Raw genomic sequence first — 57,671 nt, 5'->3', positions numbered from 1 at the left:
TGGCTCTCACCATTACAAACTCAATTTCCACTGCCTATTCTAGTAAGTTCCATACTGGGCGGAGCGATTAATGGCATTGGGTTTGGGATTATGCTACGTTATGAAACAAGTACAGCCGGGACTGATTTATTAGCACAAATTCTATCGAAAACTTTTTCTGTTAATATTGGTGTTATAATTTTTTTGATAGATGGACTTGTTGCGGTAATTGGATTTCAAGCATTGGGGTTTAAAAGTTTTTTCTTTTCATGTTTAACGATTATTACAGTTGGTATAGTAACATCAATGATAGTAAGAAATGATCATCGGTCATTTTATTTTTAAAAGAGGGCTTTACGGCTCTTTTCTTTTTGTTTATTATAAGACGGTATTGATGTTATTGAAGACAATAAACTTGCTTGAGTGAAAAAACAATTAAAATTTTCAGAATAGTTATTGAATTGCTAATTCAAATATGGTAGCTTGATAGTATTATCTAAAAATGAAGTATAAACTTCATAATAAATTACAATAAAGCTGAACCTTCACCAGGAGAAAAAGATGAACATACAAGATATCATACAACAAAAGTACAACCAGTTATCAAAAGGACAGCAAAAGGTTGCTAAATATTTAATTGAAAATCCTAAAGACTTTGCAGTAAAGAATGCCCAGGAGATAGGGTTTCAGGCAGGGGTCAGTGAATCTACCGTTATCCGGTTCTGTTACGCTATTCAACTGTCCGGATTTTCGGAACTGCAAAAAATTATTCGTAAACAACTATTATTCAAAGAAAGCAGTCTTGGTCAATTCTTTTCAGAAAAATTGGAATGGGTGGACAAGCCTCATTTTTTTGCGAAGGTGATGGAAAGGGACCGCAAACATATTCAAGATACGATCAAAACCATAAGCGAAAACGATTTTGAACTAGCAATCGAAAAATTGACACAGGCGGAACACGTTTTTGTTTCAGGATTAAGGACGTCGTTTACAGCTGCGCATTGGTTCGCTTTCACACTAGGATTGGCACGTGAAAACGTCAAGCTCATCAGAAAGGAAACAGATGATATTTTCTCGACCATTGCAAGTATGAACGAAAATTCGCTTCTGGTATCCATTTCCTTCCATCGATATTTAAAGGAAACGCTTAAGGTAGCCGAAATGGCGAAGGAGCAAGGGGCATATGTGATTGGGATTACCGATTCACCGCTTGCTCCGATTCGGGAGTTTGCTGAACTTGTTTTTCCGATTTATCGATCAAACAGATCCACAATTGATGCCGCTCCTGCATTGATGTCTTTTATTAATGCCTTGGTTGCCGGCGTGACGGTCCGAAATCCGGACCGGTTTAAAAAAAGGAAAGAGAATTATGAAAAATTAAATGGAGAATCTTTTTTTTATTATAGTGATTCTTAGGGGAGTAAGAAAATGAAAGAGTATCTGCAAGAATTAAAACCAATTATTTATCCGGTATTTGAGTATTTACACAGCAATCCTGAAGTCAGCTGGCAGGAATATAAGACAACAGAATTTATTCGTGCATTATTGGAGGAAAAAGGTTTTAGGGTAGTAACATTTATTGATTGCCCAGGCCTCGTTGTTGAGGTAGGCAGCGGGGATGTTTGTGTTGGATTAAGAACGGATATGGATGCACTTTGGCAGGAAGTAAACGGAACTTTTCAGGCAAACCATTCGTGCGGGCATGATGCTCATATGACTATTGTGATTGGAGTAATGCTTCTTTTGCAAAAAATAGGTTTTCCTTCAAACGGGAAACTGAAGTTTATTTTCCAGCCTGCTGAAGAGAAGGGAACAGGTGCGTTAAAACTGATTGAAAAAGGCGTTATGGACGATGTTGATTATTTATATGGCGTTCATCTTCGACCGGAACAGGAAATAGGCGACGGTGAAGCATGTCCTGCCATTTACCATGGCGCCGCCAAATTTATAGAAGGGGTGATCATCGGGGAGGATGCCCACGGGGCGCGGCCGCACCTCGGTCAGAATTCGATCGAAATCGGTGCTTCGCTTGTAAATGAAATGAAGAGCATATATTTGGATCCGATGGTTCCATACTCGGCGAAGATGACGAAATTTCATGCGGGAGGCGACTCCAGCAATATTATTCCCGGCAAAGCCTCTTTTAGTATCGATTTGCGGGCACAGACGAACAAAGCATTGGAAGTACTGACGGAAAAAATCGAGAAAATTGCAAAAGCCGTTTCATGCTTGTATGGAGTTGAAATCCGGCTTGAAACGAAGGGATCAGTAGCCGCTGCAGAAGTGCACGAGGAAGCAATTCAAAATATGAAAAAAGCGATTCTCGATACTATCGGTGAACAAAATTTGAAAGAACCGGCAGTTACGTCCGGCGGGGAGGATTTCCATTTTTATTCACTAAAAAAACCGCACTTGAAAGCGACAATGCTCGGATTAGGCTGCGGATTATTTCCCGGACTCCACCACCCAAATATGACGTTTAATCGGGAAGCTATATTTACAGGCATTGAGATTCTTACGAAAACGATCATCAATACATTTGAAGTGCAGAGTGTAGGACATCAAAATGCTGTCAGCTGTTGAAATCAAGGTATTAAAGAGCAGTGATGAACTGCAGCAAGTTCAAGTGCTTGAAAAAGAAGTTTGGAACACAGAACCGATTCCACTTCACCAAACGATCACAGCTTCACAAAATGGGGGCCTTTTACTTGGAGCTTTTATCGATGGCAACATCGTCGGATTCAGTTACAGTTTTCCTGGATTTCGCGGCGGAAAAAGCTATTTGTGTTCCCATATGCTCGGTATACATCCCGATTATCAAGATCAAGGAATCGGTGCGATGCTGAAAGCAAAACAAAAGCAAGTAGCAAGTGATATGGGGTATGATTTAATTACATGGACGTATGATCCGCTTGAGAGCAGGAACGCTTATTTAAATCTAACGAAACTGCGTGCTGTCTGTTCAACCTATGTTGAAAATTGCTACGGTGAAATGCAAGACAGCTTAAACAGCGGGCTTCCGAGCGACCGTTTTAAAGTTGAATGGTGGATCAATAGCTCTCATGCCTCAGAACCTCAAGCGATTAAAATTACAGATGCACGGCATATATTTCAATGGGATATGACGGACCTCTCTTTACCGAAACTAGAGGATTTTATGATCGGATTATCCGCTGTTCGAGAAAACAATCAACCGTTATATGTGCCTGTTCCTTCAAATTTTCAGGCTCTAAAAAGTAAGGATGATAAACTGGCGATTGACTGGCGTTTCAAGACAAGGAAAATTTTTCAAACCTTATTTTCTTCCGGATATGCTGCTGTTTCACTTGTTAAAGGTGAAACAGCAGCTGTTAACTATTATTTGCTCATAAAACGGGAATCATTGGATCTGGACTAATCGAACAAGGTGATCGAAATGAAACTAACAAAGATAATTTTACGCCATCTGAAAATGAGAATGAAATCCCCGTTTACAACAAGTTTCGGATCGTTTCAGGATAAAGAATTTCTTTTGCTCGAAGCCATTGATGATAATGGGCTGAGCGGCTGGGGTGAATCGGTTGCATTTCATATACCCTGGTATAATGAAGAAACGGTAAAAACGAACTGGCATATGCTTGAGGATTTTTTAATTCCGGCAATACTGAATAAAGAAATCAGCCATCCTGATGAAGTTTCGGACATTTTTTCATACATACGGAAAAATAATATGGCAAAATCAACTGTTGAAGGAGCAGTCTGGGACTTATATGCAAAGGAAAAGGGAATTTCACTTGCCGCTGCACTCGGAGGACAAAAAGAAGAAATTGAGGCCGGAATCTCGATCGGCATCCAGGAAACAGTGGAGGACCTTCTTCGTTTAATTGATGGATATGCTAATGAAGGCTATAAACGGATGAAAATTAAGATCAAGCCGGGATGGGATGTTAAAGTACTAAGAGAAATTCGGAAACGCTTCCCGGAAGTTCCGCTAATGGCAGATGCCAATTCAGCCTATACCCTTGAAGATATTGATCTTTTAAAGGCGCTGGATGAATTTGACTTAATGATGATTGAGCAGCCTTTGGCTTCGGATGATATTGTCGACCATGCCCGGCTGCAAAAAGAGATTAAAACTCCGGTCTGTCTGGATGAAAGCATTCATTCTTATGAGGATGCAAGGAAAGCAATTGAATTGGGAAGCTGCAAAATTATTAATATTAAAATAGGGCGTGTCGGCGGTTTGACCGAATCAAAAAGGATTCACAATCTTTGCCGGGAACACGGACTTCCCGTTTGGTGCGGCGGCATGCTTGAATCCGGAATAGGCAGGGCACATAATATTGCATTAACAACGCTGGATAATTTTATTCTGCCGGGTGATACAGCCGGCTCTTCAAGATATTGGGAACGTGATATAATTGAACCTGAGGTTGTTGTAGAGAACGGCTGGATTAAGGTTCCCGACAAACCGGGTATCGGATACGAGCCAAATTATGACACAATTAAAGAATTTACCGTTTTCGAGAAATCTTTTACATGATATGAGCTTTGGTTTCCTGTTCACTTAATGAGTGAACAGGATTTTTTGTTGGATAAAATATCAACGTTTTCGCTCTATTTTTTTGAAAAAATTTGCGAAAAAAGGATTGACGAAAAGAAATATTTCTGATAGGATTCACAATAAGAAATTAAACCCTACTATTTAAGTAGGAAATATAAGAAATATCGGAATAATTCCATGCTGATTGGACAACCAAAGGCGCCTGTGTTTACCCACAAGGCGTCTTATGTTTTTTTGGGAGGTGAAATGTGTATTGGTACTTGCAAATGCTGCCAAAGCAGAAGTGATGTTGTTCGCTGATGAACTTAAGAACACATTATCTTTTTCGGACACACTAACGCCGAATGTTCGCGAATGCACTTCTTGTACGCTTTTTCATGAAATCACTGTAAAATTCTATTCAACTCAACATTTCGATGTATCAGAATGAATCGCTGCCGATTGGACAACCAAAGGCGCCTGTGTTTACTCACAAGGCGTCTTTTGCCTTTTATCAGGCAAAAGTGTTTCCGCCTAAAAATTTGACGCAATATTAAGGGGGAATACTTTATGTTAAAAGATATTTACAGAAATCCAGTCGTACTGACGGACAGTTACAATCCGTCTCATCACAGGCTCAAAATAAATGGAGATTGGGAAATTAGCCATATTTACAATCGCAAAGCAGGCATGATCTTGTACGGGTTAAGGGAAATCGTCAATTCGATATTATCTATCCAAATTACGAAGGAGCATGTCATAGAAGCGGAAAGTCATGCCAAAAGGATGGGGATGGTCTTCCCAACCGAACTCTTTATGCGTGTCGTAGAAGAATGCAATGGATATGCGCCTATCTCGATTGAAACACTTCCGGAAGGGACCTGGTGCCCGGTTGGCACGCCTTTTGCTCAAATTCGCAACACCATTGAAGGATTCGGTGAACTCGTAACATGGTGGGAAGCAAACTATCTGCATGGGTATTTTCCAAGCAATTGCGCAACGGAAGCCTTTCACATCCGGAAATATTTAAAGGAGAAAAAAGAACTCTACGGATTCGATGATTCATTTTTCTGGCGGGTCCATAGCTATGGATTCCGGGCACATCGCAGTTTGGAAGATGCGTATTGGGCTGGTACGGCTTGGAATCTTACGCTGCACGAAACCGATGATTTTCATACTTGCATACACACCCCGCATGCGGTGATTGGAGGAGTATCGGCACAGTCTCACAAAGTCACCCAGCAGTTCGATAACGAGTTTGACAGCTTTATTCACGCGATCGATGTCACCCATAAAGATGGTTTAAAGTTTGTAGCATTGTTGATCGACACATACGATGCTTACCGAGTTATCCATGAATACCTGCCATCATTGGGAAGATACGCAAGAGAAAAAGGCATCAAAATTGCCATGCGGCCGGATAGCGGAGATGTCATAGATCAGGCAATCGAAATCTACAAGGTAGCTAAGGCGAATGACCTTCTAGATACAGTCAGCGCTTTTATCGGAGATGGAATGTCCTTTGAGGTGATGAAAAAATATGACGCAATTCTTGAGGAACACGGCATCCCACTCAACTTTGTCGCCTATGGAATTGGCTCCGGATTCTATCAGCATATGACTCGCGACACATTAAGCTGGGCAATGAAAACTGCTTACAGCAACGGTAAAGACCGCATGAAATTTGGAATGGAGCCAATCAAACGAAGCATTCCGGGCGAAGTGAAAGTAGTAAACATTTCAGGTGACCTTGTTGTTGAAACAGTAAATGAAAGTGAACGCAAAAGCTTGTATGAAGTCATTTATCACCATAATGGTACTGGAACTCCAACGATCAAAATTGCAAACGAGGAACATTGGAAACAGGTTCAAGAAAGGGTTCTTAAGCAGGATGCCCATCAAAAACGAATCATCTTGTCGAAGGCAATCCAAGAGAAAATCGACAAGTTTGCGGAACAATACCTTGCAAAGAGTTATTCAAGTTGAACAATGTTTTAATAAAGTATTGCAATTTGGAATTTGAGCAGAAAACTTCGAGCGCTCTGTGCCAAAATCTGCAGGAGTTTGGCTCAGGGCGCACAAAAAAAGGAGGATATCAGTTGGCTGAGATAAATTTCCGCTCACAATATGGGATTATTCCGGCACTCGATTTAGAGTCGGTTGATGCCATTCGCCGCGTGGTGGAAGAAACGTGCGAAGTTGAAGGAGTGGTGGGATATAAACTTGGTATTGCCGGGGCACTCCGATTGGGACTGGCCAACGCCGTACAGTCAATCCGTGAGATCACCGATTTGCCAATTTTATACGACCACCAGAAAGCGGGGCTGGACATTCCGGATATGGCCAAAAAGTTCTGTGCAATCTGCCGGGAGGCCGGTGTGGACGCACTCGTGTTGTTTCCGTTGGCGGGACCAACGGCTGTTGAAGAGTTTGTTGTACATACCCAGCGTCAAGGGTTATGCCCGATTGTCGGCGGTGATTTTCCGATGACTGAGTACAAATTTAGCGGCGGCGGATATGTAACCGATGACGGGCCGATCAGAATATTAGAGCATGCAGTAAAGCTGGGAGCAAATCATTTTATCATACCAAGCACAAATCTGAATGGGATCAGACGAGTGAATGAGATTCTGTCTGCTTCGGACCGCAAGCCTGCTTTATTTATGACAGGAATCGGTTCAATGGGAGGAAGCATCACCGATGCGTTTGCAGCAGCGCCGGGGTGTTCGTGCTATGCCATTACAGGCCGGGCAGTGTATGCGAGCGACAATCCAAAAGAGGCGGCAAAAATTCTTGGTGCAGAGGCTTTAAACTTTGCATTGCTGAAAAAATAAAGGAGGACCTTAAATATGACAGTGGAAAATAAAATTTCGAGTAATATAAAGCTTGATTTTTCTAAACTGAACGGTCTTGTTCCTGCCGTGCTGCAGCATGCAGAAACAAAAGAAGTATTGATGGTTGGTTTTATGGATGAGGAAGCATGGGAACAAACCGTAGAGACTGGACTAGTAACCTTGTTTCGGCGCACCCTTGGCCGAGTACAAGTCAAAGGCGAGGAAGATGGGAAGTTTGTAAGCGTCCGGCGCATCGTTGCGGATTGTGACGATGATACAATATTATTAGAAGTTGTACCGGAATCGCCTGTTTGTCATTACGGATATCAAAGTTGTTTTATTAAAGAGTTTATACCTAAAAATGAAAAAACCGAGTGAAGGAATGAATGAAGAAACCTGCGAAAAATACGCTAGAATACAGGTGTATATTATTGCAATCTACTAAAAAACCATGTAATATTCCATATTAATAAAGAGCCTCCCGCAAATAGTGGGAGGTTTTAATTGTAACGATTTGGTTAATTTCTGTAAAATAGCTTCTAATTATCTTGGTTGCTGATAAAATAGATATTGAGATGTAATGTACAAAAGATATAAATTGCAAATTTAAGAGCTACAAGTCAAATACACTTGCCGACTCACTGCGTTCTTTTGTAAGGTGATTAGAAGATATGGATATTTGGATGCTTGTATAATCGAAATGGTAAAATAAGTAAGATAGCCATTTCAAATAATATATATACAGGGAGAGGAATTATGTCTTATAAAATTGTATTTTTCGATATTGACGGCACATTAGTCAATGAAGAATCAAGAATACCCAAAGACACAATAGAGGCAATAAAGAAGCTGAAAGAACGGAACGTCGTAGTTTGCTTTGCAACCGGAAGAGCACCATTTCATTTTAAAAATATCGCCGAAGAACTGGGGATTGATTCCTATGTAAGTTTCAACGGTGCTTATGTTGTCCATAAAGGAAAAGTCATCTATGAACATCCGATTCATTCATCCAGTTTGGAATTATTGGAGAATCATGCACGTCAACTCAACCACCCAATAGTCTATTTAGGCCATGAAGAATGCTATGCAAATGCAGACAATCATCCCCATATTGTTGAATCTTTCCAGTCTGTCAAGGTAGAGGTTCCAGTTTATCATCCGCATTATTGGAAGGAAGCAAAGATCTTCCAAGCTTTACTTTATTGCCAGGAACATGAAGAGCATTTTTATCAAGGGAAATTTCCCGACCTTACTTTTATTCGCTGGCACCGTTTGTCGATGGATGTTCTTCCGTCAGACGGATCAAAGGCAATAGGAATCGAGGTCATGCTTCAGCATCTTAACCTGTCACCTGACGATGCAGTAGCATTTGGGGACGGACTAAATGATAAAGAGATGCTCTCTTATGTCGGAATGGGAATTGCCATGGGAAATGCCCACGAAGAATTAAAACCTTTTGCTAAGTTTACCACCAAGCATATTAATGATGGCGGCATACGACATGGTCTCCAAGAGCTTCAGCTGATTTAATATTAATTTATCATGCTTATAAACTTGTCTAGTAAAGTATGAAAAAATAGAATTTTTTACAGCGGCCTTTTCTCGATACTCCATCGGGGAAAGGCCGTTTAGTTTTTCTTGAAAAAGACTGTGATTGTATAAATGAATAACAATTCAATCACCTGAAAAGCCTGTTTGCATCTTTCTTGGGTGAACTAAATACAGTTTATCTGTTACGAGATGAATTAAAAAATCCTGTCCTGTCAAAACTGATAGATAATTTACTGTTTGAACTGCAGAAAGGGGAGGCTTGAATGGATAACCGTACAAAAGATAAGGAAGCAGCCGCTTATGATGAAAGATTAAAAGGAACGTTTGTAAGTGTTTTTGTTATTGGTGCTTCCATTTTACTGTCATGGCTGATTGTTTTTTATCTCTATATCAATAAAGTTTAGAAGGAAGGAGAAGAAGCATGCTGCATATGCCTAAATACGAAAAGATCTGGCTGGCCATCGGAGTAGGGGCCTTGGCCGTTTTTCTCATTGTCACGGGGTTCATGGGTGTCTCGATGGGGCTTAACCCGCCTAACGGCATGGAAACGACAATGAAATCGGAAAACGTGGAAACGACTGAACCATTTAACAGTCCCGGACTGGAGAAAATCGGACCGAATGAATATAGAGCGACGATCCTCTCCTACACATTTGGCTATAATCCTAATACCATTACTGTTCCTAAAGGGGCTACAGTCCATTTTCAGATCACAAGCAAGGATGTTGTCCACGGCTTCATAATACCAGGCACAACAACCAACTTGATGCTCCTGCCGGGACATGTTGTGGAATATACACAGAGATTCAACGAGCCGGGAGAGTTCCTGTTTGTGTGCCATGAGTATTGCGGAATAGCCCACCAGGAGATGTACGGAAGAGTCATTGTGAAAGATACGGTGTAGGAAAGGGGAATGAAACATGAATACGAACTTTACTGCCGCTGAAACTGGCGAACGTAACAACGCTTTTACCAATTTCAGATTTGAAAAGAAGGATTCCAATCTAATTCTAGCGCATATCGGATTTTCTTTTTTCGCAGTTTTTCTTGGTGCGCTTGCCGGATTGCTGCAGGTCATGCAGCGAAGCGGCTGGATTCAATTACCGAACTGGCTGACTTATTATCAATTGCTTACAGCACATGGCGTGCTGCTTGCACTAGTTTTTACAACGTTTTTCATTGTTGGTTATCTATATTCAGGGGTTGCGCGCACGCTTGACGGTAAACTTACGACTGCTTCAAGGATACTTGGCTGGATCGGATTTTACTTGATGGCTGTTGGAACCATTATGGCCACAATTACGATTCTAACGAATGAGAGTACAGTGCTGTATACGTTTTATGCGCCAATGAAAGCCTCACCGTGGTTTTATATAGGTACTGCACTGCTGATCGTGGGAAGCTGGTTTAGCGCTTTCGGAATATTTGCAGCATACATTCGCTGGCGAAAAAATCATAAAAACCAATCATCTCCGTTATTTGCTTATATGGCTGTGGCTACGATGATTTTGTGGCTTCACGCCAGTCTGTTTGTCGCCATTGAAGTCGTTTTCCTGCTTATACCGTGGTCATTCGGAATCGTTGATCGGGTGGATGTCAGCTTGAGCCGGGCATTATTCTGGTATTTTGGCCATGCACTCGTCTACTTCTGGCTGCTGCCAGCTTATATTTATTGGTACGTCAACATTCCTCAGGTTGTCGGCGGTAAAATTTTCAGCAACTCTCTTCCAAGGCTGACCTTTATCCTGTTTATTTTGTTCTCGGTTCCGGTCGGTTTCCATCACCAATTGAACGAACCGGGAATTGATTCATTCTGGAAATTCCTTCAGGTCGTTTTGACGATGATGGTTGTCATTCCGTCCCTGATGACGGCATTCTCGATTTTGGCCACATTTGAACTGGCTGGAAGATCCCGCGGCGGAAAAGGACTGTTCGGATGGGTGAGAAAACTGCCTTGGAAGGATGCCCGTTTTTTCACTGCCGTAATGGGCATGATCATCTTCATACCAGCTGGGGCCGGAGGTATTATTAATGCGAGTTATCAGCTGAACCAGATGGTGCATAATACGTGGTTTATCACAGGCCATTTCCATCTGACGCTCGCATCTACAGTATTATTGACATTCTTTGCTATTTCTTACTGGCTGATTCCAGTCTTGACCGGACGGGTTTTCACGAAGCAATTGAACATGCTTGCCATCATCCAGGCAGTCCTGTGGGCAATCGGCATGTTCTTGATGGCGGGGATCATGCATATTGTCGGGCTCCTTGGTGCACCTCGGCGCACCAGTTACTCCACTTACGGCGAACATGAACTTGCCCTTACATGGATTTCTTACAACCAGGTAATCGCTGCAGGAGGCGCCATTCTGTTTCTGGCTATTGTCCTGGTACTGTATATCTGGATTAATTTGCTGTTCTTTGCACCGAAATCCGAAAAAACAATCGAATACCCTGTTGGCGTTGTCAATGAACAGGCGGAACATCCACCGCGGATCTTGGAAAGATGGTCGTTCTGGATCGGTGTCTCCATCGCCCTTTCCGGGATAGCGTATGCCATTCCGATTTATCATCTCATCATGCATGCTCCGCCCGGATCACTGCCGTACCGGACCTGGTGAAAGAGGGGATGGTGTCTAAAAACCTGATTTTGGTCAAATGCAAAAAAAGAGGCTGATTCAACATCAAAGGGTCAGCCCCCTCCAATACAATCTATATAAAAAATATTCTATATATTGTTATAGCCGGTGGGAGTCAGTTTCCTCATGAGTCAGCCCTTTTGTGAAGGATATCCTAATAAAACACATGTTACTGAAACTAGTGGTCTGACCTGCAAATCTTGCATGACTGAAAGAATATAAATCCTAGCAAAACATTTGACTCGTTTTTAATCTATTAATAGTGGTAAAATTACATTGGCTGGAGAGTATACTCCAGTTTTTTCTGCTTTGCCCAAATTATAGCGGGTAAAGGTTTAAAACTCTTTAGTTATTCCAAAAATTAAGAACAGTTGTGAACAAGGAGGTAATCGTATTGAACATACTCGAGACCATCAAATCTCGCCGCATTATTAAAAAATTTAAGCCTGATCCGATCGATCATCAAAAGATCGTCACATGGCTTCAGGCTGCAAGCATGGCACCAAATCACAGAATGACGGAACCATGGGAAATTATTTTTATCGGACCGGAAACGAGAGCAAAGTTAAACCATAAAACAAATTTCGGAAATGCACCAGTTCTTATGGCTGTTTTATCTAAGCATGGCGCATCAGAAGCAGAGAGAGAGGAAAATGCAGCCGCAACCGCCTGCTTTGTTCAAAACTTTATGCTCGCTGCATGGTCTGATGGAGTCGGAACTTTTTGGTCTTCGATCGGAGCAAGCCCAAAAAACCGGGAAATTCTCGGTGTTCCCGATGATTATGATGTGATTGGTGTTTTCGGTGTCGGCTATCCGGAAGAAGTGCCGGACGCAAAGCCCCGGACTCCGATTGAAACGAAAATAAAGCATCTTCCTTAATTTTTTGGTTGTTCGTTACACGTGCAATATCGCACATATGGTAAAAAAGGAGCCGGCGATTAGGATTGCTTGGCTCCTTTTATCATATTTAGCTTTAAGCCGAAAATCAGTCGTGTTTTCTGTTTTTTTATTCCAGTTTGTGCATGGCGAAGGCTTCTTATTTGTGACAATTTAGGTAATAAAATAGATTTCAAAGACTTTATGCAAGTTACAAATCTTAAAATCTATTGATATTGATAATTTAACCCATTATAATTGAGAATGAAAATCATTATGTTATATACATATTCCGGGAGTGTTGATTACATGAAACATTATAAATTGCCAGTTGCATTATTATTATCAAGCAGTTTGTTGTTTGGTTGTTCTAAGACAGACGATAAATCAACAGAACAGATAAAGAATAAGGCTCCTGCGGAGAACTCTCAGGCGGACTTAAGCAAGGTGTCAGCTGATTATCGAACGTTTGCTATCGCGGAAATCGATGAATTTGTTAAAAAGACAGAAGCGTTTGCCAACGCAGTGATCGCAGGGGATGTGGAAAAAGCAAAAGAACTTTATGCACCGGCCCGCATGCATTATGAGCGTTCTGAGCCAATTGCCGAGGCATTTGCGGAACTTGACCCGAAGATTGACGCTCGTGAAGGTGATGTCCCTGAGTCAGAATGGGGCGGCTATCACCGGATTGAGAAAGGCCTCTGGGTTGAAAACACGACAAAAGGCTATGAGCAATATGCTGAGCAGCTTAAAAAAGACGTAAAGCTTTTGCGGGCAAAGGTTGAAACGGTTGAAGTGACACCAGAGCTGTTGATCACAGGGGCAGTGGACCTATTAAATGAGGTTTCAACATCAAAAGTGACCGGGGAAGAAGATCGTTATTCCCATACAGATTTATACGATTTTGTTGCAAATGTAGAGGGCGCTGAAAAAATTTATGAATTGCTGAGTCCTGCGCTGAAGGAAAAAGATAAGGAACTCGCCAAAGAAATCGAACAACGTTTTGACGCATTGTATGGATTGCTAGAGAAATATAAAAATGGAGAAGGGTATGTTTCATATACTAAATTAAGCAAGGATCAAGTGAAAGAATTGAGCCAGTCGATCAATGAACTTGCAGAACCGCTTTCCCAATTAGGGATTGTGCTGGAGGGATAGACAATGTCGGAACTTAACAAACAGGAAATGAATTCACTCTTGAAGAAACAAGTATCGAGACGGGATGTTTTGAAAGCAGCCGGCATCGGAGGAGTCGGCATGCTGCTCGGTGCAACAGGAGTCGGAGGAGCGTTTGCACTTGCTGACGTGTTTCCAAGCTCGCAAAATAAAGAAAAAACAAATAATATCGTGCCGTTTTACGGAAAGCATCAGGCCGGCATCACAACAGAAGTGCAAAACCATATTTATTTTGCAGCATTTGACGTGAAGGCAGCCGACAGAAATGATCTTATTCAACTTTTTCAAGACTGGACTGATGCTGCAGCAGCTATGACGGAAGGCAAATCGGTGGGTGATGCATCTGATAATAAATTTCTCCCGCCTGTTGATACGGGGGAAGCTGCAGGGCTTACGGCATCGAATCTGACCTTAACCTTCGGAGTCGGACCGACTCTATTTACCAAGAACGGCCAAGATAGGTTTGGGTTGCAAAAAAAACAGCCGGCTGAACTGAAAGATTTGCCAAAATTTCCTCTTGATTCGTTAGAAGAACAATGGACAGGAGGAGACATCTGTATTCAAGCATGTGCGGATGATCTGCAAATTGCCTTTCATGCTGTCAGAAATCTAGCGAGAATTGCCCGCGGAAAAGCTGTTCTTCGCTGGGGCCAGGCCGGTTTCCAGCGCACTAAGCAAGCAAGTCCGAAAAATGAAACTCCCCGCAACTTATTTGGCTTTAAAGATGGTACGGTAAACCCGGATGTTAAAGATCCTGCTGAAATGAATAAGTACGTCTGGATACAGCCAGGTGACGGACCTGATTGGCTTGTTAACGGTTCTTATTTGGTTGTAAGGCGGATTCAAATGTTCATCGAGGTCTGGGACAGGACCGCTCTAAAGGATCAAGAAAATACCTTCGGCCGGTACCGGGATTCTGGTGCGCCGCTTGGACAGAAAAATGAGTTCGATAAGCCGGATTTTGAAATGATGAATGAGAATGGAGAATATTACATTCCTGAAACAGCCCACATTCGGGTCGCACATGGTGATGGAAGGCAGAAAATTTTGCGGCGCTCTTTTTCGTATGGAGAAGGAATGGATGTAAAAACAGGAACGTTTGATGCCGGATTATTGTTTATCAGCTTCCAGCGAAGTATCAGCAAACAATTCGTACCGATTCAAGAGCGCCTTGCACAAATGGATGAGTTAAACGAATATATTGTCCATCGGGGAAGTGCCGTTTTTGCCTGTCTGCCGGGAGTGAAAAAGGGAGGATATATTGGAGAAACGCTATTTTCATAATTCGTTTCTCTTTTTTTCATAGGAGTTGACAATAATGTATAAAAAAATTTGCCTTCTTGCCTTCGTGTTTCTTTTTACAATGGGTTTCTATTTAAATAATGCAATGGCATCGGTCAATCTTGATGACTTATATATTGAAATTGGCGATGCCATTATGAAAACAAAGGAAGCGGATTGGGATTCCGTACAGGCTAACCTGGATAAATTTACGCAGCAATGGAACGAAGTAAAAGCTGCGGACAGTAAAAAAGCAGCTGCAGTCGATAAAAATTTAAATATTGTGAAAAACGCACTCATGGAATCTGAAAAAGATGCGGCTAAAATAAGTGAAAGCCTGTCAGCCTTATCAAAAGCGCTTGTTTCGTATCAAGAGGAACAAAATCCGACTGATCCGCAAAAAGAAAAAGAAAAGCTGAAACAGCTTTTTCCAACTATCGATGAACTTGAAAAAATGATTCAGAATAATCAACTTAGTGAAGCAAGCGCGAAATATCCGCAATTACTATCAGCATGGACGGCCAATGAAGTAATTGTCCGAAACGAAAGCGTTGTCTTGTATGGTGAGATTGAAACCCAGCTTTCTTTATTAAGAATTTCGCTGACGCAAAATCCGCCGGATAGAGAGAAAGCTTTAAGGAGTCTCGAGGAGCTTCGGACTTCGGTTGACAATTTTATAAGGGGTAAAAGTGTAAAAAAGTCCGCCGGTAATGACTACACATTGGGTGATGTTACAGGATTATTAGAAAAAAGCGTGCAGGCTCTAAAAGTCAATAAACCGTCTAAGGCAGCAGAGTATTTAAACGAAATATTGATCATTTGGCCGGCGGTGGAAGGGGAAGTGCGGACAAAAGACCACTCTCTTTACAATCGAATGGAAAATAAAATTCCGACTGCGATCAGTTTGTTGGAATCCGACAATAAAGATGTGGAAAAGGCACAAGCCATTATCACCGAATTGTCTAAAAGCCTTCATCTGCTTTCAGCTAAAACAAGCTACTCGTATATAGATGCACTGTTTATTCTGTTGCGTGAAGGATTTGAGGCTCTTTTAATCATTGCCGGTTTGCTTGCATTTTTAAAGAAAACGAATCATGCGGACAAACAAGGATGGATTTGGGGCGGCGTCTTTAGTGGGATCATTGCAAGTGCTGTTCTCGCAGTTGTGATGAACGTATTTTTTTCAAAAATTACTGCTGCGGAAAGCCGTGAATATATCGAAGGAATCATTGGAATCGTTGCCGTTGTGATGATGTTGACAGTTGGAGCTTGGCTTCACAAAAAGACTAACATTGCCCACTGGAACCAATATATCAAGAATCATCTCGGAAAAGCATTGGCAAAAGGAAGTTTATTGTCCATGGCCATGCTCAGTTTTCTTTCAATTTTTCGCGAAGGTGCCGAAACAATCATTTTCTATGCCGGAATGGCTCCGTCAATGGATTTCAGCCAGTTAATTCTCGGAATCGGGATCGCATTTATAATTTTAGTGGTTCTTGGGATTGTTATTATCCGATACAGTACAGCCATTCCAATCCGGCCATTCTTTATGGTCGCAACAATTCTTATCTACGTTTTATCATTCAAAATGCTCGGAGTCAGCATTCATGCACTGCAGGTGGCAAATACGCTTCCAACACATTCATTGACAAATGTTCCCTATGTTGAACTGATCGGCTTATATCCAACCATGGAAACATTAGTACCGCAGATTCTTCTTATATTAATGATTATCGGGACGACGTTTTATTTGAATAAAACGGCAGCAGGGGAACAGGCGGCTGCGTCGAATTAAAGAGTGGGAAGTTGATTCTTGATCTGAAACGATAACCATGGAAGGAAAAGGAGTTCTAAAGTAGGCGAATTAACTTTTGTTTTGAGGTGAAGCGGATGACAAGAAAAAGAATCACAGTCATTGGCAGTATTAATATGGATTTAGTAACAAAAACCAGGAAAATTCCTCGGATCGGCGAAACAGTTTTAGGTGATTCGTTTTATACTATTCCAGGAGGAAAGGGGGCGAATCAAGCCGTTGCTGCCGCACGGCTGGGAGCGGATGTTACATTAATCGGATGTGTCGGCCAAGATGCTTTTGGCAAGGAGTTGGTAAAACATCTGTCAATTCAAGGTATTCATATGGACTATGTGAGACCTGTTTTACATCAATCTACTGGTTTTGCATCGATCACAATTTCCGATGGCGATAATAGTATTATCGTTGTTCCAGGTGCAAATTATCAGGTAACTCCGGAATTTGTAGAAGAACATGAAAGCGTTATTGCGAAAAGTGACATTGTCTTGCTTCAACTTGAAATCCCGCTCAAAAGCGTTGAAAAAGCTGTTGAAATTGCAAAAAAGCACAATGTAAAAGTGATATTAAATCCTGCGCCGATCCAAGCGCTTTCGAAGGAACTTGTTCAAAAAATTGATTATTTGACTCCTAATGAACATGAACAACAAGAATTGCTTTCTTCAGCTTTTGAATGGTCTGAACAAGAAAAAAAAGATTTAATGGCAAAATGTATTGTGACGAGAGGGTCAAAAGGTGTAAAGATTTTTCAAAACGGAGGAAAAGAGATTTCTGGCTATAAAGTTGAGGTGGTTGATACAACAGGTGCCGGTGATACGTTTAACGGAGCACTTGCTTTTTCATTAAGTTTTGGCATGGAATTGGAAGAAGCTTGCCGTTTTGCGAACGCTGCAGCTGCATTATCCGTCTCAAAATTAGGAGCTCAAGGAGGGATGCCGACTAAACAAGAGGTGGACGAATTTTTAGAATTACAAAATGAGCGATAAGGGTGAAATGAAAGTTGAAGATGGAGAAAAGTTGAAGAATCCATTCCAATTTTTGAATTGACCGGAAAGAAAATAGGCTGGCGAACATTTGCCGGCCTATTTTCATTTGGATTCTTGCTTCGTATTATAACTATTTTTTAGAAATGTAAAAATCAGCAAAGTTAACGGCTGTGAAAATAAATATGACGTAAATGAGTACCAAATTTTCCAATCTTTATAATTAAATACGTTAAATAAATGGGAAAGCCATTCGTAAGCTGTTTCTCCTATAGACCATTCACAATAGCCTTCAAGTTCCATTTTTCATATAGATAAACAAACAGGTAGGATAGTAAATCCTCTTTTCGAAGAGTGCGTTTAAAGTATTTTTCAATATGCCTATTATTATAAGCATCAAGGTCATTCCAATGATTGACAGGAGTTCAAATAAATCCGTATTATTGTATGATACAGCCATATAATTCAAAAATAATATGTCAGTAACAATGAATAAAAAGATATTTTCAAAAATATGCAAAGTCTTTCGAGAAAGAATAAAGCCTATCATCAGAATAATGGTAATATCAAGAAAAATAACTAACTCCATTTAATTAACCTATTTAAGAATTATTTTTCTTCCTAATTACTTATCCTCCCCTTATTTTGAATAAAATAAACTCAAGGAGAAAAGCAATGAACATTATTGATTTACACTGCGATGTTTTACTAAAGCTGTCAGAATCTAAAAGAACGTTAAGGTTTGCTGATGCACCTGAGTTACATGCTAATAAACAGCGCCTTAAGGATGGCAAAATAAAGGTTCAATGTTTTGCAATCTTTGTTGATCCTGAAATAAACACGGATGAGAAATTTACGATTGCTCTCGATCAAGTTGATTTGTTTTATTCGGAAGTGCTTGATAAAAATCCTGAAATGAAGCAGATTCGAGAATGGTCTGATTTTGACAGCCTAAAAGACGGTGAAATCGGAGCTATGCTGACGCTAGAAGGTGTCGATGCGATCGGCAATGACCTGACGAAGCTTCAAATCCTTTACCAGCTTGGTGTGAGGTCAGTCGGGTTGACTTGGAATTATGCCAACTTGGCAGCTGATGGGGCGGAAGAACCGCGCGGTGCAGGTCTTACTTTATTTGGGAAGGAGATTGTTCACTTTAACAATAAACATCAAATTTTAACGGACGTCTCACATTTAAGTGAAAAAGCTTTTTGGGATGTGATGGAACTCGCTGATTATCCGATTGCCAGCCATTCTAATTCTCGAAAGCTGTGTGACCATCCTCGTAATTTAAAAAATGAGCAAGCGATTGCCATGTTTAAAAAAGGAGGAATGATCCACGTTGTCTATCATCCTCCATTTTTAAAGGAAAATGGGAAAGCAGCAATTACCGATGTAATCAAACATATTGATCATTTTTGTTCTCTTGGCGGTGAAAAACAAATCGGATTTGGATCCGATTTTGACGGCATTTCCAAATTTGTCGTCGGGCTTGAGGATGCATCCAAAAGCCAGCAGCTCATCAATGAATTATTGAAGCATTTTTCCGAAGAAGAAGTGAGAGGATTTGCCTATCAAAACTTCTTGGATCATCGACCGGGGTTTCGTGCAGTGGGGAACAGCCACTCAACCCTTTAAAGCGTTAACGCAGTATCGAAGTGCGGGCCAGACCCTCAATCCTTTAAAGCATTAACGCGATGTCGTAATGCGGGCCAGACCCTCAATCGGTGTCGTAGTGCGGTCGCGCACCTCAATCAGTAATTCAAATTTTTTGATTTTTTTGTTAATAAATATGTATTCTGTGTTATGATAACGGTTGGAAAGATGCAATCAAATGAACCATGAATTGCATTTGCTTGAATTACAATGGTAAGAATTGATTTAGCACAGAAAACAGGTGGTAGAGGGAGAAAGATGAAAGATAATATTATCATTCGTTTTGAGCATGTCACGAAACAATATGACAATGATCCTCCAGTTTTGAATGATGTCTGCTTTGAAATTGAAAGAGGGAAGTTTTATACGCTGCTCGGACCCTCGGGATGCGGAAAAACGACGATTCTTCGTTTAATTGCGGGTTTTATCGGGCCGTCACAGGGGAACATTTATTTTAACGGAAAAATAATAAACCATGTTCCTGCGAATAAGCGCCAGGTCAACACTGTTTTTCAGGATTATGCTTTATTTCCTCATTTAAATGTATTTGAAAATGTCGCATTTGGATTACGAATAAAAAAGTTGAAGAATGCAGAAATAACCGAAAAAGTAAAAGAAGCCTTAAGGTTCGTCAATCTAAAAGGTTATGAAAACCGAGAAATCAGTGAAATGTCAGGCGGTCAGCGTCAACGTGTGGCGATTGTGCGGGCGATCGTAAATGAGCCCGAAGTACTTCTGTTGGATGAGCCGTTATCAGCCCTAGATTTGAAGCTGCGGACAGAAATGCAGTACGAATTGCGTGAACTGCAGCGAAGGTTAGGAATTACATTTATTTTTGTTACGCATGATCAGGAAGAAGCTCTTGCCATGTCTGACGAAATATTTGTCTTAAACAATGGAAAAATTGAACAAAGCGGAACACCTACAGATATTTATGATGAGCCTATTAACCGCTTTGTCGCAAATTTTATCGGAGAGTCAAATATTGTTTCCGGAAAAATGATTAAAGATTACGTCGTAGAGTTTGCGGGAAAGACATTTGATTGTGTGGACAAGGGCTTTAACCCTAATGAAACCGTTGAAATTGTGATCCGTCCAGAAGACCTGGAAATTACACCGAAAGACCAGGGAAAACTACAAGTGCGCATTGACTCCCAATTATTCCGCGGGGTTCACTATGAAATTATTTGTTATGACCAAGATGGAAACGAATGGCTTGTCCATTCAACAAGAAAAGTGAAAGTCGGTGATGAAATTGGCCTTCATTTTGATCCGGAAGCTATTCACGTAATGCGACTCGGTGAAACCGAAGAAGAATTCGACAAACGGTTAGAAAATTATTGAGAGGTACGGCCATGAGAAATACTTCCCGAAATTTTTATTTGATTCCTTATGTTTTGTGGATAATTCTCTTCGTGGTTACACCGCTGTTCCTGGTTCTATATTATTCATTTTTTGACATAGAAGGCCATTTTACACTGGATAATTACAAGAAATTTTTCACGACCGTTTACTTGGGGATGACGTTGAGTTCTTTCTGGTATGCATTTTTAATAACTTTGTTCACACTTATTATTGCTTATCCAACAGCATATTTGCTTACGAAAACGAAACATAAACAGCTCTGGCTGCTTTTAATTATTTTACCGTCATGGATCAATTTATTGTTAAAAGCATATGCCTTTCTAGGTATTTTTGGTACATATAGAGCAGCAAACAGCTTCCTTAAAATGATCGGCATCGGAAGCAAGCAGCTGCTGTTTACCGATTTCAGCTTTATATTCGTATCGGTTTATATCTTTCTGCCATTTATGATTTTGCCAATTTTTAATGCTCTAAATGAATTGAATCCGTCACTTGTGGATGCGGCCCATGATTTAGGAGGGTCATCATGGACAACTTTCAGGCGCGTTATTTTTCCATTGACGCTTGATGGCGTGAAATCGGGCTGCCAGGTCGTCTTTATACCGTCTTTATCATTATTTATGCTTACGAGGCTGATTGCCGGAAACCGGGTTATTACACTTGGAACAGCGATTGAACAGCATTTTCTCGTGACACAGGATTGGGGAATGGGATCAACCATAGCCGTCTTCTTGATCATTGCCATGGTGATCATCATGATTGTCACAGGGAAAAAGGTAGTGTCAAAAGTTCTATGAAAACTCAGTATTGGAAGGATGTGTTCTACCGAAAATAGAGAAAATGCCGCCGCAATCGCTCTTGACAAACACGTCAATGGTTTAATTTTGAACCAACAAGGGCGAAGGGAACAAAAAGAAGGCACACCAAAGAAGCCCTTGCCAATTTCCATTTTAAACCATTGACTGGTTCGGTTTGTCAAGAGTTCGCTTCGCCGATGCTGGTAAGGGCTCTGCTAAACAAAAAGTTAGGCAGTTTGCTCTACTAGCCATTGTTGAGCTAAACCAATCAGTTTTGTCCAACGTGCAGGCATATTCGGCAGTTCTTTTAGTTCTGGAATAACTACAGGCACTTTGCCTTCTAGGGCTGAATGTGGCCGCAAGAAGTTAAAGTAAGCTACAAACAAGGTCACATAAGAAACGGATCCGTGATCGGATCCAAATCCGTGTGTCGATCTGTAATTGCCCTTAAATGTTCGATTCAGTCTTTCAATGATTTGTTTTAGCGGTCTGTATTCCGTGGAAACCAGGTCTTCGTTGGTTAGTCCAATGACCTGCTTCACATCAAATGTAATACCGTGTTGGGCAAAAAAGTGTTGTGCTAAAAGGTAAATTGGATTGCCATCTACGACAAAGGTGAGGTCTTCCGGGATCTCTTTCATCTTCCATAAGACCTCATCAATCGCACGGATGGCAGACACCGTATCACGATTTGGAGAAACAGGGTAGGACAGAATAATCTTCTTTACCGCATCAAAAAAGAAAAAAAGATAATGCCAACGGCCATTCACCTTTATGTATGTTTCGTCTCCGCAGAATTGATCAGAGAGCTCATAAGGATAATGATCCACATAAGGTTTGAGCATCAGTGCTACGCTGTTTTCGTAATTCAATATACTCTGGTGAGAGATGTTTACACCGTGAACATCCTTCATCAGTGCAGCTGTTTTCCGAGCTGATAGGCCATAGTTAACATGGTAAGTTAAAATGAGTCCTAATGTATGCGGTGACACATGAAGCCTGGACAAATCCACTTTTGGCTTCTTAGGTGAATGTTTAGCTAACGGCTGATAATCAATTTGAAACTGACGGAATATGTATCGAACTTTAAAAGACTGAGGATCCTTTTCGAACTGCTTTTTCTCTTTTTTAGACATTCCTTGCAGTTTCTTTTTGTAATACGGACAGTCATTGTTTTTGCACTTAAATACGAGAAAATCTTTTCTTTCCTTGATCTTCTCGAGTGTTTTAGAACAGTGTGGGCATTTGAGTACAGCCTCTTTGGCATATTGGTTCTTTTTATTAAACAGACACGCACACACCTTACATTGATACTGTCCTTTGCCTCCGTTATTGGCATAAAGATAATCGGACGGAGCACCACACCTTGGACATTTCATGGATGAAGGTACCTTACCTTTTGAATGGGAACGCCTCTGAACAGGTTTGAGAGGTTTCCCGTTCTTCTCCAAATATTCTGTGAGAAGAATTTGATAATCAAGCTTTTGTAGAGTTTCAATAATCGGTAGCTCATCCACCTGAAGTTTTTGATAAGGCTTATTTACAGGCTTTTCTGTTGGCTTATCAAACATGTTTTTTCCAATTAGAAGAGTAAGTAATGTTCGAATCATTTGATCTTGGTGCTTGATATATTCAAGCAAATAGGTTAATAATTGAGGTAACAACTTGTCACTTCCTTGTTTTAGGATTGGTGTGTGTGTGGTTACCTCACTAATACCCTAAAACAATGGGGGTGGCAAGTTTTTTGTTTATAAAACCTTAAATATCAATAAATTATCCAAATTTTATCTAAAAATTTTTGACAATACGGGGAAAAAGAGGCGGGGGATAATATGAAAAAAATGTCGAAATTGTCAGCTGTGTATTTAATTGTCGTCTTTTTTATCCTTTATGCCCCGATTTTCTATTTAATTTTTTATTCTTTTAATAGCGGCGGTACAATGTATCAGTTTGAAGGATTTACGTTTGACTGGTATAAGGAGCTGTTCAAAGATTCCCGGCTGTTGATCATTGTATTAAACACAATTATTATTGCCCTTTTGTCTGCGGCGATCTCGACCATTATTGGAGTGGCAGGAGCACTTGCGATCGCTTATTCAAGAAAGCGGAGAGTAAAAAATACGCTATTGTCCTTAAATAATGTCCTGATTGTCAGCCCTGACGTAATTATTGGCGCTTCCTTCTTGATTTTATTTACGATGATCGGGATTAAGCTGGGATTAATTTCCGTCCTGCTTTCCCATATAGCTTTTTGTGTACCGATCGTGGTTATTATGGTGCTTCCAAAGATTGAGGAAATGAGCCCGACAATGATGTTTGCGGCCCTTGATTTGGGAGCGAGCCGCTGGGACGTTCTTTCAAAGGTTGTGCTGCCATATATTACACCTGGTATTTTTGCAGGCTTTTTTATGGCGCTGACCTATTCGCTTGATGACTTTGCCGTAACGTTTTTTGTGACGGGGAATGGTTTTACGACGCTGTCGGTTGAAATCTACTCGCTGGCACGAAGAGGAGTGTCGTTAAATATAAACGCTTTATCAACCATATTATTTATTTTTACGATGATTCTTGTGATCGGTTATTACTACATTGCAAAGCGCAACCGGCCGAACGGAATGGGGGATCGGAGATGAAGCAGCTTAGTCGGGCATTCGCTGCAGTTTTGCTGGTATCTTTTCTTTTGCTTTATGTCGTTTTTAAACTGAATTCAGCCCAAGGGTATACAAACGGAAATACATTAATAATTTATAACTGGGGCGATTATATTGATGCGAAATTAATCGACAGGTTTGAAAAAGAAACAGGCATCAAGGTGATCTACGAAACATTTGATTCAAACGAAGCAATGATGACAAAAATTGAGCAGGGAGGCACAGCATATGATATCGCTGTTCCATCGGAATATGCCATCCAAAAAATGAACGAAGAAAACTTGCTTCTTCCGATCGATCATTCTAAAATTCCGAATTTGAAATACATCGACCCAAGATTTTTGGATTTACCTTTTGATCCGGGCAACAAATATTCGATTCCTTATTTTTGGGGAACGGTCGGAATCCTTTACAATAAAGATATTCTGGGAGATAAAAAGATTACGAAATGGAATGATTTATGGGACCCAGATTTTAAGAATGAAATATTGCTTATCGATGGTGCACGTGAAGTAATGGGAATGGGATTAAACAGCTTGCACTATTCGCTGAATGATACGAATAAATCCCATTTGCTTGAGGCGAAAGAAAAACTTGACAAGCTGACTCCGAATATCAAGGCCATCGTTGGAGATGAAATCAGAATGTTGATGGAAAATGATGAAGCCGCGATCGGTGTTGTCTGGTCAGGGACCGCAGCAGAATTAATGTGGGAAAAAGACAACCTCGAATATGTGGTGCCAGAAGAAGGCTCCAATTTGTGGTTTGATAACATGGTTATCCCAAAAACTGCCAAGAACATAGAGGCAGCACATAAGTTTATCAACTTTATGCTCGATCCAAAAATAGCAGCGCAAAATACCGAGTATGTCGGATACTCCACTCCAAATAAAGAAGCACTGAAATATATGGATAAAGAAATCGTCAATGATAAACGTTTTTATCCTGACGAAGAAATGACGGCAAGGCTGGAAGTCTACGAAAACCTCGGAAAAAAAATGCTTGCGTACTATAATGAGCTATTCCTCCAGTTTAAAATTCATAAAAAGTAGATCTCAGAGAGTGACCGGTTTTATATGGCCGGCCACTCTTTCTTAATTTAAAGTACCGCATAAACATAGAGAGGGCGAAAACCTCAATGCTTTAAAGCATTAATCCAATGCGGGCCAGACCCTTAATCACTGTTTTTTCCAAAGTCTCCACCATTTTTTGGCGGGTTTTTCTTCGTCTGCTGCTGCATTTCGAAAACCCGAGATTAAATCTTGAAACGCTGCTTCTCGTTGTTTGATTTCCTGGAGGTATTGTTCGCGTTCTTGATTCAAAGTTTCTATAAGGATATCCCGTTCTCTATTAATATTGTTAATTAGATTGTTTATCTCATGATTGGTTACTTCGGTTGACTTGGAAATGTAGTGGACCAAGGTCTTGAATTCTTCTGCGGAAGCTTCGGAAGCTTCGGAAAGCCGGTTTGAAAGTATGGCTATTTCTTCGGAAGTATCTTCTGAAGCTTTCGCAATGCTGTTGGACAGGGTTCTGAAAGTTTCAGAAGTGAGTTTCGAAGCTTTCGCAACACTGTTTTTCAATGTTTTGAACTCTTCGGAATTATGTTCCGAAGCTTTTGCAATCCGCCCGGAAAGCTCCTGAATTTCCGATTTTGTTTTTTCACTTGATGTATAAATAGAGTGGGAGAGACTCTTAACGGTATGAACGGTATTTTTTGATATTTCTTTTTTCACTTCTTCTAATATTTCTTTTCGGGCGGCATTTCGTATTTCACATTTGATCTCCTCCAATAAGCTTTCTTTAAATGCGTCCATAGCTTCCAAAAACTTCTCGAATCCGGAGTCTGAATTTTCTAGATGTTCAAGAGTGTTGTTTTCAGAAACAGACTGCAAAGAAGTTTCGATTGTTTCGGAATCAGCTTGCGAATTTTGATTCAAATGTTTTTGCAATAGTTCACGGATCATTTCTTTGCTCAAATTTTTGTCGCGCATTTCCTTGATTTTCATTAAAAGTGAGATTTCTTGATCGGTAAAATACCTTGCACCTTGCTTCGTGCGGGAGATAATGAGAATCCCTTCCAAATCTTTTTCCCATTGTCTGATTGTACCCGGGGGGACGTCGATTTTTTTTGAAACTTCCTTAATCGTATATGCCCTCATAAAACGGTTATCCATGTTTATTATTCAGTCCTTTCTAACACAGATTTGAAAAGATTTCAGTGTTTATGATAATTATTCATCATTGATGATTACGTTTTCCTGCCTGCAGACAAAACCTGTCAAAATAAGACGTGATTCTTCTGAACACCTGAAAAAACAACAAGCTTGTGGTGAATCCTATCCTTTTTTAGTTATAATTGGTTATAATTCGCACATTGGTGCAAAACACCGTCAAAGTTCGACTCTGAGTGAGATTTGACAAGAATAGATAAAATCGGGGTCATTATTATTGAATGATCCCTGTTATTTTATAGAGGAATGGAAAATTAAAGAAGATCGTACACGGTAAAAATACATTTGTGCGCCATGTGTAGAAAAAGTTCTTGATTCTTTTCCCCTTTAGAGTAATAATTATGTTATTGTAAAACTAAAAGAGCAGGGGATGTCATAATGAAAGTAGTAAAATTTGGAGGTTCTTCTTTAGCATCAGGAGAACAATTTGAAAAGGTATTTAAAATAGTAATGTCTGATCCAAAGAGAAAAATTGTTGTTGTTTCGGCACCTGGCAAGCGTTTTGCGAGTGATATAAAGGTAACCGATTTACTTATTGCATGCGCAGAAAAATATTTAAAAAATGAAATCGCTGATGACTTAGTGGAAGCAGTCATTGAAAGATATGCAAGTATTGCGAAGGAGCTAGGACTTTCAAGCAGCATTTCAAATTTGATCCGCAGCGATCTTCTTGCGGTGTTAAACGGAGATAAAAGCAATCCTGAACGATTTATGGATGCTGTTAAAGCCAGCGGCGAGGACAACAATGCAAAGCTTATGGCCGCTTATTTCCAGCATGAAGGAGTGGAAGCGCGTTATATTAATCCGAAAGATGCGGGACTGATTGTAAGCGACGAACCCGGGAATGCACAAGTGCTTCCGGAATCATATGAACGGCTTTATGAGCTTCGGAATTTGCCTGGAATTATTATTTTCCCAGGATTTTTCGGTTTTACAAAAACGGGGGAAGTGGCAACTTTTTCGCGCAGCGGCTCTGATATAACCGGCGCGATATTAGCGAATGGGACGAAGGCCGAGCTTTATGAAAATTTTACGGACGTTGATGCGGTTTATTCGGTCAATCCAAATATCGTGGAAAAACCGAAGGAGATCCGTGAATTAACATACAGAGAAATGCGGGAACTCTCCTATGCCGGATTCACTGTACTTCATGATGAAGCTCTTATTCCTGCTTTCCGCGCCGGCATTCCTGTGAATATTAAAAACACAAATAATCCATCGGCACCCGGAACGAAAATTGTGCATAAACGGTCAAATTCGAATGGACCTGTGATCGGAATAGCAAGTGACAAAGGATTTTGCAGCATTTATGTCAGCAAATATTTAATGAACCGCGAAATTGGATTCGGCCGGAAAATTTTGCAGATTTTAGAAGAGTACGAATTGTCGTATGAACACATCCCTTCCGGAATTGATGACATCTCTATTATTTTAAGAAAAAACCAGCTGAATCGTGCTTTAGAAGAAGAGATTGTTACACGAATTCAAACAGAGCTTGAGGCAGATGAAGTGAAAATTGAACGAAATCTTGCTCTTATTATGATCGTGGGTGAAGGGATGCGCCAAAATGTAGGAACAATGGCAAGAGCTTCAAAGGCGCTGGCGGATTCATGTGTCAATATTGAAATGATCAACCAGGGCTCCTCAGAAGTGAGCATGATGTTCGGTGTGAAAGCAGAAGATGAACAACGGGCAGTAAAAGCTTTATACGAAGAGTTTTTTGCAACGGTTCCTTTGAATGTTTAGTTTTTGAAATGAAATTGTGAAATATTTTCTTTATAGACAAAAAACGAGCATGAGTTTTTACTCCCAACCCAAACATGGAAATAGCTTTCGTGTAAAACAGATCCAACATAATAAGACGGTGTGAGCGAAGCCAAGCTTTAAATATTTACTCAGCTAAACAAGTATCTTGCTAAAGATATGTTGCCATTAATATCTTTGTTAGCTTAGCTCCGCCCCTTTCTACAGAAAAGGGCATAATTTAACGCAAGTTTTTTAAAAAATTAAACTTTTTTCTATTGACAGATTCGCAGTTTCCTTTACATAATAGAAAAAAATGAACGTTGACGGAGGATTAGTATGCGGGCACTTTGTGCGACAGAGAGCGGGGTTTTTAAGCTGGAAGACTTCGCCGCTGCAAAGCCGCAGAACCTGCCTCCTGAGTCCTGTGCAAAAAACACGGGCGCTGCCAGAGCGTTATCATGAAGAGCGGGATGCGTATGCATCCAATAAAGGTGGTACCACGGAAATGGAAATGAAGTCCTTTTCGTCCTTTTAAGAAGGATGAAAAAGGGCTTTTTTTAATGAGGGTCTGGCCCGCTCTGCGTTAACGCGTTAAAGCGTTGAGGGTCTGGCCCGCTCTGCGTTAATGTGTTAATGCATTAAAGTGATAGTAATCTCATTCTCGTAACTTTCTGCAAACGGGAGGAAGTCGTTATGGATAAAAAGCGAGTTGTCGTTAAGATTGGAAGCAGTTCGTTAACAAATTCTAAAGGTGAAATTGACCACGAAAAATTTTCGGATCATATAGAGGCAATAGCGGCATTGCGCTTGGAAGGGCATGAAGTTTTAATCGTCTCGTCAGGTGCAGTGGCGGCCGGTTTTAAACGCCTCGGTTACCCGTCAAGACCTGTTACGATTAAAGGGAAGCAGGCTGCAGCCGCAGTTGGCCAAAGCCTTCTGATCCAAGCTTATATGGAGAAGTTCGGAGAATACGGAATCCTTCCTGCGCAAATTTTGCTGACGCGAAACGACTTCTCCAAAAAAGAGCGTTACCGAAATGCATATTCAACAATTACGGAGCTGATTGAACGCGGAATAGTGCCGATTATTAATGAAAACGACACGGTTTCCGTCGAAGAATTGACATTTGGCGATAATGATATGCTTTCAGCGCTTGTAAGCGGAATGGTCCACGCCGATATGCTGATTATTTTAACGGATATTAATGGGCTATATGATTCGAATCCAAAGAAAAACCGGTTTGCCAAGAGGATTAACATCCTTCATGAGATTACTGATGAAATGATGGCTGCTGCGGAAGGGACAGGATCCAAAGTGGGAACCGGCGGCATGTTTTCAAAATTAACAGCGGCAAAAACAGCGCTTTCTCTCGGTGTAAAAGTGTTTATCGGGAGGGGAGAAGGAAGAAGAAAGCTTCTGGATATTTTGGAAGATAGAGGTGATGGAACATATGTCGGGACTAATGTCGCCCAACAAATTAAGAACAGCAAGCAATGGATCGCTTTTCATTCAGAAGTTTCCGGAAAAATCTATGTTGACAAAGGAGCCGAGGATGCGCTTCTTTCTCACGGCAAAAGCCTTCTTCCTGCAGGAATTTATAAAATAACAGGTACATTTAAACGAGGCGACGTTGTTGAAGTGTTTGGCACAACTGGATTACTTGGAAAAGGCGAAGTGCTTTATTCTTCAGAGGAACTGAAAAAAGTAATGGGCAAACGTAGTGATGAATTAAAAAAAGATACAGTTTTGGCCATTGAAGTTATTCACCGTGATAAGTGGGTAAAAGCATAGAAATGGAGGAAGTAAGATGAATGAAGTGAAAAGAAAAGGAAAGGCTGCAAAACAAGTAAGTTATTCATTGGGGAATTTATCCACAGAGGCAAAAAATGAAGCATTAGAAAAAATAGCGGTTCAATTAATAAAAGATAAGGAATTCCTGCTTCAAGAAAATAAAAAAGATCTTGAGGAAGGAAGACGTACAGGGTTGTCAGACGCCGTACTTGACCGGATTTTGTTAACTGAAAAGCGGATCGAGGACATGGCTGGAGGAATACGGTTGTTAATTGGCCTTAAGGATCCGATCGGAGAAACATTGGAGACAATTGAAAAAGAAAATGGACTTTTGATTCAAAAAAAGCGGGTACCGATTGGTGTAATTGGCATGATCTATGAAGCTCGTCCGAATGTAACGGTTGATGCGGCTACATTATCGCTCAAAACAGGCAATGCCGTCATTTTGAGAGGCAGTTCTTCCGCAACATTTTCAAACAGCGCACTCATTCAGTCGATTCACCAGGCATTGGAATCAACTGAGATTCCCCTGGATGCTGTCCAACTTATTGAAGACACGAGCAGAGAGACAGCCAAAGAACTGTTCCATCTCAACGAATATATAGATGTGTTAATCCCAAGAGGTGGAAAAAACTTGATTGAAACGGTCGTAAGAGAATCAACAGTCCCTGTTCTTGAAACAGGTGCAGGCAATTGCCATGTCTTTGTTGACGAGTCAGCTGATCCGGCAATGACGGAGCAGATTGTTCTAAACGGAAAAACCCAGCGCCCGTCTGTCTGCAATGCAATCGAGACAATTTTGATTCATGAAACATGGTTTGATAGACATGGAGAAGCCTTGTTGCAGGCCCTCGTCAAGAGCGGGGTTGAAATCATCGGGGATCAATTGGTCTGCGATGCCTTACCTGCCGCGAAAAAGGCGACGGAAGAAGATTGGTATACTGAATACTTATCACTGACCGTCAGTGTAAAAGTCGTAAAAAGTGTTGAGGATGCCATTAGCCACATTAATAAATATGGAACGAAGCACTCGGAAGCGATCATTACTGAAAACAGTGAAAATGCATCGATTTTTCTAAACAATGTCGATGCTGCTGCTGTCTACCATAATGCATCAACCCGTTTTACAGACGGATTTGAATTCGGCTACGGTGCGGAAATCGGAATCAGTACACAAAAACTGCACGCCAGAGGACCGATGGGATTAAATGCTTTAACATCCAGCAAATATTTCATTTATGGGAACGGCCAGATACGCAAATAATAATTAATTGACAATTTTTAAGAGAAGACAAGAGGCTGACTGAAAAAAGCAAAGGGAAAGACCCCTCCAATAAAATATTGATTTTTAAGGAGGGTGTCTGACAAATATGAGTCAGCCTCTTTTTTATTTAAGGATTCCTGCCAAAAAATGAGACGACTTTTCCAACGATTTAAATTCAACTGCTTTCCCCTGCGCTGGTATGAACCGCCAGATCATGTCCGAAGGCTAAAAACCAATATCCATCATCAAAAGTTTTTGTGACAACATGGTTCGCCTCTTTCAATCATAATAAGGCAGCTCGGTTCATAAAATAATCGCGAAAAAAAATACATCCACGAAATCATTTCTATTTATTACGGCAAGAATTGGGGTAAAAGCTCTTCTATACTTCCAAAAGATAAAGGGAGGCTCAAAATATGCCAATCAAACCGCAGCGTCTTCAAAAAGGAGATACAGTCGGCATCATTGCTCCTGCAAGTCCGCCTAATCTTGAAAATTTACAGCGCTCCATCCTCTTTTTAGAACGTGAATTGGAGCTGAAAGTTAAACTTGGCCGGCATCTCAAAAGAGAATACGGGTACTTGGCTGGAAAAGATAATGAGAGGTTAGAAGATTTACATAATATGTTTCTTGATAAGGATGTAAAAGCGATCATATGTGCTTGCGGTGGTTATGGTACATCGCGAATCGCCTCAAAGATTGACTATGAAGTTATTAAAAGCAATCCAAAAATCTTCTGGGGGTACAGCGACATTACATATTTACATACAGCTATTCATCAGCAAACGGGGCTCATTACATTTCACGGCCCAATGCTTGCGTCCGATATCGGAAAAGAGGATGCCGACCCGATTTCTAAACAGTTTTTTAAACAACTATTTGAACCGCAAGAGATTACGTATACCGAACAATTTTCTCCGTTAGAAGTTCTCGTTGAAGGGGAAGCGATCGGACCTCTCGTTGGAGGTAATTTGTCGCTTTTAACGAGCACGCTCGGCACGCCGTTTGAAATTGACACAAGAAGAAAACTGCTGCTCATCGAAGATATCAATGAAGAGCCTCGCTCTATTGACCGAATGCTGAATCAGCTGCACATGGCCGGAAAACTGATCGATGCTGCCGGAATTATCGTCGGTGATTTCCACAACTGTGAACCGAAAAGAGATAAAACCTTTGTCCTTGATGAAGTCATCGAGCACTATATCCAAGTTGCAGGAAAACCGGCAATTAAAGGATTTAAGATCGGCCATTGCTTTCCGCATATTGCAGTTCCGCTAGGATCAACAGCAAAGCTTAATACAGCTAAAAAACAATTAATTGTTGACTGCGGAATCCAATGATCATGTAAAAATATTTTTATGAAAATGCTGCAAGTGATCAAGCGAAAGCGGGGGAAAGGGTGGAACTCGAAAAGATCGAACCGGGAGACTAGCTCTTTTTTGCTTAGGAAGAAGGAAAAGGGAGAATCCATCATGTCGGAATATATTATGGAAAAGGAAAATACTTCATTCAAAAAAGAGGCTGTCTCATAAGGGTCTGACCCCATGTGCATTATCAATATATAGCACATTTATCCAACATTATGTCCTATATATTGTGTTATGGGGTCTGACCCTAGGCTTTTTATACGGTGTCTTACCTAAAAGACCCATCTATCGTGGTGGCTGATATGCCATGGAGGTTTGAGACAGCCTCTTTATTGGTTAGTTTATGCTTCTTTTGCTGCTTCGATTGAAAGGGAAATTTTGATTTGGTCGCCGATAAGGACGCCGCCTGTTTCTAAAGCTGCGTTCCAAGTTAAGCCGTAATCGCTGCGGTTGATTTTTCCTTCAGCACTGAATCCAACCTTTTCATTTCCCCAAGGATCTTTGCCTTGGCCTTCGAATGTTACAGTGAACGTTTCCTGACGAGTAACTCCACGAATAGTTAAATCGCCTGTTACTTCATATTCATCGTCATCTTTTTTCGCAATTTTAGTAGATTTAAAAGTTAAAGATGGATAGTTTTCTGCATCAAAGAAATCTGCTGAACGAAGGTGAGCGTCGCGGTCACTGTTGCGTGTATTAATGCTTGCAACATCAACATTGAATTCAATATTAGCTGTTGTTAAATCGGTTGGATCTGCCTCAATGGTAGCTGAGAAATTATCGAAAGACCCTTTAACTTTTGCAATCATCATGTGCCTAACAGAAAATTCGACACTACTGTGAGCAGTATCAATTGCCCATCTTGATTTTGCCATTGTTCATTTCCCCTTTTTTAGGTTATAATTTAAAATATCTTTAATTCGAGATATTCTAACACGAGATAATTATATTTGCTTTGGTGTAAATTGTCAATCACATTTTAAATATTTTGACAGATTTAAAAAACTGCCGGATTTTATCAATCAGTTTTATTTGAGAAACAAGAAAACGTTTAATGTTACTCTTTTAGACTATTATGATATATGTAATTACTTGTCTTTATATGTGCCATAAAATGAGGATGTGGAGGTAAAAATATATGCATCTTGAGCATGTCCTAAAAAAATTGCAAAATCGAACCCCAGGAATTTTAGGGGGAAATCAGTATTCTAAGTTTGCGGTATTATTGCCTTTAATTGAAAAAGAAGATGATCTTCACGTCCTGTTTGAAGTTCGTGCTTTTGATTTAAGGAGACAGCCCGGAGAGATTTGTTTTCCTGGCGGGAAAATCGAAAGCACTGACAGAAATGAACAGCATACAGCGATTCGTGAAACATCAGAAGAACTTGGGGTTCGTTTTGATAATATAAAAAATGTTTATCCGTTGGATTATATGGTTTCTCCATATGGAACCATTATTTACCCATTTGTCGGAACTATTCATGACCCCGCCTCAATGAAGCCTAATCCTTCCGAGGTAGCGGAATTTTTCACCGTCCCGATTTCTTTTTTTCTGAAAACTAAGCCCGATCGTTATAAAGTACATTTTAAGGTAACACCTGAGGAGAATTTTCCTTTTCACCTTATAGCCGGAGGCGAAAATTACAATTGGCAAATGCAACAAGTGGAAGAATTGTTTTACCTTTATGACGGAAAAGTCATATGGGGGTTGACAGCCAGAGTATTAAATCACTTTCTAGACGTGATTAGAGATGAATAATAGTCCTTTAAAATTTTCAAAAGATCTGGCTATAATATTGTCAGGTCTTCCTAATGGAGAGTTCAATCATTTATTTCATGTAAGGGTATTCAATATGAATCCCATTTATTGTACCTGTAACGTATGGATCTTCCAGTGACTGCATATAAGCAGAAAATTCTTTTTGCATTGCTTTAGGTGCACCCGGCTTTAAGTGCCAGTTTCCTGGTTCATCGACAAAATAAGGGCTATTCATAAATTCGGGGCGTTTTCTAGGCATATAATTCTCTCCTTTACCTTTTTAATTTTATTATTATTAATCTTGCTAGATTTATGCCTTACACAGTATTTTTTTTTAAAATCTTACTAGTAAAATAATTCAGTTATTTGTTAAAATTAAACATTATGAAAGGTAAGGAGTTATGATGAGAAAATACTTTATATTCTATCTTACTTTGTTGGTAGTCGTTATTCTATTAGGAGCGTGCGGTGGCTCTAAGAAGGAAACTATGAATCAAAACAAAAAAGATGCGGAGCTTACCATTTCAGCTGCCGCAAGCATGAAGGACGTTTTGGAAGAAATTCGAAAATTGTACGCAAAGGATCATCCACATGTGAAGCTGTTTTTTAATTTTGGGGCTTCCGGTGCATTGCAGCAGCAAATTTCTCAAGGCGCACCCGTTGATCTATTTTTATCGGCGGCTGAAGATAAATTTGCTGCATTAGTGGACAGCGGACATATTGACAAGAAATATCGTACAAGCTTTGTCGGCAATGAACTAGTGCTTGTCCAGCCAAAAAATTCGCAGAAAAAAGTTGATGGCTATACTGGTTTGGCAGATAAGAATATTAAGAAAATCTCAATCGGAATTCCGGAAACCGTTCCGGCTGGGAAATATGCGAAAGAATCGCTGGAATATTACAAAATTTGGGAAAATATTCAAGGAAAAATTATATATGCAAAAGATGTACGCCAAGTATTGACGTATGTGGAAACCGGAAATGTTGATGCAGGGATCGTTTATAAAACCGATGCACTCTCTTCAAACAAGATCGAAATTGTTGAGGTAGCTGAAGAAAAATCGCATACTCCGATTATCTATCCACTTGGGGTCATAAAAAAATCGGGTAGCAAAGAGGAAGCGATCAAATTTTATGATTTTTTACAAAGCGATAAGGCGATGAATGTTTTTGAGAAATATGGCTTTATTCCTTTAAATCAAAAATAAATGTTGAAAAAAGAGAAGAGGGCCGTCCAAAAGACTAATCAGTACATTGCCGGCTCTTTTTTCTTCAGTGCCAATAATTTGCATCTAAAAAGCAAATCATATATATTCCGAAATGTAAACAAGGAAAGACTGACATGAAATTTATCAACAAAAACAACAGAGGAGTGGATGATTGTGACCGACATTTTTAGTATTATCAAGGAAAGACGCTCTGTAAGAGATTTTGATCCGGAACAAAGCATTTCGCGAGATGAATTAATGGAAATTCTTGAACTTGCCGGCCGTGCACCATCTGCTTGGAACCTTCAGCATTGGCATTTCATGGTTTTTCATGGAAAAGAAATACAAAAAAAATTATTGCCAATCGCAAACAACCAAATTCATGTTTTTGAATCATCAGCCGTTATTGCCGTTCTTGGAGACCTTCAACCTGATAAAAAAATTGAGGCAGTGTATCGTCCTTTAGTAGAAGCAGGAAGTATGAGCCAAGAAATTATAGATCGAAAAGCAAGTCAAGTCAAAGGAGTATATCAAAACAAGACATATGCACTGACTTCGGCACACAGCAATTCTTCATTGGCAGCCATGCAGCTTATGCTGGCAGCAAAAGGGAAAGGCTGGGATACATGCCCGATGGTCGGTTTTGATAAAGAAAAATTCATAAAAGAATTTAACGTAGATGATCGTTATACCCCTGTTATGCTCATTGCGATTGGAAAAGCATTAAAACCGGGGCATCAGTCTGCCCGTCTGAAAATCGAAGAATTAATAACATGGGTGGAATAACGAGATAAATAGCACCTATACTTTTGGATCTATTTTCCAACAGCATTAGGAATAAGTGTTCTCATTTACCTGTAAACACCCTAGCAAAAAAATTTTTATATTTAAATGCTGCATTGATACAGCAATATTGTAAGCGTTCCCCACAATTTTATTTAAGAAAAAAATGTTGACATCTCAATTTTTAGATTTTATTATTCTTTTATAAAAAGTGAATAAGTTGCTTATCAAGAGTGACCGAGGGACCAGGCCCAATGACGTCCGGCAACCTCCTATTGGAAAGGTGCCACATCCTGCAGAATGAACATTTCATTCTGAAAGATAAGTCGTAGATAAAAGACGATGCCTCTTTCTGAATGAAAGAGGTATTTTTATTTTATACGTTCAGAAAAAGGAGGGTTACATATGATCGAAGTAAGGGATTTAGTCAAAATCTATGAAACAAAAAAAGGAAAAGTTATCGGTGTTGACAATGTTTCACTAACTGTAAAGAAAGGAGAAATCTTTGGGATTGTTGGTTACAGCGGAGCTGGGAAAAGCTCGCTTCTGCGTTGTCTGAATCTTTTGGAAAAACCGACGTCCGGTGAGATTATTATTGACGGTGTGTCGTTGACCTCTCTTAAGAAAAAAGAACTGAGGAAAGCCCGTTTGAAAATCGGAATGATTTTTCAGCATTTTCATTTAGTCAGCTCAAAAACCGTTTATGAAAATATTGCATTTGCGTTAAAGGCTGCACACAAATCAAAAGCAGAAATCGATAAAAGGGTCAAAGAATTGCTTGAAATGGTCGGCCTGTCTGACAAAACTGATGTCTACCCGTCGCAATTAAGCGGAGGTCAAAAGCAGCGAGTCGGTATTGCCAGGGCACTTGCAAATAATCCTTCCGTTCTTCTTTGCGATGAAGCCACTTCCGCTTTGGATCCGACCACAACAAAGTCTATTTTGGAACTGCTTAAAAAAATAAACCGGGAATTAGGGATCACTATTGTCTTGATTACACATGAAATGGAAGTTGTGAAGGACATATGCGACAGGATGGCTGTGATGCAAAATGGAAGAATCATTGAGGAAGGCAAAGTTTATGATCTATTCGCAAATCCGCAGGAACAGTTAACAAAGGATTTTATCAACAGCATCCTGCAATTTGATCTTCCAGAAAATCTTTTAAAAGATCGGCGCGGAAAAATCGTTAAAGTTTTTTTTCAAGGAGCAATTGCCGAAGAGGCTGTTATTTCCGACGCTTTGCAAAAATTTTATGTGAAGGGAAATATTTTGCATGGAAAAATCGAGTATATAAAAGATACTCCTTTAGGGATATTTATTATGGAATTGACAGGCGACCCGGATGAAGTCGAACGGGCAATCAGTTATATCACTGAACGAACTCAACATTTGGAGGTGATTCGAAATGCAGCTTGATAGTTTAGTAGGATTAATTCCAGAATTGAACAAAGCGTTCTTTGAAACAATTTACATGGTTGGGATCTCCATTTTAGCAGCGATTATTGCCGGCCTGCCAACTGGAGTGCTCTTATTTGTAACGGACAAAGGACTTTTTCTTGAAAATACGGTTTTTAAAAACATTGTTGGTTTCATTGTTAATATGATTCGCTCGATCCCGTTCATTATTTTGTTAATCGCACTTTTGCCGTTAGCGAAACTGATAGCGGGAACAACGATTGGTCCGACAGCAGCATCTGTATCGTTATCAGTAGCAGCGATTCCATTTTTTGCAAGAATCGTCGAACAATCGCTTCGCGAGATTGACAAGGGAGTAATTGAGGCTGCGGTTGCGGCGGGAGCGTCGCCTTGGATGATTATTAAGGATGTCCTGATTCCTGAAGCAAAACCGGGTATTATTCAAGGCATTACTATAACTGTTATCAGTTTAATTGCATATTCCGCAATGGCTGGAATTGTAGGCGGCGGCGGTGTTGGAGACCTTGCCATCCGCTTTGGATACTATCGATATGACAATACGGTGATGATTACTACTGTTATCATCCTTATCTGCTTAGTACAGCTGATCCAGTTTGCAGGAGACAAAATAGCAAGATTAGTTGATAAAAGATAAATAAGAACATACGTAGGAGGCAACTATGAAAAAACTATTTCTATCATTTTTCCTTTTGCTTTCAATTGGCATTCTAGCAGCATGCGGTGCCGGAAAGGAAAATTCATCAGGAGACACTGAGCGGAGTGAAACAAAACAAATCACTTTCGGTGCAACATCAGGTCCATACAGTGATATGGTCAATAAAGCCATTAAACCAATTCTGGAACAAAAAGGATATAAAGTGAAAGTCGTTGAATTCAGCGACTATATTCAGCCAAACCTTGCACTTTCGAAAGGTGATCTTGATGCAAACCTTTTCCAGCACAAAATCTACATGGAAACATTTGCAAAAGAGCATAATCTTGACCTTTCTGAAGTTATTGTCGTGCCTACTGCACCTATGGGCATCTTTTCAAAGAAATTCTTTTCTCTTGATGAAGTTACGGACGGCGCTTCCATTGCAATCCCAAATGATCCGACGAATGCGGCACGCGCTTTCTTAATCTTACAGGATGCAGGACTAATTACTCTTGACTCAAATGCCAACCCGTTAACGGTATCTGAGAAGGATGTAAAAGAAAACGTTAAAAATTTGAAATTTAAGCCGCTTGAAGCTGCCCAGCTTCCGCGCGCTGTCGACAGCGTTGATCTTTCAGCAGTACCAGGGAACTTTGCCTTAGCAGCAAAAATGGATCTTTTAGACGCACTTAAACTGGAAAACATGCCTGACCAATATCGCAACCGCGTCGTTATTAATACAAAAGACAAAGACGCCCAGTTTGTAAAAGATATAAAAGAAGCTGTTGAGTCAGAAGCATTTGAAAAAGTAATTGATGAACAATTTAAAGGTTTCGGCAAACCGGAGTGGATGAAAAACCGCTAAATCATCTAATCATTAATAATTCAAATCTATCGGGAAAAACATTTCCAAGAAAAAAATGAAAAAGCTGAGGCTGTCTCATAAGGGTCTGACCCCATGTGCATTTATCGATATATAACACATTTATGCAATCTTATGTCTTATATATTATGTTATGGGGTCTGACCCTTAGGCTTTTGAGACAGCCTCAGCTTTTCTAATTTTCCGGCTATCCTTTCCGGATGGGAATACACATTAAAACTGTTGCCGCGGATGAATCCGACAGCCGTAATGTTTAAATCGTGTGCAAGCTTGATCGCAAGGTCTGTCGGTGCAGATTTCGACAAAATTATCCCAACACCGATTTTCGCTGCTTTCAGTAAAACCTCTGAGGAAATTCTTCCGCTAAAAGCGATAATTTTATCTTGAACCGGAACGCGGTTTTGAATGCAGTAGCCAAAGATTTTGTCCAGTGCGTTATGCCGTCCGATATCCGTTCTTGCAATGAGCATTTCAGTTTCGGAGCAAAGAGCGGCATTATGAACTCCTCCCGTATTTCTAAATACAGTACTACTATTATGAAGTGCTTTCATAAGCGATATGCACTGATCTGGTTTAATCTTCTTTTTCGAAGTTGAAGTTTTAGCTGTTCGTGCATCATTGTGATAATAAAACTGCCGGCTTTTCCCGCAGCATGAGCCGATAAATCGTTTCGAGTAGAATTGCTGGCTTGTCGTTACTTTTACATCTAAATCCACGTAAGCAAATCCTTTGCTGTCATCAATCTGAAGCCGGACAATTTCATTTTCTGATCGAATGACTCCTTCAGAAGCCAAAAAACCAATGACAAGTTCATCCAAATGTGTCGGGGTACAAACCATTGTTGCAAATTCTTCGCCATTTAAAATAATGGTAAATGGAAATTCCGTGACTATTTCATCTAATTGCTCACGAAAAATTCCATTTTCAAACTTCAAAATATAGTTTCTATAGCTGATTTGGTGCTCCATACTAAATTCACCATCCCACTCAAACCGAATTACTCAAAATATTAGCATAGTATGAAAAAATCGCAATAGTAAAAATTTTTAGAAAAACTTGTGCAAACAATAAAAAAATGATACGATTTTAAAAAATTCATAAATTTGTAATAATTTTTAATACGTTTTTGTTGACGCTTAACAATTACTTTTTTTGTTTTCATGTACTTTTAATACATGGCATCGCTGCTGTCCGCATTTGCCGTCAATCGAATCCGGTACTGTTATCCCGGCCAGTTTGACGTTTTTTTATTATCCTAATATTTTTTATGCGGAGGATTGGATATGGGAAAAACACAACATACTGGACCTATTAAATTGGATAAACGGCCTCGGCCATCATTATGGGCAAGCCTTGCACCTATGGGCCTCGGAAAAGTTAAGCCGCATCACATACGCGATACAATGAAAGCCGTCTGGGAAAACAAAGATAAATTGCCGTATGCTTATCGGATCATAACCCAAGGTGTTTGCGACGGTTGTGCACTTGGTGTATCCGGGTTATATGACCGGACGCTCACCGGCCCCCACATTTGTACGACACGTCTGAATGTTCTCCGTTTAAACACGATGCCGGCAATTGATCCGGAATGGCTCGAAGATGTAGAAAAAATGAAGGAACTTGACAGTACACAGCTTCGTAAACTTGGGAGGATTCCTTATCCTCTTTCAAGAAAGAAAGGAGAAAAGAAGTTTACGAGAATTTCATGGGACGAGGCATTGAACCGTATCGCAGAGAAAATCAAAAAAATTGATCCGAAACAACTGGCGTTTTACTTGACGGCAAGAGGAATTACAAATGAAGTATATTATACTGCAGCGAAAACCGCCCGTTTTCTCGGTACGAACAACATTGATAACGCTTCGCGCATTTGCCATTCTCCAAGTAAAACTGCACTGAAACGTTCCCTTGGAATTGGGGCATCAAGCTGCAGCTATAAAGATTGGATTGGAACCGATGTCCTTGTTTTCTGGGGCTCCGTTGCCGCTAATAGCCAGCCTGTCTCAACAAAATATATGTATGCAGCGAAAAAAGCAGGGACAAAAATTATTACAATCAATCCGTATCGCGAGCCGGCAATGGAGAAATACTGGATCCCATCAATACCGGAAAGTGCGCTGTTTGGGACAAAAATTGTTGATGACGTTTTTCAAGTGAACATCGGCGGAGACATCGCCTTCATGAACGGTGTGATGAAACACTGGTTTGAAATGGAGGAAAAGACTCCAGGATCTGCAATTGACCACCGCTTTGTCAGGGAGCATACGAACGGCTTTGATGAACTGAAGGCATATATAAAAAAGCAGGACTGGGCTTTGTTAGAACAATCTTCCGGTTTAACAAAAGAACGAATGTATGAATTCGCAAAATTGCTTGCCGACTCGAAAACCGGTGTTTTTGTATGGAGTATGGGATTAACGCAGCACCGCTTTGCAACCGATAACATCTCGCAAGTAGCGAACCTCGCAATGCTTCGCGGCTTTATTGGCAGAGAACATTGCGGTTTAATGCCGATCCGCGGCCACAGCAGTGTGCAAGGTTCAGGAGAAATGGGTGCCGATCCTTTCGTTTTGCCCGGCAGTGATTTTGATGAACTGAATGCCCGGCGGATGGAAGAAATCTGGGGATTTAAGATTCCGAGATGGCAGGGGGATACAGTCGGACAAACGATCGAAAATATTATGCTTCCGGAGGGGCATGAGCGGAACGTAAAAGTGTTCTATACAAGCGGCGGGAACTTTCTTGAAACGATGCCGAATCCTAAATTCATTAAAGAAGCTCTGGAAAATGTTGAAATGCGTGTTCATCAGGATATTATTTTTAATACGTCAACATTACTTGATGCAAAAGAAGAAGTCATTATTCTTCCGGCAATGACCCGGTATGAGCAGCCTGGCGGAGGAACATCTACGAGTACCGAGAGAATGGTTTACTTCAGTCCGGAAATTGAGGGACCAAGAATAGAAGAAGCACGACCGGAATGGGAAATTTATGTCGATCTTGCTTCACGTGTATACCCTGAGAAAAAGGAACTTATTTTTTTTAGCAGTGCACAGGAGATTCGCAACGAAATCGCTGTTGCCAACAGAAATTATGATGGCATCCAGCATTTAAAAAACCGGGGAGATTTTTTTCAATGGGGAGGCGCTTGGCTGTGCGAAGGCGGAGTTTGTCCGACTGAGGATGGCAAAGGAAACCTTATCCCTATTGAAATTCCTGAACTTCGAAAAGCCGAGGGGCATTTTTTTGTTACGTCCCGCAGGGGAAAACAATTCAACTCGATGATTTACAGTGAAACAGACCCGTTTAATGGAGCCGACCGCTATGATGTTGCTATGAATGCAGATGACGCAAAAAAACTTGGAATTCGTGAAGGAGATCCCATCGTCGTATACAATAAATTTGGAACTTTTCAGGGCCGTGCAAAATTTGAGAGTGTGAAGCAAGGAAATATTGCAGTATACTGGCCGGAAGGAAATGTTTTGCTGCCAAAAGGGATCTATGAAGAACATGCAAAAATTCCTGATTACAATACAAGTGTGATCGTTGAAAAAGCAGAAACGTTTCACGCCCAAAAGGACAAAAAATATGTAGAAAAAAGAATAGAAGAGTTGGAAACGTCGATCGAATAACAAATTGTTGCGGGTCAAGAATACTAACTGAAGTTATACAGTTTTTGGACCGCTTTATTTACGGGTTTACTCTTAAATTATTAAAAAAATCAAAAAGGGGAGAGGAATTCTCCCCTTTTGGCAGCCGAGCAGCCATTTTTTAAGATTTTAGAATATCATGGTCAACGTAGCGCTCACCATTCAGTTCACTGATCACATTAATCGCAACCTTTGCTCCGTCACCTGCAGTAATAATCGTGTGAACACTTACACCTGCGCAAGTACCGGCTGCCCAGATCCCTTCAACATTTGTTTTGCCTGCTGCATCTGCATCAATCACTTTTTTGATTCTCGGTTCTGTACCTTCCTTTGTAGTAACCCCTGCTTTTTCGGCTAGCTCAACAGATAATCCAGTCGCAAGAATAATATGCTTCGTTTCAAATTGGCCATTTTCTGTTTTAATGGTAAATCCACTGTTGCTTTTTTCAATATTTAACGCTTTACTTTCAACTAACTCTGCTCCAAATTTTTGCGCCTGTTTTTTTCCAAGTTCAACAAGGTCAGGACCCGTGATTTCCATAACACCATAATGGTTTTCGATCCACGCTTTTTTTGTAATGCTCTGGCCATTATCAATAAGCAGCGTATGTTTTCCTGCCTTCGCGGCAAAAAGGGCAGCGCTTGCCCCGGCCGGTCCAGCTCCGACTACAGCAATATCAAACATGACAAAACCATCCTCCTTTGATCGACTTTACATATTTTAGTAAAACATGTTTGGGCAATATTCTCAAATATTTTGCTTCACAAATGTAAAGGGCCAGACCCCTCCAAGGAGGGGGACAGACCCTTTTCATAAAATATATGTCTAATAACTTACCATTCTTTCGTCTTTTCCAGAAGTTGATCAATTTCAATTTCAATCAATTTGAAAGAATAAGCGTCTTCTTCTATATTAATGGTAGCTTCTAATATTTGGTCTATATCAGTATTTACCAACATCATTTCGAACATCCTTCCTTACATTATCTTTAGATTATCTATCATAACGTTCGTAATGATGAATAGATTTATGAGGGTAAAGCTTGTATTATATTTGAGCAGTCTTAACCTTTGTTTTTCATCAAGAAATATAAAAACCAAACAGCATGGTTTTGCTCATCGGCAGAAGCCCTCCGAAAAACAATATAGGCTTTGTAAAGGAAAGTAATTAGGTAATTGCTTAAAATTTTTGCCATTGTGAGTCATAAAAGGAGGACGAATCGAATGAAAATAGGTTTAGTTCGGCATTTTAAGGTGATACGTGGGTATCCTGAGAAAAAAATCATTTCACAAAAAGAGCTTTTTCAATGGATAGAAGAATACGAAACATCCGATATTGAGGATGGAACAGTGGATTTAGGCGGTATCGAATGGACAAAGTGTTATTCCAGTGATGTCCATCGGGCTGTAAAAACAGCACAGCAAATATTTTCAGGTGAGATTGTCAAAATGAAAGAATTGCGAGAAATTCCTATGTACCCTCTTTTCAATAGAAATATGAAACTGCCTTTTCTTATGTGGGCCATTCTCGTAAGGACAGCATGGCTTATTAACCATAAATCACAGCTGGAAACGAAGTATGATGTTGAAAAGAGAATTAATTCAGTACTTGATCTAATAATGCAAAGTCAAAATGAAAATATCTTGATTGTAGGACATGGCGCCTTTTTGATGATGATGAGCAAGGAGCTTTTAAAAAGAGGTTTTATAGGGAAAAAAATAACAAGACCTGAAAATGGAAAACTTTATATCTTTGAAAAAATTTAAGAAACCTTCTGCAACTAATGTAAGAATGTTCTTTAATAAAAAGCGAAAAATTGAGTATAAGGTTAAAACTGACACCAAGTAAAAATGATTTGGTCCGATAAATGATTTACTTTTTGCAAAAATGATGATTATAATAAGTTCATGTTCTAATGCAAAAAGATAAAGGTGGTTTAATGAAGGAATTTATTTTTTCAATATTATATTGGCTCGCAGATCTTGGATACATAGGAATAGCACTCGGCTTGATGATCGAAATTATACCTAGTGAAATCGTTCTCGGATACGGCGGATACATGATCTCCCAAGGTACAATCAATTTCGTCGGTGCTGTCATTGCAGGTACAATCGGCGGTACTTTAGCCCAATTATTTTTATACTGGGCCGGTTATTATGGAGGAAGACCATTTTTAGAAAAGTACGGAAAATTTATATTCATACACAAAAAACATCTCGATGTTGCCGAAGATTGGTTTAAGAAATATGGAAATGGGGTCATATTTACCGCAAGATTTATCCCTGTCGCAAGGCATGCGATTTCCATACCTGCGGGAATAGCGAAAATGCCTGCTAGCAAGTTTATTATTTATACAGTTGCAGCCATTATCCCATGGACCATTTTCTTTTTATATTTAGGGCTTATACTTGGTGAAAATTGGGCAGAAATTAAGAAAGTTGCCGGTCCGTATATTTTGCCAATGGTTGTTATTGCTACTGTATTGGCAGTTATTTATTTTCTAATAAATCAAAAAAGAAAAAGCTCATAAAGTTAGCTGCTTTTCCACTTTTGAACATTTGCACGGGGGTTTTACCCTCTGTGTTTTTTTGGAATAAAAAAAAGGCTTTGCTCAATGAACGTTTGAGCCAAAGCCTTTTTGAAACTGAGATTAAGAAACTTCTTTCAAATAAGCTTTTCCTTCTTGTATATTATATTGTTTTTCCCATTTGGAGATGATAACAGCAGCAAGGGAATTTCCAACGACATTTACTGCGGTTCGGGCCATATCCAGTATGCGGTCAATTCCCGCAATAAACGCGAGACCTTCGACCGGTATTCCTACCGTTCCGAGCGTTGCAAGAAGCACGACAAAAGATACGCCCGGTACACCGGCAATTCCTTTCGATGTCACCATAAGAACAAACAGCAAGGAAAGTTGCTGAGCGATGGAGAGATCAATCCCGTACATTTGGGCAATAAATAAAGCGGCAATTGCCTGATAGAGGGTTGAACCGTCCAGGTTGAAAGAATAGCCGGTTGGAATAACAAAAGAGGTAATCGCTTTTGGACATCCAAACCGTTCCATTTTTTCTATAATTTTAGGTAAAACTGTTTCAGAGCTTGCTGTTGAATAGGCAAGTATCAATTCATCTTTTAAAATACGGAACAACTTGAATATATTAATACCGAATAATCTTGCAGTTAAACCTAAAACAATGACGACAAAAAAGAACATCGTTCCATATACGAGAAGAACTAGCTTGCTTAAAGGGATTAATGAACTAACCCCAAACTTCGATACAGTAACCCCGATTAATGCAAAAACACCAAATGGAGCGAATTTCATTACAAGATTGGTAACATTAAACATGGCTTCCGAGGTTCCCTGAAAGAAGCGAAGTACCGGTTTTCCTCTATCGCCGATGGCTGCAACGCCAAGTCCGAATAAAACAGAAAAGAAAATAATTGCAAGCATGTCGCCTTTGACAATTGATTCAAATATATTAGATGGGACAATATTGACAAATGTATCAACAAAACTATGACTTTTTACTTCTTCTGTTGTGTGTAAGTAAGAGTCAATATTTCCTTTCTCCAAAGCATTCATAATAATACCGTCGCCAGGTCGAAATATATTGGCAGCAAGCAGCCCCACAACGATGGCAATTGTCGTAATAATCTCAAAATAAAGAATGGTTTTTCCGCCAAGCTTACCGAGTTTTTTTATATCTCCGACACCTGCTACTCCTACTACAATGCTTGAAATAACAATTGGAATTACAATCATTTTAATTAATCTTATAAATATATCGCCAATCGGCTGTAAATAGGTTTGTACTTGCGGATTACCGTAAAAAATGGCGCCAACAGCAATCCCAGAAATAAGTCCGATTAGTATTTGCCATGCCAATCCGAGTTTTTTCAATATATTCACCCTTTCTGTTTAAAAGCTACAAGAATCGACAAAAAAATCCACATTTTATATATTAATGTGGTGTTAAAAGCTTGTCAATTTTTAAAATATATTAAAATAATATATTTTAAAAATTGTGTATTGAGAAAAAATTTGATAAAATTCTTGCTGAAAACCAATATTTAATTGTAGTAAAACTCTTGTAAAATATTTTAATAAGATGATAGTTTGGCAGTAAGAAAGTTAGTCTCAATTCATTATATGAACTATTTTAATATAGTAAATATTACTTAAAAAATTTGGGAACGAACATAAATTTTGTAGTATAATGGGGAAAAAGAAAAAATTGGAGAGGTTTTTCTGGCGATAACGGTACCAGAAACAATTCGGTCAACAGCAACTGCCGGAGAAAAATTATTATTTTCGTACATTAAAGCCATTTACAAAAATATGCACCTTTTTATTTTTTAAATTATAAAAAAGAGATTTGTTTACATAATATTATTATTTTAAATTTAATCTATTAATTTAAGTAAAAGGAAAAAGCTGCCTCTTTTTGGCAGCCTTTTTAAAATTTGATCACAGAACGGCGCTTTTTATCTTGTAGTAAAGGGGAATCTCGCTCTGAATTATAATCAAGAGAAGGTTATGGGCTTTCATTAGAATAAATTGAAAATGTCGGCGTTAACCCGATTTTTCTTACCCAATAATAGATAAAATCGAACAGCCGATAGCACCAGTCAAGACAACAACCCATGGCGGAACCTTCCAATAAGCTAACATACTGAATAAAACGGCGACCAAAGAAAAATCAATAGGAGCAAGAATAGAACTGGTCCAAATAGGCTCATAAAAGGCGGCAATCAGAATGCCTACGACTGCGGCATTAACACCCATTAATGCACCTTTCATTTTTGGATTTTGCCGTAATTGATCCCAATAAGGAAGTGTTCCTGCTATTAATAAAAAGGCAGGCAGAAAAATGGCGATTGTCGCGACCAAGCCGCCTTGCCATCCGTCTGCTGCTGCGCCGATGTAAGCAGCAAAAGTAAACAGTGGTCCCGGAACTGCCTGCGCTGCTCCGTACCCGGCAAGGAATGATTCTTCGCTTAAAAATCCGGTAGGTACAAATTCACGTTCCAGTAAAGGCAAAACAACATGACCCCCGCCAAACACAAGTGAACCGGAGCGATAAAAACTGTCAAACATTGCGAGCCAATGAAAAGGTGACAGCTCTCTTATTACAGGGAGGATGATTAAAAGTGCAAAAAACAAAATTAAGCAACTGGCAGCAAAGCCTTTTGAAATTGGAACATTTATTTTCGAATACTCTGTTTCTTTTTCAGATTTGAATAATAGAAGTCCAACAAGTCCTGCGACAATAATAATTCCAACCTGCGTCAATGTTGATTGCCACATCAAGCTGGCCACAACGGCAAACAGAGCAATTGTTTTGCGTTGTAAATCAGGTGTCAGTTTTTGCGCCATGCCGAATATTGCATGAGCCACAACCGCCACAGCTACAATTTTTAGACCGTGGATCCATCCGGCACTCCCGATATCATAGTTTTTTATAAGAAGTGCAAAGAGAATGAGTACTATAACAGAAGGAAAAGTAAAACCCAAAAATGCGAGTAGGCCGCCAAATAATCCACCCCGCATGATACCAATTCCAATCCCAACCTGGCTGCTCGCCGGACCCGGCAAAAACTGGCATAATGCAACTAAATCCGCGTATGTTTTTTCATCCATCCATTTTCTTTTTCGGATATACTCCTCATGAAAATATCCTAAATGGGCAATTGGCCCGCCGAAAGAAGTCATCCCTAACTTTGTTGAAACAAGCAAAATTTCCAATAACGTTTTGAATCTATTATTATGTGTATCTTTTGCCAAGAACAATCCTCCAATCTAATCTTTACCTATTACAGCAATAGGATAACAAACTATAAAAGGAAATGATCCATATTTACAAAAAATTAAAATTTAACTGCAATACTGAATCAGAAAGAGTTATTCCATAAATTACAGAAAATTTCTTAAATAATTGATGTAAATAGATAAATGCAATATATTTGTTTTATATGGTCATAAGGCAGTGTCACGCTAAAGTTTTAATTCCCTTATGGATTGTGAGGTGAAGCCGTTTGCGTCCCATTATATTAGGAATTTGTGCGGCTTTCTTTTTTGCGTTTACATTTGTTCTTAATCGGGCAATGGATCTCTCAGGCGGGAGCTGGATATGGAGTGCTTCACTCCGATATTTTTTTATGGTTCCACTGCTTTTGTTTATCGTTGGATGGAGAAAAGGCTTATTAACTCTTTTTCGAGAAATGAAAAAAGAATTTCATAACTGGCTTTTATGGAGTTTTATCGGCTTTGTGCTGTTTTATGCTCCTTTATGTTTTGCATCTGCTTATGGGCCCGGCTGGCTGATTGCAGGTACTTGGCAAATTACTATTATTTCCGGTTCTCTCCTTGTCCCAATTTTCTACGAAACGATTCAAACGGAAAAAGGTTTGATCAGGATAAGAGGTCAAATTCCATATAAAGGCCTTGTAATGTCATTCATTATTTTAATCGGCGTTGCCATTATGCAATTAGAACATGCCACCAAACTTTCCGTCAAAGATGCTGTTTTATGTGTCATACCGATATTAATCGCTTCATTTGCTTACCCGTTGGGAAACAGAAAAATGATGGAAGTTTGTAATGGCAAATTGGACGCATATCAAAGGGTTTTAGGAATGACGATTGCAAGCCTGCCATTTTGGTTTTTCTTGTCGATTTTCGGCTATTTTATTGTAGGTCTGCCAAGTAAAGAACAGGTTGCCCAATCCGGATTAGTTGCCATATTTTCAGGTGTTTTCGCTACAGTTTTATTTTTTGCTGCTACGGATCTCGTAAAAGGGAATATGAAAAAATTAGGAGCTGTTGAAGCGACTCAATCGATGGAGGTTCTTTTTGCTGTTGCCGGTGAGATTATCATTCTATCAGCTCCGCTTCCTTCAGCTGTCTCGCTTTTCGGAATGATGCTAGTTATTATTGGGATGGTTCTGCATAGCTGGATTTCGGCAAGAAAGGAAAGCATAAAAAGTGATGCTGTCAGTGCTTGAACAAAAAGAATTTAATTAGTCCGTATAAAAACATCCACAAGCTCTGCTAATTTAAGCAGGGCTGTTTTTTATTTGAAAAAATTTTTTAAAAATTTTTATAAACATGTAGTCATTTGGAAAGGAATGTTATATAATCTAACTGTATTAATACTCATAGTACACTTAATACAGATAGGAGGGGAGTTATGTTCGAAATCGATCTAAGGAGCCGGAAACCTATTTATGAACAGCTCGTGGATAAATTTAAAGAGTTGATCATAAATGAAGTGTTAAAGCCTGATGAACAGCTGCCGTCAGTCAGGACGTTAGCCCAGCAATTAATGATAAACCCAAACACAATTCAAAGGGCATACCGGGAACTGGAAAGCCAGAATTATATTTACTCTGTGAAAGGGAAAGGAAGCTTCGTGAACCCTTCAAGTCATATACAAAACACAGAAAAGATTAAAAGTATAAAAAAAGAACTTATGAAACTAATAACGGAAGCACTGTATTTAGGAATAACATCAAATGAACTCTATTCAATGATAAAAGAAATTGAAACTTCGACAGGAGGAGGGAAATCCTCATGATTCAATTAAAAAATGTATCGAAATCATTTGAAGGCACAGATGCTATTCATCGTGTCTATATCACTGTACAGAAAGGATCCATATACGGTTTGCTAGGTTCAAACGGAGCCGGAAAAACGACAATCTTAAAAATTTTGGCCGGTATCATGAAACAGAATCATGGCCAAGTCTTGATCAAAGATGAACCTGTATTTGAAAATCCATCGATTAAAGAGAGAGTATTTTTCATTCCGGATTATCCTTACTTTTTCCATCAATACACAGTTAAACAAATGGCCGATTTTTATAAAAGCATATACAGACATTGGAGCGAAAGCCGTTTTTCCGAGTTGGCTAATGTTTTCGAAATGGACATTAATAAAAAAATCCATAAATTTTCAAAAGGAGTTCAGCGACAGATTGCTTTTTGGCTGGCGCTTTCGACAATGCCGGAAATTCTTATCCTTGATGAACCAATGGACGGGCTTGATCCGGTTATCCGAAAAAAGGTTAAAAGCTTGATCATACAGGATGTAGCTGACCGGGAAATGACAGTCTTAATTTCTTCCCATAATTTACGGGAAGTGGAGGACATTTGTGACCATGTCGGGATTCTTCACAAAGGTTCGCTGCTTCTTGAAAAAGAGCTGGATGATTTAAAAACAGATATACACAAAATACAAATTGCGTTCAAGAATGATGTTCCTAAAGGATTGTTCCGTGATATCAGCGTCTTACATAAAGAAAAACGGGGAAGCGTCCTGTTATGTATTGTGAGAGGAAGTGAAGAAGACATCGTCTCTCATATTGAAAAGTTCAGTCCGGTAATATTTGATTTGCTTCCTCTTACACTTGAAGAAATCTTTATTTATGAAATGGGGGATGCGGGCTATGCAATCAAAAATATCTTGGTTTAATAGAGAACTAGTTTTTCAAATTTTAAGAAGTGTCGGCTGGATAGGAATTGTTTACTTCTTGGCACTATTCTTTGCCCTTCCACTTAAAATTTTTATGAGAGCGAGCAATGACGAATTTTTGAGTTACGCAAAGGTTAAAAATTTATTTGAATTCTATTTCGATATCCAATTAATCTTAATGATTGTTTTACCAGTACTGCTGGCTGTATTTTTATTCCGCTTTTTACAAGTAAAGCAGGCGGCAGACTTGGTTCATAGTTTGCCATTAAAAAGGGAAAAGATTTACCACCATTACGCCCTTACAGGAGCCATTTTATTATTGTTGCCTGTTGTCTTGACGTCGGTTGTTCTACTCATTATACAAAAGGTTATGGGTTTGGAACATTTATATGGATTGAAAGATATTACCTACTGGACTAGTGTAACGGTATTATTTAACTTTGTTTTTTATACAGCAGGAATTTTTGTCGGGATGTTTACCGGGATTTCCGCCGTGCAGGGAGTGCTGACATATATCTTTTTACTGTTTCCTGCAGGAATATCCGTGTTGCTTGTTTTTAACTTGAAATACTTACTGTTTGGTTTTCCGACAGAATATTTTCTTACCAGACTAAGTGAAAAAATTTCGCCGTTAATAATTGCGATAAATGTAAATTACATGCATTTGGGCACACGCACTGTTTCCGTATTAATAGCAATTATCATTCTTCTTTATTGGCTTTCATTATTTGTATATAAAAAGCGAAAACTTGAAGCTGCCTCCCAGGCGATCGCTTTTCGAAAGCTAGTTCCAATTTTTAAATACGGAACAACAGCGTGCTTTATGCTGCTGGGAGGATTGTATTTCGGAATGATGCAGCACCATTTCGGCTGGGTTTGGTTCGGTTATGCTGCTGGTTCGATCTTTGGATATTTTATTGCAGAAATGGTGTTGCAAAAATCGTGGAGAGTTTTTGGTAACATCAAAGGATATTTCTTTTATGCAGCTACAGCCGCTCTAATAATTGCTGTCTTCCAACTTGATTTTACGAATTATGAGAAGGCGGTTCCTGAACTTGAAGAGATCGAGCGAGTTCATTTTAGTCCGTTTGTCTATCAGTATACAGATAAAAACCACCATTCCCAATTTTATTTAAAAGACCGATCAAATTTGAACGCTGTCCGAACTCTCCATGAACAAATAACGAAGAATCGAAAAAGGATCGCAGATAACAACACGACCGAACCAATTTTTATTGTGTATGAATTGAAAAATGGTGATAAACTCATACGCCAATACGAAATCGTAAAAGAAGACTACTCGGCGTATTTGAAACCGATCATGGAATCTGAAGAATATAAAATGGCAACGTATGAGTTATTACGATTAGATGAAAATGACGCAGATAAAATAACAATCATGCCGAGAGGACCAGTTAATAAACGTGCTGTTATAACAGATCCTGCTGACTTGAATGAAGCGATAAGGATCCTACAAAAAGAAATAGTCCAAGAATCATATGAAGAAATCAATTCAAGCAAGGAAGCCTTTTCCGATATAGAGATTCTTCTGCAAGACAATAAGAGGATCCATGTTGAGTGGAAGCCATCCTATCAAGATTTTGAAAAATGGCTTCGAGACAAAGGATTGTTCGAGAATGCCAGAATCATGCCTGATGAAATATCTCACATTCTCGTGATAAAGCAGAAAGATCTACCAGATAGCTATAATATGGAAACTGAAGAACTTTTACGAAAATTGGAAAGAAAAGGTGAAGCATTGAGGATCACCGATAAAAAACAAATAGAAGAGTGCATCAAAAATACGAGTATGGACGAAGGGGAATATGTAGCAGCCTTCTTTTATGAAAACGAACAGTTTCCAGAAATCCACCATATATATGATGAACAGGTGCCTGTAGTTATCAAAGAATTTTTCGAAAAATAATAGCCTAAACGCAATAAGAAGGTGAAATAAAAGTGGTGCAGCAAAATTGATTTTCACGAAATATATGAACGGTTTTATAAACGGCTGTTTCATGTGGTGTATCCTATCATAAGAGACCGATTTCTTGCCGAAGATGTCATACACGAAACTTTTTTAAAAGCGTACAAAAAGAAAGATACAATTCTTGATGAACAAATTATTGGGGCATGGCTGTCGTCAATCGCTTTCAGAACAGCCAGCCATTGATCTGATTCGAAAAGAAACGAAAAGAATTGTGATGGAAGATATTGCTGTTGAAAAAGAATACAATAAATCAGTCTCGCTTGGTAATGTAGAGCAAGAAGTTGAAATAAGTAAAAAATTCTAAATTAAAGAAAAATAACCCCCATTTTGTTAACAAAAATGGTATCATTAGGTATATAAAGAAGAGGGGTTATCAATGGGAAAAAAGAAGAAAAAAGTGTTCGTGCAATTCAGGATGAATCTATTATTCTTTGTTGTTTTTTTACTATTTTCAATGCTTATTGTCCGGCTTGGTGTTGTACAAATCGTCTATGGGAATGACTACAAAAGAGAAATTGAGAGAACGGTAGATGTTACCGTAAGCCATCCGGTCCCCCGCGGAAAAATGTTTGACCGCACCGGCAAAATCGTTGTTGATAATACTCCAAAAAATGCAATTATCTTTATTAACGAAGGCTATGACCAGGATAAAATGATGACCATTGCCAAAAAACTGTCAACTCTAATCGAAATGAAAGATGACAAAATCCCTGAGAGAGACAAAAAAGACTATTGGATTATTAACAATCCTAAAAGAGCTGATAAAAAAATAACGGCAAAAGAATGGAAACTTTATAAGAACAAAAAGCTTACGGACAAACAAATTTATCAATTAAAGCTTGAGAGGATTACTGAAAAGGAACTTGGCGAATTAACGAAAAAAGATCTGGAGATTCTTGCGATTTACCGGAAATTTAACAGCGGTTATGCGTTTACTCCTCAAATCGTTAAAAATGAAAAAGTCACTGACGAGGAAATCGCAAGAGTGAATGAAAATCTGAAATATTTGCCGGGAGTTGATACGATTACAGATTGGGATCGATCTTACACTTTTGGCGATACACTTAAAACCGTTCTAGGAAACATTACGACTTCCGAGGAAGGCCTTCCGAAAGAACAGCTTGATTATTACTTATCAAGAGGCTACAACCGCAATGACCGGGTAGGAAAAAGTTACCTCGAAATGCAATATGAGGACGTACTTCACGGACAGAAGAAAAAAGTAAAAAACATTACTGACAAAGCTGGAAATCTATTGAAATCAGAAATTATCTCGGAAGGTAAGCCGGGAAATGACCTTGTTTTGACAATAGATATGGATTTGCAGATTGCAGTTGAAAAGATCATCGAAGACGAACTTTTAAGAGCAAGATCGAAGCCAAGAACCGGATTGTTGGACCGGGCGTTTGTCGTCTTAATGAATCCGAATACGGGTGAAGTGCTCACAATGGCAGGAAAAGTTTTTGCCAGAGATGAAAAGACAGGTGAACGAATTATTCAAGATTACGCATTAGGGAATATTTCTTCATCCTACAATGTCGGGTCTGCGGTAAAAGGTGCAACGGTGTTAACAGGCTATAAAACGGGGGCTATCCGCCCATGGTCAACCTTCTATGACTCTCCTTTGTATATTAAAGACACACCTGAAAAAAGTTCATGGAGAAACTTTAACGCATACCTTAATGATATACGGGCACTCAGAGTTTCCTCAAACGTCTATATGTTTAAGACAGCGATTGAAATCGGCAAGGGAACATATATACCGAACCAGCCGCTAATTTTAAAAAATAAGGAAGCATTTAAAACAATTAGAGATTCATTCAGCGAATTCGGACTTGGAGTGCGAACAGGGATTGACCTTCCGAAAGAACAAATAGGCTATAAAGGGCCGCAAACCAATCCCGGATTTTTGCTTGATCTTGTAATCGGACAGTATGATACGTATACACCAATGCAGCTTGCCCAATATGTGTCCACGATCGCCAATGGCGGTTATAGGATAAAGCCCCATCTTGTGAAAGAAATTCGCCAACCATCCGTGAACGATGAACTTGGGCCGTTAGTAACCGAAATTCATCCTGCTGTATTAAATAGGCTCGACTTAAAGGTCGACTGGTTAAGCCAAGTGAAAGAAGGCTTTCGCCAGGTTATGCAGCATAGTGAAGGAACAGCTTATAGAAGATTCGGAGATGCACCATATTCTCCTGCAGGGAAAACCGGAACCGCCCAAGCCTTTTACGATGGTCCCCATCGAAAAAATTATAACCTGCCGCCTGAAGTGATGAATTTAAGCTTGGTTGCATATGCACCACATGACAATCCGGAAATTGCGATGGCTGTTGTCGTTCCTTGGGCATATCAGGGCAATTCGGGACATACCGCAAATTATGAAATTGGACGAAGAGTGCTGGATACGTATTTTGAGTTGAAAAAACAGCGTTCAAAACAATAAGCAATACAAGGTAGTGTTATGAGATTGAAACATTTCCATTTATTATTAAGAACATTAATAATTGACAAAACGATCAAATTCACTTATATTAAAATTTAACTAATTGAATATTTATTTTATTCTTATCCAGAGAGGTGGAGGGACTTGGCCCATTGAAACCTCGGCAACAGACTCCCATTGAGCACTGTGCCAATTCCAACAAGCAAAATTTTTGCTTGAAAGATAAGAAGAGCGGATGGTAATCATTCAACCCCTTCTTGTCGTTGGAAGTAAACGATAAGAAGGGGTTTTTTAATTTTATAAATCCGATAAATATTATAGGTTTAATTAGAAAAAAGAAAGGAGAACGCTGATGAATCTAGACCGTTTTCAACATATCGAAGAGAAAAAGGAGAAAATAATTGATTTTCTTATCCTTTCCGGTGTTTATAAAAAAGGGAATTTTCAACTATTTGAACTTACATTGCGTGAGCTTGAAGAAGAGTACGAAAAGTTAACAGAAAACAAACCGAGCGATTAGGAATTCTTTGATTTTTGTTACGTCTTTTCCGGTTTTGCTTACTGTGAACTGGAAGCCCAATAACACAAATGAAAGAAAAGGAGAGACAGCAAATGGGAACATATGTAAAGATACCATGGAAACAACATTATTTAGCGGCTACGATTGATTTTCCATCTAAGTATGAAAGATCAAATGAGGAAGTTGTTTATCCATTAGTTATTATTTGTCATGGATTTACGAGCAGCCGTATTGGGGTAGACCGTCTATTTGTGAAAACGGCACAGGAATTAACATTGGACGGATTTGTTGTAGTAAGATTCGACTATGAAGGATGCGGAGAGAGTTCGGGCGTTTATGGAAATAGTGGATTGGATGAATTAATTGAACAAACAAAAGCTGTTATTGATTTTGGAATTAAATTGAAAAATATTGACCGCAAGCAAATTGTGCTTTTAGGTCACAGTCTTGGCGGTGCAACTGCTCTCCTGACTGCAGTCGAAGATAGCCGGGTAAACAAACTTATTCTCTGGTCAGCTGTAGCCCATCCATACGAGGACATTCGAAAAATCGTCGGCAGAGAGAAAGTGGCAAACTTGAAAAAAGTTTCAGCAATAGACCATTTAGGATATTCATTAACATCGAAATTTTTTCATTCGCTTGAAAAATATCATCCACTCATCGCTGCACGAAATTTTTCAAAAGATGTCTTGCTTATTCATGGTACAAACGACAAAGAAATTCCGGCAAAATACAGCGCTGATTATGAACAAGTTTTTCTTAGAAGAGAAACAGGAACTTGTACAAGAAAGGAAGTAATCGGAGCCAATCATACGTTTTCAAGTGGAGAATATTTTCAAGACCTAATATCGAAAACACGTGAATGGATCACAAAAAGTGTTAACATTACTGTCAAAACCTAACTAAAAACAAGAACATGATCTGAAAAAGAATTAATCAATTAGCAATTCTTTGAAAACAAAAATTGACGAACCTAATCGGAAGTGGTAATCTTAGCACAACAGATTTTTTCTCAGTATATTACGGACGCTATTCTTTATTAGCGGACTAGATGGATGTAGCTTCTTAGGTCATTTAAGTATTTCTGAAAGATTTCTAGTTAACTGTTTCTGAAGGTATCGTATGAAAAGCTTTTCTCTTTTCGGAGAAAAGGCTTTTACATAAATAACAACTCCATAATGAAGGAATCAGGTTCCTTGAATCAACAGCATTCAAGGATTAAAAGGGAAGTTCGGTGAAAATCCGACACGGTCCCGCCACTGTAAGAGAGGAGTCAGCACAACGAATTGCCACTGGTCCTTAAGGATTGGGAAGGTGTGGTGCTGATGATGAGACTTAAGTCAGGAGACCTG

Annotated in this window: 54 protein-coding genes, 2 pseudogenes, 3 riboswitches and 1 other annotated feature (2 of these 60 running past the window's edge); of the genes and pseudogenes, 46 read left to right on the top strand and 10 right to left on the bottom strand. The window is 39.5% G+C overall.

The window, feature by feature from the left end:
* The 10 genes from PB1_RS11195 to PB1_RS11155 form a co-directional block, all read left to right on the top strand.
* On the top strand, positions 1-324 hold the 3' portion of the coding sequence (locus PB1_RS11195; protein WP_155816429.1) for a YitT family protein. It extends 282 nt beyond the left edge of the window; 324 of the gene's 606 nt are visible here — the last part of the coding sequence; its start codon lies off the left edge, out of view; the stop codon is at positions 322-324.
* Between the two features lie 216 nt (positions 325-540).
* Positions 541-1,395: a MurR/RpiR family transcriptional regulator gene (locus PB1_RS11190; RefSeq protein ID WP_004436587.1), complete on the top strand. Its 855-nt coding sequence runs from the start codon at positions 541-543 to the stop codon at positions 1,393-1,395.
* 12 nt (positions 1,396-1,407) lie between these two features.
* Positions 1,408-2,562: a M20 peptidase aminoacylase family protein gene (locus PB1_RS11185; protein WP_004436585.1), complete on the top strand. Its 1,155-nt coding sequence runs from the start codon at positions 1,408-1,410 to the stop codon at positions 2,560-2,562.
* Positions 2,546-3,376, top strand: coding sequence for a GNAT family N-acetyltransferase (locus PB1_RS11180; RefSeq protein ID WP_004436583.1), 831 nt, complete (start codon positions 2,546-2,548; stop codon positions 3,374-3,376). The genes PB1_RS11185 and PB1_RS11180 overlap by 17 nt, the downstream gene beginning before the upstream one ends.
* A gap of 18 nt (positions 3,377-3,394) precedes the next feature.
* The gene (gene menC / locus PB1_RS11175; protein ID WP_004436581.1) at positions 3,395-4,501 is read left to right on the top strand and encodes an o-succinylbenzoate synthase; all 1,107 of its coding nucleotides are present in this window, start codon (positions 3,395-3,397) and stop codon (positions 4,499-4,501) included.
* Between the two features lie 274 nt (positions 4,502-4,775).
* Positions 4,776-4,952, top strand: a complete 177-nt coding sequence (locus tag PB1_RS17525; protein ID WP_004436579.1) for a hypothetical protein — start codon at positions 4,776-4,778, stop codon at positions 4,950-4,952.
* A gap of 119 nt (positions 4,953-5,071) precedes the next feature.
* Positions 5,072-6,487: a nicotinamide phosphoribosyltransferase domain-containing protein gene (locus PB1_RS11170; protein WP_004436576.1), complete on the top strand. Its 1,416-nt coding sequence runs from the start codon at positions 5,072-5,074 to the stop codon at positions 6,485-6,487.
* 113 nt (positions 6,488-6,600) lie between these two features.
* Positions 6,601-7,335: an orotidine 5'-phosphate decarboxylase / HUMPS family protein gene (locus PB1_RS11165; RefSeq protein WP_034645573.1), complete on the top strand. Its 735-nt coding sequence runs from the start codon at positions 6,601-6,603 to the stop codon at positions 7,333-7,335.
* Positions 7,336-7,350: 15 nt separating this feature from the next.
* Positions 7,351-7,713 (top strand): phosphoribosyl-AMP cyclohydrolase, encoded by a 363-nt coding sequence (locus PB1_RS11160; protein WP_004436572.1) that lies wholly within the window; start codon positions 7,351-7,353, stop codon positions 7,711-7,713.
* 378 nt (positions 7,714-8,091) lie between these two features.
* Positions 8,092-8,865, top strand: coding sequence for a Cof-type HAD-IIB family hydrolase (locus tag PB1_RS11155; protein WP_004436570.1), 774 nt, complete (start codon positions 8,092-8,094; stop codon positions 8,863-8,865).
* 60 nt (positions 8,866-8,925) lie between these two features.
* Here PB1_RS11155 and PB1_RS18595 read toward each other — a convergent pair.
* A pseudogene (locus tag PB1_RS18595) lies at positions 8,926-9,093 on the bottom strand (IS3-like element ISBth8 family transposase); the annotation flags it as partial.
* A 56-nt stretch (positions 9,094-9,149) separates the two neighbouring features.
* Here PB1_RS18595 and PB1_RS17045 point away from each other — a divergent pair.
* The 11 genes from PB1_RS17045 (at position 9,150) to PB1_RS11095 (ending at position 21,467) form a co-directional block, all read left to right on the top strand.
* Positions 9,150-9,290: a cytochrome c oxidase subunit 2A gene (locus PB1_RS17045; protein WP_004436568.1), complete on the top strand. Its 141-nt coding sequence runs from the start codon at positions 9,150-9,152 to the stop codon at positions 9,288-9,290.
* A 17-nt stretch (positions 9,291-9,307) separates the two neighbouring features.
* Entirely contained in the window at positions 9,308-9,790 is a 483-nt protein-coding gene (locus PB1_RS11150; RefSeq protein WP_004436566.1) for a cytochrome c oxidase subunit II, read from the top strand.
* Positions 9,791-9,806: 16 nt separating this feature from the next.
* Positions 9,807-11,507 (top strand): b(o/a)3-type cytochrome-c oxidase subunit 1, encoded by a 1,701-nt coding sequence (locus tag PB1_RS11145; RefSeq protein ID WP_004436565.1) that lies wholly within the window; start codon positions 9,807-9,809, stop codon positions 11,505-11,507.
* A gap of 412 nt (positions 11,508-11,919) precedes the next feature.
* On the top strand, positions 11,920-12,405 hold the full coding sequence (locus PB1_RS11140; RefSeq protein WP_004436563.1) for a nitroreductase family protein: 486 nt from the start codon (positions 11,920-11,922) through the stop codon (positions 12,403-12,405).
* A 306-nt stretch (positions 12,406-12,711) separates the two neighbouring features.
* Complete coding sequence (gene efeO, locus PB1_RS11135; protein ID WP_004436559.1) at positions 12,712-13,560, top strand: iron uptake system protein EfeO; 849 nt, start codon at positions 12,712-12,714, stop codon at positions 13,558-13,560.
* 3 nt (positions 13,561-13,563) lie between these two features.
* Positions 13,564-14,862 (top strand): iron uptake transporter deferrochelatase/peroxidase subunit, encoded by a 1,299-nt coding sequence (gene efeB / locus PB1_RS11130; protein ID WP_004436558.1) that lies wholly within the window; start codon positions 13,564-13,566, stop codon positions 14,860-14,862.
* A 34-nt stretch (positions 14,863-14,896) separates the two neighbouring features.
* Positions 14,897-16,654 carry an FTR1 family iron permease gene (locus PB1_RS11125; protein ID WP_004436556.1) on the top strand — a complete coding sequence of 586 codons (1,758 nt, stop codon included), beginning with the start codon at positions 14,897-14,899 and terminating at the stop codon, positions 16,652-16,654.
* 95 nt (positions 16,655-16,749) lie between these two features.
* A complete protein-coding gene (gene rbsK, locus PB1_RS11120; RefSeq protein WP_004436555.1) occupies positions 16,750-17,655 on the top strand; it encodes a ribokinase in 906 nt (301 codons plus the stop codon).
* Positions 17,656-18,327: 672 nt separating this feature from the next.
* On the top strand, positions 18,328-19,287 hold the full coding sequence (locus PB1_RS11105; RefSeq protein WP_004436553.1) for a dipeptidase: 960 nt from the start codon (positions 18,328-18,330) through the stop codon (positions 19,285-19,287).
* 276 nt (positions 19,288-19,563) lie between these two features.
* Positions 19,564-20,649, top strand: a complete 1,086-nt coding sequence (locus PB1_RS11100; RefSeq protein ID WP_004436552.1) for an ABC transporter ATP-binding protein — start codon at positions 19,564-19,566, stop codon at positions 20,647-20,649.
* Positions 20,650-20,660: 11 nt separating this feature from the next.
* Positions 20,661-21,467 carry an ABC transporter permease gene (locus tag PB1_RS11095; protein WP_004436551.1) on the top strand — a complete coding sequence of 269 codons (807 nt, stop codon included), beginning with the start codon at positions 20,661-20,663 and terminating at the stop codon, positions 21,465-21,467.
* Positions 21,468-21,694: 227 nt separating this feature from the next.
* On the opposite strand, the gene PB1_RS11090 is transcribed toward PB1_RS11095, so the two are convergent.
* Positions 21,695-23,131, bottom strand: coding sequence for a DDE-type integrase/transposase/recombinase (locus PB1_RS11090; RefSeq protein ID WP_003350502.1), 1,437 nt, complete (start codon positions 23,129-23,131; stop codon positions 21,695-21,697).
* 168 nt (positions 23,132-23,299) lie between these two features.
* Between PB1_RS11090 and PB1_RS11085 the strand changes: the two genes are divergently transcribed.
* Both PB1_RS11085 and PB1_RS11080 read left to right on the top strand, forming a co-directional pair.
* Positions 23,300-24,100, top strand: a complete 801-nt coding sequence (locus PB1_RS11085; protein WP_004436546.1) for an ABC transporter permease — start codon at positions 23,300-23,302, stop codon at positions 24,098-24,100.
* Positions 24,097-25,170, top strand: coding sequence for an ABC transporter substrate-binding protein (locus PB1_RS11080; protein ID WP_004436544.1), 1,074 nt, complete (start codon positions 24,097-24,099; stop codon positions 25,168-25,170). The genes PB1_RS11085 and PB1_RS11080 overlap by 4 nt, the downstream gene beginning before the upstream one ends.
* A gap of 126 nt (positions 25,171-25,296) precedes the next feature.
* On the opposite strand, the gene PB1_RS11075 is transcribed toward PB1_RS11080, so the two are convergent.
* Positions 25,297-26,280 carry a MerR family transcriptional regulator gene (locus tag PB1_RS11075; RefSeq protein ID WP_004436542.1) on the bottom strand — a complete coding sequence of 328 codons (984 nt, stop codon included), beginning with the start codon at positions 26,278-26,280 and terminating at the stop codon, positions 25,297-25,299.
* 450 nt (positions 26,281-26,730) lie between these two features.
* Between PB1_RS11075 and PB1_RS11070 the strand changes: the two genes are divergently transcribed.
* The 5 genes and pseudogenes from PB1_RS11070 to PB1_RS18590 form a co-directional block, all read left to right on the top strand.
* Positions 26,731-28,098: an aspartate kinase gene (locus PB1_RS11070; protein WP_004436540.1), complete on the top strand. Its 1,368-nt coding sequence runs from the start codon at positions 26,731-26,733 to the stop codon at positions 28,096-28,098.
* Positions 28,099-28,409: 311 nt separating this feature from the next.
* Positions 28,410-28,632: a binding site (T-box leader), on the top strand.
* Positions 28,633-28,791: 159 nt separating this feature from the next.
* Complete coding sequence (gene proB, locus PB1_RS11065; RefSeq protein WP_004436536.1) at positions 28,792-29,889, top strand: glutamate 5-kinase; 1,098 nt, start codon at positions 28,792-28,794, stop codon at positions 29,887-29,889.
* A 16-nt stretch (positions 29,890-29,905) separates the two neighbouring features.
* A complete protein-coding gene (locus tag PB1_RS11060; protein ID WP_004436535.1) occupies positions 29,906-31,153 on the top strand; it encodes a glutamate-5-semialdehyde dehydrogenase in 1,248 nt (415 codons plus the stop codon).
* A 416-nt stretch (positions 31,154-31,569) separates the two neighbouring features.
* Positions 31,570-32,493 (top strand): S66 peptidase family protein, encoded by a 924-nt coding sequence (locus PB1_RS11055; RefSeq protein ID WP_004436534.1) that lies wholly within the window; start codon positions 31,570-31,572, stop codon positions 32,491-32,493.
* A gap of 29 nt (positions 32,494-32,522) precedes the next feature.
* Positions 32,523-32,597 (top strand): annotated as a pseudogene (locus PB1_RS18590) (hypothetical protein); the annotation flags it as partial.
* Positions 32,598-32,861: 264 nt separating this feature from the next.
* Here PB1_RS18590 and PB1_RS11050 read toward each other — a convergent pair.
* The gene (locus PB1_RS11050) at positions 32,862-33,395 is read right to left on the bottom strand and encodes a YceI family protein (protein WP_004436532.1); all 534 of its coding nucleotides are present in this window, start codon (positions 33,393-33,395) and stop codon (positions 32,862-32,864) included.
* A gap of 263 nt (positions 33,396-33,658) precedes the next feature.
* Here PB1_RS11050 and PB1_RS11045 point away from each other — a divergent pair, with 263 nt between their 5' ends.
* Positions 33,659-34,279 carry an NUDIX hydrolase gene (locus tag PB1_RS11045; protein ID WP_004436531.1) on the top strand — a complete coding sequence of 207 codons (621 nt, stop codon included), beginning with the start codon at positions 33,659-33,661 and terminating at the stop codon, positions 34,277-34,279.
* A 70-nt stretch (positions 34,280-34,349) separates the two neighbouring features.
* Here PB1_RS11045 and PB1_RS11040 read toward each other — a convergent pair whose 3' ends face one another.
* The gene (locus tag PB1_RS11040; protein WP_004436530.1) at positions 34,350-34,538 is read right to left on the bottom strand and encodes a hypothetical protein; all 189 of its coding nucleotides are present in this window, start codon (positions 34,536-34,538) and stop codon (positions 34,350-34,352) included.
* A 145-nt stretch (positions 34,539-34,683) separates the two neighbouring features.
* Between PB1_RS11040 and modA the strand changes: the two genes are divergently transcribed.
* From modA to PB1_RS11015, 5 genes are all read left to right on the top strand, one after another.
* Complete coding sequence (gene modA, locus PB1_RS11035; RefSeq protein WP_034645283.1) at positions 34,684-35,487, top strand: molybdate ABC transporter substrate-binding protein; 804 nt, start codon at positions 34,684-34,686, stop codon at positions 35,485-35,487.
* A 174-nt stretch (positions 35,488-35,661) separates the two neighbouring features.
* Positions 35,662-36,273, top strand: coding sequence for a nitroreductase family protein (locus tag PB1_RS11030; protein WP_004436527.1), 612 nt, complete (start codon positions 35,662-35,664; stop codon positions 36,271-36,273).
* Positions 36,274-36,491: 218 nt separating this feature from the next.
* A riboswitch (SAM riboswitch) is annotated at positions 36,492-36,598 on the top strand.
* Positions 36,599-36,675: 77 nt separating this feature from the next.
* On the top strand, positions 36,676-37,689 hold the full coding sequence (locus PB1_RS11025; RefSeq protein ID WP_004436525.1) for a methionine ABC transporter ATP-binding protein: 1,014 nt from the start codon (positions 36,676-36,678) through the stop codon (positions 37,687-37,689).
* Positions 37,679-38,344, top strand: coding sequence for a methionine ABC transporter permease (locus tag PB1_RS11020; RefSeq protein WP_004436523.1), 666 nt, complete (start codon positions 37,679-37,681; stop codon positions 38,342-38,344). Before PB1_RS11025 ends, PB1_RS11020 begins: the two co-directional genes overlap by 11 nt.
* Positions 38,345-38,369: 25 nt before the next feature.
* Entirely contained in the window at positions 38,370-39,209 is an 840-nt protein-coding gene (locus PB1_RS11015) for a MetQ/NlpA family ABC transporter substrate-binding protein (RefSeq protein WP_004436522.1), read from the top strand.
* 149 nt (positions 39,210-39,358) lie between these two features.
* Here the strand turns inward: PB1_RS11015 and fdhD are convergent, their stop codons facing one another.
* Complete coding sequence (fdhD, locus tag PB1_RS11010) at positions 39,359-40,195, bottom strand: formate dehydrogenase accessory sulfurtransferase FdhD (RefSeq protein WP_004436519.1); 837 nt, start codon at positions 40,193-40,195, stop codon at positions 39,359-39,361.
* A gap of 315 nt (positions 40,196-40,510) precedes the next feature.
* Between fdhD and PB1_RS11005 the strand changes: the two genes are divergently transcribed.
* The gene (locus PB1_RS11005) at positions 40,511-42,859 is read left to right on the top strand and encodes an FdhF/YdeP family oxidoreductase (RefSeq protein ID WP_004436517.1); all 2,349 of its coding nucleotides are present in this window, start codon (positions 40,511-40,513) and stop codon (positions 42,857-42,859) included.
* A gap of 139 nt (positions 42,860-42,998) precedes the next feature.
* Here PB1_RS11005 and PB1_RS11000 read toward each other — a convergent pair whose 3' ends face one another.
* Together PB1_RS11000 and PB1_RS18315 are read right to left on the bottom strand one after the other, a co-directional pair.
* Entirely contained in the window at positions 42,999-43,562 is a 564-nt protein-coding gene (locus tag PB1_RS11000; protein ID WP_004436515.1) for an FAD-dependent oxidoreductase, read from the bottom strand.
* Positions 43,563-43,711: 149 nt separating this feature from the next.
* Entirely contained in the window at positions 43,712-43,840 is a 129-nt protein-coding gene (locus tag PB1_RS18315) for a hypothetical protein (protein WP_274413104.1), read from the bottom strand.
* A gap of 261 nt (positions 43,841-44,101) precedes the next feature.
* Here PB1_RS18315 and PB1_RS10995 point away from each other — a divergent pair, with 261 nt between their 5' ends.
* Both PB1_RS10995 and uptA read left to right on the top strand, forming a co-directional pair.
* Positions 44,102-44,644, top strand: a complete 543-nt coding sequence (locus tag PB1_RS10995) for a histidine phosphatase family protein (protein WP_004436511.1) — start codon at positions 44,102-44,104, stop codon at positions 44,642-44,644.
* A gap of 173 nt (positions 44,645-44,817) precedes the next feature.
* Positions 44,818-45,408, top strand: coding sequence for an undecaprenyl phosphate transporter UptA (uptA, locus tag PB1_RS10990; protein ID WP_004436509.1), 591 nt, complete (start codon positions 44,818-44,820; stop codon positions 45,406-45,408).
* Between the two features lie 120 nt (positions 45,409-45,528).
* On the opposite strand, the gene gltP is transcribed toward uptA, so the two are convergent.
* A complete protein-coding gene (gene gltP / locus PB1_RS10985; RefSeq protein ID WP_004436507.1) occupies positions 45,529-46,785 on the bottom strand; it encodes a glutamate/aspartate:proton symporter GltP in 1,257 nt (418 codons plus the stop codon).
* Between the two features lie 687 nt (positions 46,786-47,472).
* On the bottom strand, positions 47,473-48,669 hold the full coding sequence (locus tag PB1_RS10980) for a chromate transporter (protein WP_004436503.1): 1,197 nt from the start codon (positions 48,667-48,669) through the stop codon (positions 47,473-47,475).
* Positions 48,670-48,920: 251 nt separating this feature from the next.
* Between PB1_RS10980 and PB1_RS10975 the strand changes: the two genes are divergently transcribed.
* The 9 genes from PB1_RS10975 to PB1_RS10945 all read left to right on the top strand — a co-directional run bounded on the left by PB1_RS10975 (position 48,921) and on the right by PB1_RS10945 (position 57,221).
* Positions 48,921-49,889 (top strand): DMT family transporter, encoded by a 969-nt coding sequence (locus PB1_RS10975; RefSeq protein ID WP_004436501.1) that lies wholly within the window; start codon positions 48,921-48,923, stop codon positions 49,887-49,889.
* A gap of 185 nt (positions 49,890-50,074) precedes the next feature.
* Positions 50,075-50,461, top strand: coding sequence for a GntR family transcriptional regulator (locus PB1_RS10970; protein WP_004436499.1), 387 nt, complete (start codon positions 50,075-50,077; stop codon positions 50,459-50,461).
* Entirely contained in the window at positions 50,458-51,357 is a 900-nt protein-coding gene (locus PB1_RS10965; protein WP_004436498.1) for an ABC transporter ATP-binding protein, read from the top strand. Before PB1_RS10970 ends, PB1_RS10965 begins: the two co-directional genes overlap by 4 nt.
* Entirely contained in the window at positions 51,332-53,284 is a 1,953-nt protein-coding gene (locus PB1_RS10960) for a DUF6449 domain-containing protein (RefSeq protein WP_004436496.1), read from the top strand. The genes PB1_RS10965 and PB1_RS10960 overlap by 26 nt, the downstream gene beginning before the upstream one ends.
* 93 nt (positions 53,285-53,377) lie before the next feature.
* The gene (locus PB1_RS18135) at positions 53,378-53,530 is read left to right on the top strand and encodes an RNA polymerase sigma factor (protein WP_337999023.1); all 153 of its coding nucleotides are present in this window, start codon (positions 53,378-53,380) and stop codon (positions 53,528-53,530) included.
* The gene (locus PB1_RS18130; RefSeq protein ID WP_238533149.1) at positions 53,472-53,651 is read left to right on the top strand and encodes a hypothetical protein; all 180 of its coding nucleotides are present in this window, start codon (positions 53,472-53,474) and stop codon (positions 53,649-53,651) included. The genes PB1_RS18135 and PB1_RS18130 overlap by 59 nt, the downstream gene beginning before the upstream one ends.
* 72 nt (positions 53,652-53,723) lie before the next feature.
* A complete protein-coding gene (locus tag PB1_RS10950) occupies positions 53,724-55,799 on the top strand; it encodes a peptidoglycan D,D-transpeptidase FtsI family protein (protein ID WP_004436493.1) in 2,076 nt (691 codons plus the stop codon).
* 119 nt (positions 55,800-55,918) lie between these two features.
* Positions 55,919-56,028: riboswitch (SAM riboswitch) on the top strand.
* A gap of 123 nt (positions 56,029-56,151) precedes the next feature.
* Positions 56,152-56,319, top strand: coding sequence for a Fur-regulated basic protein FbpA (gene fbpA, locus PB1_RS17035; RefSeq protein ID WP_004436492.1), 168 nt, complete (start codon positions 56,152-56,154; stop codon positions 56,317-56,319).
* Between the two features lie 92 nt (positions 56,320-56,411).
* Positions 56,412-57,221: an alpha/beta hydrolase family protein gene (locus PB1_RS10945; RefSeq protein ID WP_004436491.1), complete on the top strand. Its 810-nt coding sequence runs from the start codon at positions 56,412-56,414 to the stop codon at positions 57,219-57,221.
* Positions 57,222-57,491: 270 nt separating this feature from the next.
* Positions 57,492-57,671, top strand: a riboswitch (cobalamin riboswitch) (it continues 19 nt past the right edge of the window).

The sequence above is a fragment of the Bacillus methanolicus PB1 genome, assembly GCF_000262755.1.
GTDB lineage: Bacteria > Bacillota > Bacilli > Bacillales > Cytobacillaceae > Bacillus_Z > Bacillus_Z methanolicus.
The sequence above is the reverse complement of the archived record's forward strand: the minus strand, read 5'-3'. Positions and strand labels throughout refer to the sequence as shown.

What these genes read in the sequence shown, in the direction of transcription:
- PB1_RS10970 (WP_004436499.1), top strand. Translation starts at nt 50,075, where the DNA reads ATGTTCGAAATCGATCTAAGGAGCCGGAAACCTATTTATGAACAGCTC.
- PB1_RS11055 (WP_004436534.1), top strand. Translation starts at nt 31,570, where the DNA reads ATGCCAATCAAACCGCAGCGTCTTCAAAAAGGAGATACAGTCGGCATC.
- PB1_RS10945 (WP_004436491.1), top strand. Translation starts at nt 56,412, where the DNA reads ATGGGAACATATGTAAAGATACCATGGAAACAACATTATTTAGCGGCT.
- PB1_RS17045 (WP_004436568.1), top strand. Translation starts at nt 9,150, where the DNA reads ATGGATAACCGTACAAAAGATAAGGAAGCAGCCGCTTATGATGAAAGA.
- PB1_RS11050 (WP_004436532.1), bottom strand. Translation starts at nt 33,395, where the DNA reads ATGGCAAAATCAAGATGGGCAATTGATACTGCTCACAGTAGTGTCGAA.
- PB1_RS11015 (WP_004436522.1), top strand. Translation starts at nt 38,370, where the DNA reads ATGAAAAAACTATTTCTATCATTTTTCCTTTTGCTTTCAATTGGCATT.
- PB1_RS11075 (WP_004436542.1), bottom strand. Translation starts at nt 26,280, where the DNA reads ATGAGGGCATATACGATTAAGGAAGTTTCAAAAAAAATCGACGTCCCC.
- PB1_RS10995 (WP_004436511.1), top strand. Translation starts at nt 44,102, where the DNA reads ATGAAAATAGGTTTAGTTCGGCATTTTAAGGTGATACGTGGGTATCCT.
- menC (WP_004436581.1), top strand. Translation starts at nt 3,395, where the DNA reads ATGAAACTAACAAAGATAATTTTACGCCATCTGAAAATGAGAATGAAA.
- PB1_RS11045 (WP_004436531.1), top strand. Translation starts at nt 33,659, where the DNA reads ATGCATCTTGAGCATGTCCTAAAAAAATTGCAAAATCGAACCCCAGGA.
- PB1_RS11150 (WP_004436566.1), top strand. Translation starts at nt 9,308, where the DNA reads ATGCTGCATATGCCTAAATACGAAAAGATCTGGCTGGCCATCGGAGTA.
- PB1_RS11170 (WP_004436576.1), top strand. Translation starts at nt 5,072, where the DNA reads ATGTTAAAAGATATTTACAGAAATCCAGTCGTACTGACGGACAGTTAC.
- PB1_RS11160 (WP_004436572.1), top strand. Translation starts at nt 7,351, where the DNA reads ATGACAGTGGAAAATAAAATTTCGAGTAATATAAAGCTTGATTTTTCT.
- PB1_RS11155 (WP_004436570.1), top strand. Translation starts at nt 8,092, where the DNA reads ATGTCTTATAAAATTGTATTTTTCGATATTGACGGCACATTAGTCAAT.
- PB1_RS11145 (WP_004436565.1), top strand. Translation starts at nt 9,807, where the DNA reads ATGAATACGAACTTTACTGCCGCTGAAACTGGCGAACGTAACAACGCT.
- efeB (WP_004436558.1), top strand. Translation starts at nt 13,564, where the DNA reads ATGTCGGAACTTAACAAACAGGAAATGAATTCACTCTTGAAGAAACAA.
- PB1_RS11005 (WP_004436517.1), top strand. Translation starts at nt 40,511, where the DNA reads ATGGGAAAAACACAACATACTGGACCTATTAAATTGGATAAACGGCCT.
- PB1_RS11100 (WP_004436552.1), top strand. Translation starts at nt 19,564, where the DNA reads ATGAAAGATAATATTATCATTCGTTTTGAGCATGTCACGAAACAATAT.
- fbpA (WP_004436492.1), top strand. Translation starts at nt 56,152, where the DNA reads ATGAATCTAGACCGTTTTCAACATATCGAAGAGAAAAAGGAGAAAATA.
- PB1_RS11000 (WP_004436515.1), bottom strand. Translation starts at nt 43,562, where the DNA reads ATGTTTGATATTGCTGTAGTCGGAGCTGGACCGGCCGGGGCAAGCGCT.
- PB1_RS18130 (WP_238533149.1), top strand. Translation starts at nt 53,472, where the DNA reads ATGAACAAATTATTGGGGCATGGCTGTCGTCAATCGCTTTCAGAACAG.
- PB1_RS11070 (WP_004436540.1), top strand. Translation starts at nt 26,731, where the DNA reads ATGAAAGTAGTAAAATTTGGAGGTTCTTCTTTAGCATCAGGAGAACAA.
- PB1_RS11190 (WP_004436587.1), top strand. Translation starts at nt 541, where the DNA reads ATGAACATACAAGATATCATACAACAAAAGTACAACCAGTTATCAAAA.
- PB1_RS10965 (WP_004436498.1), top strand. Translation starts at nt 50,458, where the DNA reads ATGATTCAATTAAAAAATGTATCGAAATCATTTGAAGGCACAGATGCT.
- PB1_RS11020 (WP_004436523.1), top strand. Translation starts at nt 37,679, where the DNA reads ATGCAGCTTGATAGTTTAGTAGGATTAATTCCAGAATTGAACAAAGCG.
- proB (WP_004436536.1), top strand. Translation starts at nt 28,792, where the DNA reads ATGGATAAAAAGCGAGTTGTCGTTAAGATTGGAAGCAGTTCGTTAACA.
- modA (WP_034645283.1), top strand. Translation starts at nt 34,684, where the DNA reads ATGAGAAAATACTTTATATTCTATCTTACTTTGTTGGTAGTCGTTATT.
- rbsK (WP_004436555.1), top strand. Translation starts at nt 16,750, where the DNA reads ATGACAAGAAAAAGAATCACAGTCATTGGCAGTATTAATATGGATTTA.
- efeO (WP_004436559.1), top strand. Translation starts at nt 12,712, where the DNA reads ATGAAACATTATAAATTGCCAGTTGCATTATTATTATCAAGCAGTTTG.
- PB1_RS11060 (WP_004436535.1), top strand. Translation starts at nt 29,906, where the DNA reads ATGAATGAAGTGAAAAGAAAAGGAAAGGCTGCAAAACAAGTAAGTTAT.
- PB1_RS11180 (WP_004436583.1), top strand. Translation starts at nt 2,546, where the DNA reads ATGCTGTCAGCTGTTGAAATCAAGGTATTAAAGAGCAGTGATGAACTG.
- PB1_RS10950 (WP_004436493.1), top strand. Translation starts at nt 53,724, where the DNA reads ATGGGAAAAAAGAAGAAAAAAGTGTTCGTGCAATTCAGGATGAATCTA.
- uptA (WP_004436509.1), top strand. Translation starts at nt 44,818, where the DNA reads ATGAAGGAATTTATTTTTTCAATATTATATTGGCTCGCAGATCTTGGA.
- PB1_RS11085 (WP_004436546.1), top strand. Translation starts at nt 23,300, where the DNA reads ATGAAAAAAATGTCGAAATTGTCAGCTGTGTATTTAATTGTCGTCTTT.
- PB1_RS10960 (WP_004436496.1), top strand. Translation starts at nt 51,332, where the DNA reads ATGCAATCAAAAATATCTTGGTTTAATAGAGAACTAGTTTTTCAAATT.
- fdhD (WP_004436519.1), bottom strand. Translation starts at nt 40,195, where the DNA reads ATGGAGCACCAAATCAGCTATAGAAACTATATTTTGAAGTTTGAAAAT.
- PB1_RS11185 (WP_004436585.1), top strand. Translation starts at nt 1,408, where the DNA reads ATGAAAGAGTATCTGCAAGAATTAAAACCAATTATTTATCCGGTATTT.
- PB1_RS11095 (WP_004436551.1), top strand. Translation starts at nt 20,661, where the DNA reads ATGAGAAATACTTCCCGAAATTTTTATTTGATTCCTTATGTTTTGTGG.
- PB1_RS11025 (WP_004436525.1), top strand. Translation starts at nt 36,676, where the DNA reads ATGATCGAAGTAAGGGATTTAGTCAAAATCTATGAAACAAAAAAAGGA.
- PB1_RS11105 (WP_004436553.1), top strand. Translation starts at nt 18,328, where the DNA reads ATGAACATTATTGATTTACACTGCGATGTTTTACTAAAGCTGTCAGAA.
- PB1_RS11040 (WP_004436530.1), bottom strand. Translation starts at nt 34,538, where the DNA reads ATGCCTAGAAAACGCCCCGAATTTATGAATAGCCCTTATTTTGTCGAT.
- PB1_RS11125 (WP_004436556.1), top strand. Translation starts at nt 14,897, where the DNA reads ATGTATAAAAAAATTTGCCTTCTTGCCTTCGTGTTTCTTTTTACAATG.
- PB1_RS11080 (WP_004436544.1), top strand. Translation starts at nt 24,097, where the DNA reads ATGAAGCAGCTTAGTCGGGCATTCGCTGCAGTTTTGCTGGTATCTTTT.
- PB1_RS18315 (WP_274413104.1), bottom strand. Translation starts at nt 43,840, where the DNA reads ATGATGTTGGTAAATACTGATATAGACCAAATATTAGAAGCTACCATT.